This is a genomic window from Nocardia aobensis NBRC 100429 (assembly GCF_000308375.1).
In the GTDB taxonomy this organism is placed as follows: Bacteria; Actinomycetota; Actinomycetes; order Mycobacteriales; family Mycobacteriaceae; genus Nocardia; species Nocardia aobensis.
The window spans coordinates 1-56,959 of record NZ_BAFQ01000206.1 but is presented as its reverse complement, the minus strand read 5'-3'; the positions used below and the strand labels follow the sequence as shown (position 1 = coordinate 56,959).

Here is a 56,959-nt window from a genome sequence, read left to right as displayed (position 1 = left end):
CCGGCCGGACCGTGACGGTCGCGGCGGGATGTCGGGGGCGCCGGGCGGCTGCGGTGGATCTGGTGCACGGCATCTTCGGGGCATGCGCAGTACCGTGAGCGTGTTCGCCTGCTTGCCGACGGATTGGGGTTGCGATGGTGCGTGGGAGGCCCTGGCGAGTGGTGGTAGCACCGGACAAGTTCAAAGGATCGCTGGCGGCGCCCGCGGTGGCGGCGGCGATCGCGGCCGGAATCGCGCGCGAGGCGCCCGACGCCGAAATCCGGCAGGTTCCGGTGGCCGACGGTGGTGACGGAACCGTGGACGCGTTCGTGGCCGCGGGCTGGGAGCGGGTGTGGGTCGATGCGGTCGGGCCCATCGGTACGACGACCACAGCGTGCTATGCGATCCAGGCGAAGACGGCGTTGATCGAACTGGCGGAGGTGGTCGGACTCGTGCGGTTGCCTCGAGGCCGGTCGGCGCCCATGGATGCGACTACCTACGGACTCGGCCGGCTGATTCGGCACGCACTGGACCACGGTTTCCGCGAGATCGTTCTGGGGCTGGGCGGTAGCGCCTCGACCGACGGCGGCGCCGGCATGATGCAAGCGCTGGGACTGCGCATCCTCGATTCCGACGGACACGAATTACCCTGTGGCGCAGTCTCACTCGCGAAGGCGCATACCGTCGACTGCTCCGGTCTGCATCCCGCGATCCGTGACACCACGTTCGTCCTCGCGAGCGACGTCGACAACCCGCTGCTCGGACCACACGGCGCCGCAGCGGTTTTCGCGCCGCAGAAGGGCGCCTCGCCGCAGCAGTGCGAAGAGCTCGAGCGTGGCCTCAGCCGTTGGGCCGGCGTGGTCGAGCGGTGCGCCGCCACACACACCTCGGCCTCCGGCCATCCGGACGCATCCCGTACCGCGCCGCTGGGGTATGCCGAGCGTCCCGGGGCGGGCGCGGCGGGTGGGACCGGATTCGCGGCGATGTCGATGCTCGGGGCGCGGCCGCGGTCCGGGATCGAGGTGATTCTCGAGTTGATCGATTTCGCCGGACAGGTCCGGGACGCGGACTTGGTGGTGACCGGCGAAGGGGCGATGGACGAACAGACATTGCGCGGCAAGGCGCCCGCCGGAGTCGCGGCCGCCGCCGCGGGCGTGCCGGTGGTCGCCGTAGCCGGCCGCTGCACCCTGACCCCGGAGCGACTGCGCGCCGCCGGCTTCGCCCGCTGCTACCCCCTGAGCGACCTCGAACCCGATCCGGAGCGATCCATCGCCGAAGCCGCGCCCCTGCTCGAAGAACTCGGTGCCCGCATAGCGCGCGACTACCTGATGTGACGGGCTCTTCGAGATTCCGGAAGGTCATGTGTCAGCGACCCGGTGGAAGCACAGCCCCCGGCCGCTCGGCGGCACCGGTAGCGGCGGCCAACCGCCCGTTGACCTGGCTCAGCACTCCTCTATCGCCCTAAGGCTGCTGTAGCCTCAGGGCAATCGACTGTGGAGGGGAGTGCTATGGCAAGCCGTACTATGTCGGCCGCACTGCTGAGCGCTGCGGCGCTGGTGGGCGTGACGGTGGCGGGATGTTCGTCCGACTCCGACGCAAAGCCGCAGACTGCGACGACAACACATGCCCAAGGCGTTGCCACGACGACGCCCGCAGCTGCGTCGAATACCAGTTGGAATCCGTGTTCCCTTCCGGATGCCGACATTGCAGCAGCGGGCCTGAATCCCGCCAAACGTCACACCGACACCGACAAGTACGCGCAGAAGTTCCCTGGTTGGGATGTTTGCGGGTGGGATAGCGGCGGATGGATACGGCTCCAGGTGTTTTCCACCAGCGTTCATACTTTCGATGAGGTAAAGAACAACACCACGTTGTTCAGCAACCCACGTTCGGTGAACATCGGTGGACGCGATGCCGTCATGCTCGATCGAACCGCAATCCCCGATGGTTGCGTGATCCTTTTCGATGTACCCCATAACCCGATCGAGTTCGAAATCAACCCCTCACTCGCTGCGGACTCGACGGGTGACGCATGCGCCGAATTGACCCGCATCGCAGGAATACTCGTCAAGGACCTGCCGACAGGAAAGTAGGGGGCCGTGTCCGATCTGGCAACGTTGCAGCAGCTTGGGGCTCAAGTCGAGCAGGGCAATCTGAGGCTGAAGGTCCACAGAAGCCAGCTCGAAGCTGCGATCAAAGGGCTGCAGGACCTTATTGATCAGATTAATGATCTGAGTCTTCACGTCGAAACTGTCGCGCAAGTAACAGGTTTCGGTGGCTTCCAGATGGGTTTGGACCTCGCCGAGAAGTTCACTCGAAAGGGCAGCGGGGAGGGAAGCATCCGACAGCGCATCAAGGAAGCTATCGACGAATTGAAGTCAGCTCAAGATGTTATCCGGAAGGCCGCCGAAGCATACGCCGAAACAGACGACGCTTACCGGAAAGAGTACGAAGGGTTCCAATTCTGATCAGGCGTGGCTGGTCACGATCGGTGGAAGCGTCCTGCCTTCAAACTTGCGTTAAACGCGTCCCATTCGTCAGGTGCGAAGACCAGAGCGGGACCGGTCGGATTCTTCGAATCACGAACGCCGACAGCGCCGTTGGTGAGCCATGCGACCTCTACGCATTGAGAATTGGATTCGCTGTAGCTGCTCTTGCGCCATTGCGGGCCGGATAAATCAACACTCACCGTCGTGCTCCCTTGCTACCTGCCGTAGCAGGTTTCGCGTGCTCGTCTCGTCCAGCGCGGTCTGCCGGATGACCTCGACCAGTTCATGGTACTTCCGCACGTCGTCCTCATTTTCAAGGTAGATATCACTGCTCATACCCCCGTCGAGGTAGACCACGGGCGGCTCCACGGCCTGTCCATCGGTGTTCGTTCCGAATTCGATGATGACGAACTGGCTCGGCACGATCCCCCAGGGCAATCCGCCGTGGTACGGATGGACACGGATCGTGACATTCGGCCGTTTGCCGGCCTCGGCCAGTTCTCGTAGCTGTCCGCTCATCACGCGATGTGTGCCGACGACCTGGCGCAGGGCGGATTCACTCAGCAGGACCTCCAGTCGGACAGGGTTCGCCTTCCTGGTCAGGATCTTCTGCCGCTTCAAGCGCACCGCGACCCGGCGGTCGACTTCTTCCTGTGTGTAGCCGGGATAGGAGCCGATTAGGGCCCGCGCGTAGTCGGCGGTTTGAAGCAGCCCCGGCACCACGGCTTGGTATGTGATCAGGCTCCGCGCTGCCGCTTCCATTCCGACATACATGTTGAAGGCGTTGCTGAACATGCCACCGAGCGCCGTGATGTCCGGGTCGTCCGCGGCCTTCGCGGCAAGGCCGATAGCCCTACCGGTCTCATCGACGTCCACGTCGTAAAGCTCGCACAGTTCGCGGACATCCTGTTTGCGAAGCTTTTGAGGTCGCCCGGTCTCCATCCGCTGCAATGCCGCCGTGCTGAGCTGAACCTCGTGTGCGGCCTGTGCGATGGTCAGCCCGGCCTCGAGGCGACGCTCGCGAAGGAACCTCCCCAGTTGGCGGCGGAGCAACGTGGCGGATTGGCTTCCTGACATGCGACTTCCCCTCCCCGATTGAGCGAGATCATTCGCGAACCTGAGCAGAGCGTGCCACAGTTCTGAATGTGTTCGTGGGAAATTGAGTCAACTGGTTTGAACATTCAACACGGCATTTCAAAGCCCCGCTTGTTGTGCTGTGCTGTAGCAGTTCAACAGTCGGGTCGCGGCTCCGCGTAGGCGATCGAGCAACCGCGAAGCGCCGCGGTTGCCCGCAGCTGAAGAAGTCCGTCCGTTCGATTCTGATTCCGTTCTGTCCCAACCTATTCCGCACACAGCGGCACTATCGGTGAGGTTCATCATGCCTGTCGTATCCCCATGGTTGCCATCGACCGACATCAGCCAACGGCGGCGGTCGGCACGCTGTCGACGGCCACGCATGAGGAGGTGGTAGCAAAGTGTCCAGCTTCGACGCCCCATGGATTCTTCTGTCCCAGTGTGGGATCGGCAGCTTCTCGCCGGATGCGCAGCGTTTGGTCGGCGTGGCGTGCCCATCCTGGCTGTGCTCCGGTCTTGTTCCGCTGGTCGACGGAAAGATCGCCGAACATCACGTTCGGGAGGGTGAACGTTGCCCGTGGTCCGGTACGCGCGTTGTCGATGATCGTTCAGCCTTCGCTACCAGGAACGACGGCGGTGCTCGATGAGCTTTCCGGAGTGTGTCGCGAACCTGTCAGGCTCGCCCGTTCCGACCGAACCCGATGTCACGGTGTCCGTCTATCTCACCTCATCGAGCCGGCATGCTCTGACATTCGTCGCATGCGAATCGGCGGCGCGGCGGTTCGCGGACCACTGGCAACGGTACGGCGGTTGCGCGGCAGTCGAATTCACTGCGCCGGAGGAGAACTGTGCACGTCTGCCCTGTGAGCGATTGTGGGTGATTCCGTGAACGGCCCGCTGTTGGTCCTCTTTGGGATCGCTGGCTCCCTCGGCGCGGCAATTGCGTTGTGGCAGAGCGTTTGTACGAGAGATGAAAACGACGCCGCGATCGCGTCGACGGCAAAAGCGATGGAGGCGGGATGACTGACATGATCGGATCGTCGACTGACACGCCAGCGCGCCCACCCTGTCGTCCAAGGTCAGCCCGACCGAAGGCCGTCGGGTTGGTGCGGACAGAATTGTCCGGCATCGACACCGCAGCACATGCACTCGGTGTCCAGTGCTATGCAGACTACCTCGGCTATCGATGGACTTTCACTGTTCGCCCACCGCAGGGCACCCGTGATCCACTCGGCTACACCCTAGGCATTGCCGCCAGTATGGACGCCGCAGCGATCATCGTGGTCGACGCGACTCATATCGACCACCGGACCGAAATCGTCACCGCTGGTTTCGATCTGCTGACCATTACGCCGCCTCGGCTGTGGCGAGCGGGCGCACTGAAACCGGTTGCTGTGCAGCAGGTTCCGTTGAACGACTGCTCCTGGGAACCGACTCATCTGGAGGGCGACTGCGCTCGCCGCCTGTGGAACACCCACCGCGACTGCCTTCCGGACTGCCGGGCTCGGCTCGCCGCGGGAGCAGCCTTGTCCGCGCGGGATGAGGTGGACTGAACATGTTCGTGATGACGACAGCGCTGATGATCATCGCCTGCGGCGCCCTTATCGGCTTCGGCTGCTGGTTGCCGCCACGCGCAGACGGTTTGTCCGTTGCCGCACTGCAACGACGCTTGGCGGTCGAAAGCTACTGCCGAGAACTCGGTTCCCAATGGCCTGCCAGGACGGAGGTGGAGCTCGATCGTGAGCGTGTGCTGGCCCGATTGCACACGTTCGCCGCACCGCAGAGCACGCGTCGCCGAGATGTGCACCACCCGCTCCCGGGGTGATTCATCGACGCATATCCCGGCGGCGAACCGCGGTCAGGAAGTAGTGCTCGGGGTGGTCGGGGCCGATAGCGTTTCCGGCGATCGCGAGGGGGAGATACACGTCGAACAGCCAGATGGCCAGCAGTCGGCCGAACGAGGGATATGTGCCGGTGTCCGGACGCAGTGCGACCAACCCGAACAGCGCCTTACCGACGGTGGTGTGAACTATCGCTTGCACCACCACACGGTCGACGAGCGAGGCGATCAACCAGCCGAGGATGACGAGCCCGACATTCAGCCCGAGGTGTCCTCGATCGCCGGCGTATAGCGCCGCAAGTGAAAAGTTCGGACTCGTGAGTACGCCCAAGGTCAGACCACAGGCGAGATGAACGGTCACATCCAGCGTGAACGCCGATACCCGCCGCAGTGTTCGAGGCGAGGGATAGCGCGGGTCGGAGATGGAGCCGTGTCGAATCGATTCCGGCGCTCGACTTTCGGGCTGTTCCATCATCACCCGGCCGTTCCGCTCGACCATCACGAATCCGCTCGTATGTCGGTCGGCTTCGGCCCGCGCCTCGCGGAAAGTGAATCGCGGAGGCTGTCGCGACGGTGAATAGTATGCGTACCGGAGATCGCCGCCACCGGGCCGGGAGACGACACCGTACTTTCGTGGGTCGCCGGCGAACCAGACCTCGACGGTCTTGTGCCCGACCATTTTTCCGATGTCTTTTCGCCACGTGTTGAGGAGCAGTGCGGATACCGGCTGCCGCTGCGGGTCGAGCAATTCCACCCACTCGTATCGCCCCGTGGATATGTAATTGATCGGCCATACCGTCCAGGCATGGCGCTTCAGCGACCGCTTGCGGCGCCGGTGAATCCACACCATCCCGCCACCGACGGTGATCCCGACCGTGAACAACACCACCGACGCCATCATCGCCACCTTCAAAGCCGCGCGCACCGGTGGGGAGGGTGCGCTGTCAGCGAGGGCGACCAGCATCAGAGTAAGGGGCGCGCAGGCCACACCTACGAGCAGTAGGAGCCAGCGCGGCCACCCCATCCGCCGCATCGCACGGCGGGTCTCGGGGCAGTGGATCGCAGCCGGAGGCTTCGTCGTCGTCGAAAAGGTCATCGCAGTCTCACAAATCCAGCGATGACAGGGGAGGAGTTGGGCGCGAATCTCTGATCTCCAACGACTGTGCGATCGAGAACATCATGGGCAGGAATTCCTCCCCCTTCTGCGTGAACGAGGTCGACAACTGCACAACGGCGAGTGCGGTACCGTCCCCGGAGGGCACAACTGCCTCGATCTGGTACACGCTCGCATCGCCCTCGATTTCTTGTTCCTGTCCGTGCCATTCCGGCGCCGGTAATCGCAGGATTCGGTCCGACAACAGAGCGTTCTTGCCGGCGAAATCGACGACCTCGCTGTGCATGTACTCCTCCGCTCGTCCCCGAGTGACGAGATAGTCGGCAAGTGCCAGCCTCGGGTTCTTGGGCTCGCCATATCGGACGGCGCTGAGGACCAGCGTCGACGTGACATCCGAGCCGTCTGCCGCATGGTGCTTTCCGAGACCGCAGTAGACGGCCCCGAGCCCGCCGAGTCCTCGCAGGAAGACCCGAAGCGCCTGCAACATCCTGGGGGCCGCGGAGGAGATTTGTCCCGGTCCGGCGTCCGTGAACAATTCCTCGGCCCGGGCAACGGTCCCGTCGATATCGCGCAGGGGCAGCGGTATGAATCCCTGGGGGATCCGGACTTCGACGTCGAGCGATGTCTCACCGAACAGTGTTTCGGCCATCGGTCAGTCGTCCCCACCGAATGGTGCGACCAACGACGAGACCACCTTCTTGGACCGGGCGAACAGATCGATCGCTTCTGCGGTGGAAACCGTAACGTGGGTACCGTCGGCCACCCCCGTCGCTTTGAAAACGGTCGCCGCGACCTGATTCATCCCAAGCGCCGACGTAACGCTGTTCGGAACGCCGGGAACTTTGCCCAGAAGATCGGTGGCGGAGCCTATTCCCTTCGACAACAGACCGGGCTCGTGGGTGGCTGCCTCGTACATGGCCCGGCCCACCCGCTCACCCATACCGACCGACTCGGCGGCGTGCCGCCCCGCGGACACCGCCGTGACCGCTTCGGCCGCGGCGTCGCCGGCACGGAGAGCACCCCACCCCACCTTGCCCGCCGCCACCACCGACCCACCCGCCGGCGCGAGTCCCAGTGCGTCCAAGCCGACGGTCTTCCATGCATCGAATTCACCGTTCATCAGGCCGGCTCGAACTTTCGGATCGGTCAGGTCGAGAGCGAGCAGCCCTGCCGACGCGATCGCCCCCACCGCGAATCCGATGGCATCGATCGGTGGCGGGGTGATGAGCGCGATCAGGCCACCGATAGCCGCGACGGCGGAGAGTATTTGATGCAATCCTTCTCGGTGTTCGTCGAGAAACTTTCCGACCGCTTTTACTGCGTCGCAAATCTTGTCCCAGATGCTTTCGTCCGGTGGGCTCGGAGCGAAATCCTTTGCCGCTGTGTCCAATTCGGAGGCGATTCGCCGAGCCATTTTGTCATGCTCGGTTTCGAGATCGCGAGCGCGCTGGATGATCGCATCGATCTGTCCCTGACAGTTGTCCACCGCGGTGCTCGCCGAGCGGACCTGCGCGGTCGCCGCGTCCAAACGGGATTGGGCGGCGGCCAACTGCTCGGCGTCGGAGAAGCGTGTATTCGCCAGACCGAGGTCGGGATTGGATTGTGCCTGTTGAAGCGCGGTGACCGCGCGGGCGTGTTCTCCCCGCGCCACGGCGGCCTCGGTCTCCAGCCCGCGCGCGGTCTCCTGATAGCCGACGAGGCCGTTGTGCCACTCGTCGAGCAGACCCACAGCACGTGTGAGTGAGGACTGTGCGTAGCCGAGGTCTTGGGCCAGGGTGGAGTCGAAATGCGCGCGAAACGCGTCGCCTCCCTGTCCCTTCCACACGTCATCGTTGCTGTTGCGCAGCCGATTCAACAGATCGTTGGTTTCCGTCACGGCGATGGCGGCCGTGTCGATCTGCCCGCGCAGGCCCGAGACGTCGTCCGGAGCGCCGGGGACCGGGTTGAAACCCAAGTTGGGATAAGGATTTTGCGCTTTCATGCCTTCTGCCCCTCGGCCATAACCGCGTTCCCAACCTCGGTCAGCACCTGGGCAAGGGCGTCGTCGGTCTGTTGATAGGTGTCGCGGCATCGGTCGATTCCGTCCGCCGTTCCCCGCGCCGCCTCACCGATGCGCTGGATACCGTAATGCCAGCGCCGCTGGAAACTGTCGGCCGCGTCGTCGAGTTCCTTCGTCCCGATACTGCTGTGGCCCCCGGCGGCCATTTTCGCCATCGCATCGTTGAGCACTTGCTCGGAAGCGCGCAGCGACTGCACCGCCTTGCTCAACGCGTCGATGTCCACCTGCAAAACGCCCGCCACGACACTCCTTCTCGCGCTGATTCTCGAACCCACTCGAGGCCTCGTTCACAGATTTGGACGTCACCGACGGCCGGCCGGTTCCCCTAGGCAAGGATTCCGTCGACGCCTCTCCAGTGTCGCGTGCAGGTTGGCGACCGGGCCGGTACGACGCTCCGGTGTCATCACGGTCGAGCCGGAGTGCACCTACGCGCGATCGGCTGGGCATGGCGCGGACACCTGGGATAAAGTCTCCGCAGCAGGGGGTTTCACGCGTCCTCATGCAGCGGCGAGTCGGAGGGGGACAGTCATGCGAGCGAAAGTCGAGCGTCGTACCGGTGCGCGGCCAACGGTCTGGCGAGGCCTCTCACGCGAGGTCGCGCAGGCGCGTGTTTTCGTAGCAGCCGGCATCCACAGGGCGCAGCCGTGACTCCCCCACCGGAACCGTCGAGCTATCTGGACCAAGGTAGTGGCGACTTCCTGCGGCGGCTCGACGCCATGAGCAACAGCTTCTATGCGGGGATGGTGTCGGGTTCGAATACGCAGGCGTGGGATGCCGATCAGCTCGCGTTGCAGCAGCAGATCAATGTGCTGGCCGGTCAATTGCGTATCGATGTCGATCCGCAGTCGATTACCGGTGGGGACAACTTCGAGCACCTGACGTTGGAGCAGATTCGCGATCTGACCTATCAGATCAAACCCGATGTCGTGCACGCGGTTTCGGAGGCGTGGAGCAATATCGGGTCGGGTATGGCCGATGGTGCGGACACGGCTCGCAAGAAGGTCGTCCAGGACGCGATCGCCAACGGCTGGGAGGGGGCTGCCGGTCAGAAGGCGGCCCAGACGTTCGGGCGTGTTCTGGACTCTGTCGCCGATATCGGCAAGTCGGCGTCGATGGTCGCGATGAAGATTGCCTTTGCGCAGCGCGGTAGCGACGAGACTTTCCGGATGCTGACTCCGTTGTTGCAGGCGATGGTGCCCACGGGAACAGGGCCGATTCTGCCTCCGGGATCGCCGACGTTGGGGCCGGCGGCCGCGCCGACGGGACCGCAACTTCCGATCCTCGCGGAGCAGCAAGATAAGGACTCCCAGAAAGAGGAAGCACGGCAGGCGGCTCTGCAGGTGCTCCGGAATGTGTACTCACCCGGCATTCGTGGTGGGGATCAGGCGGTGCCGGTGCTGCCCACGGTCTATCCGGCGGCCGCTCCGGGCGGCCCGGTTGGTCCGGCAGGCCCGGGGCCGGTTTCGCCGGTGCCTGGTCCATCGAATTCCGGTGGCGGTGACCAGAATCCGAGACCCGGCGAGGTGAATCCGGGCTCCGATCCGAACACCGGGACCGATGGGAACCAATCGCAGGGGACGCAGCCGAGTTCCGCAACTCCGAGTAGCGGGCAGAACCCCTCCAGCACAACAAGTTCAAGCGTGCCGAACGCCGCCTCCACGACTGCCGCCGGTTTCGACCCGAGCGGTGGGCTGGGCGGTGGGACTTCCGGTTCCGGACTGGGCGGCGGTCTTCACGGTTCCGGATCGGGTGGTGGTTCCCACGGTTCCGGACTGGGCGGCCTGTCCGGTTCGGGCGGTGGTACTGCGCGTCCGGGACTCGGATCGTCGATACCCGGTGGCCCCGTTGCATCACCGGCGGCTGCCTCTTTGGGGGGAATGCGTGCTCCGAGTCAGCCGGGCGCCGCCGGTACGCCGGGCATGTCACCCGGCGCGGGTGGCAAGGGCAAGTCCGAGGAGGACAAGGACCGACAGTCCGCGGAGTATCTGCGCGGGCAGCACCTCGAGGAATGGATCGAGGACGGGCGGAGGGTATTGCCCGCCTACGGCGCCATCGGGGATGAGTCGTCGCAGCAGCAACCACCCGCAGCCCGATCGGCGAATCCGCCCGATCGCGGCCGAGCGCCGGGAGAGTATCGGTGATTCACTGGCAGTTGACCAGTGCCCAGTACGAGGCGGCACTGTTCGCGATGGAGCGCGACCGCCTGCCGTACCCGACCTGGAATACGTTGCGTGCCATCGACGAAGCGGATCTGATTCGCCGGCGCCGGGAAGCCATCGACAGCCTGCGCCCGCGCGTGGACGACGATTTCGCGCGCCTCATCGGCACCCTCACCGAACCTCAGGTCCGGTTGCATGTCCACGGCCGCCTCGGCGCCGACCCCGACAACCCCGATGTACAACTGCGCGGCTACGCCGGTTTCGGACCTTCCAGCGCAGCGGTCGCCATTCAGGACCCCGATCCGGAACCCGGTGCGAGCGGCGATGTTTCGGTCACTCTGTGCACACATGTCCAGGCCTTGGACCTGCTCGCACGCATGCTTCCCGAACTTCCGCCCGGCCGCCACGAACTGGGTGGCCTGAAGTCCGAACTCGACCTCGAGCCCGAGTCTCTCGGGTGGCAACGCCGGCCAACGCTCCGGGAACGTATGAACACATTCCTGGCCCGCCCCCGCAGCGGCTGGGGCGAAGTCCTGTGTTACCCAGGACGATTCCTCGACAATCGCACCGACGGCGCCCAGGGCTTCGTGTGGATGGACTTCCCAGGTGACGGCCGCTACTACGTCCACCAAGACCCAGCCGGCTACACCATCCAACCCATGAACCACGACGGGTTCGTCAACCACGCCCGCGTCCTCGCGCGCCGAGTACGAGAACTCGGGACACGACCCGCACACGCCTGAGAACCGGCGCCGAAATCCACGGTCCGACCCCACAACAGCTGACCAGCCCTCACGCGAACGCGGTCTCGAACAGTCCGTCGCGGCGCCGTTCACCCCACTGTTCGAGTGGGCGCAAAGCCGCGGCCAATGCGACGCCCGCGGGAGTGAGCGAATATTCCACTCGCGGCGGGATTTCGGGAAACACCTCGCGGCGGACCACGCCGTGGGATTCCAGATGGCGGAGATTCTCGGTGAGCACCTTCTCGCTCACCCCGGGCAGCAGGGCGCGGATGCGGCCGAAGCGCTGCGGGCCCTCGCCCAGCACCCACATCAGGTGGAGTTTCCACTTGCCGCCGACCACGTCGATGGCCACCGACATCCCGCAGACCGAGTGTTCTGTGTCACAGTCGTCCGCCATCTCATCCTCCTGAGCTTTTTCCGAACCTCGAGGTAAGCAACCGCACGTCGACGTGCGTTATTGCCCCGGACCCGGATCCCGGTGACGATCGAATCCGGCGCCGATCGGAAGAACTTCGAAACAGCTTCGAAACAGCAAGGAGTACACCATGTCCGAACGTTCCTCCGTCACGGTGATCGGGCTGGGCCCGATGGGCCGGGCGATCGTGCGCGCACTGCTGGCCGCGGGCACCGAGGTGACGGTCTGGAATCGCAGCGCCGACAAGGCCGAGGCGATGGCGGAACTGGGCGCCCGTCGCGCCGAGTCGGTGGCCGACGCCCTGGACCGCAACGAGGTGATCGTGCTGAGCCTGACCCACTACGCCGCCATGTACGACGTCCTCGGCCTGGCTCCGGAAGGGTTGCGGGACAAGGTGATCGTGAACCTGTCCTCCGATTCCCCGGAACGCACCCGCGCGGGCGCCGAATGGGTGCGCTCGCACGGGGCGCGGTTCCTGTCCGGCGGATTCATGTCGGCCGGCGACAACATCACCCATCCGGCGTCCTACATCTTCTACAGCGGCCCGCGCGAGGTGTTCGACGCACATGCCGACCTGCTGCGCCCGCTCAGCGCACCGGAGTACCTCGGCGCCGACGACGGGCTGGCGCAGCTGTTCTACCAGGCCCTGCTCACGCTGTTCCATCCCTGGCTGATCGGCTACAACCAGGCCCTGGCCGTGATCGAGCGCGCCGGCCACGACGCCGACCGCTTCCTGCCGTTCGCGCAGCGTTCCGCCGAGGCGTTCCCCTTCTTCATGGCCGAATACGCCGCCGCCGCGAAGTCCGGCGGCTGGGGTGACGAGGCCGCCGCCCGCATGATGGTGGCGGGTGCGACCCACGTCGTCGAGACCAGCGAGGAGGTGGGGGTGGAGGCCACGCTCTCGCACACCGTGCGCGAGCTGTGGGAGAAGGTGGCCGGCGCCGGAGTGCCGATGTATCGGCTACTGCGCGACGGGGCCTGAGCGAACGCTCAACGGGTGCAGAGGAATTCGATCGCCGCCGCGTATCCCCGGATGCCCATTCCGGCGATCACCGCGGTGGCGATCGGCGAGATGTAGGAGTGGTGCCGGAATTCCTCGCGCGCGTGCACATTCGAGATGTGCACCTCCACGATCGGCACCTCGGGAATCACCAGGGCGTCGCGCAGGGCCACCGAGGTGTGGGTCAGGCCGCCGGGATTGATCACGATCCCGGCTTCCACCCCGCGGGCCGCATGAATCCGATCGATCAGCGCCCCTTCGGAATTGGACTGATAGGCGGTGATCTCGCGATCGAAGCGGGCGGCGGTCGCCCGGCACAGCTCGACCACGTCGTCGAGCGTGTCCGAGCCGTAGACCTCGGGCTGGCGGGTGCCGAGCATATTCAGATTCGGGCCGTTGAGCACGAGAATCGGTGCCATGACCGGTACCCTAGCCCGGTCACAGGCCGCGCGGCCCCTCGGCTCGCAGGTCGTCCACCTTGCGCATCGCCGTCCGCAGTTCCGCCAACCACTCCTCGGCGTGCTTACCGGCCAATTTCACCGTCCACGCGAGTGCGTCGGCGCGGGAGCGGGCGACCCCGGCGTCGACGAGCGTGTCGAGCACCTTGCGTTCGGGCTGGCGCAGCCGCGTCATCACCGGAACCGACAGATGGGTGAACAGGGTGCGTTCCCCGTTGACCGATACGCCCCACGCCACATTGCGGCCGTAGCGTGCCTGGGCCTCCTGGGCGATCTGCATGCGGGCCGGTCGCGTCGACTCGCGGAAGCGCGCGATCAGTCCGTCCACCGTCGCGGGTGACGGTTCGGAGCCGGCTGCGTCCTCGTCGCCGGATTCGGGGGCCGGCAGCGCCAGTTCGCCGATCACCACGATCTCGTCGCGGTCGATCTCGATGGTCGCCGGACCGCTGAACCACTCGCTCGGCAACCTTCCGGCGAACCAGTCCGGAGCGTCGGCGGCGTCGGGGAGATCCGCCTGTTGCCAGCCGCCCGGCCGCCCGAATCCACGTCCGTGTCCGTGTCTCATGATGTTTCCTCACTGCGAGAGTTTCGCTGTAACTGTGATTACAAGATTACGCCGCAAGGTGGCTCGTCAGGTTTCGCTGTCGGAGGAAAGGGGAAGGTCCGAACACGTCCGCGGATTTCGCCGACCGGCTGCAACGGATGTCGGGGATCGGGCACTATTGTGGTCGCTGAGCATGGAAGATGCGGTCGGTGCCTAGGTGGGACCGCGGGCAACTCCTTCGGGTACCGTTGGTCTTGTTGCTGGAGTGACAAGAGTGAAGAGTGGGCGACATGGATGTGTGGGGATCCCGCCGCTTTCGCGTTCGGGGCGCAGTGGCACTGGCCGCAATTGCTGCCGTAGCGATCGTGATGGGGTCGTGCGATTTTCACAGCACGCCGAGCGGACCCGAAGGGGTCGTCGAGCATTTCACCCAGCTAATGGATGATCGCGATGCCGCCGGCGCCGCCGCACTGACCTCGTACCCCTCCGGTGCCGAGAGCACCCTGAAGTCCATGTTCGACGGACTCCAGCCCGGTAAGCCCGATTACAAGCTGGTTCAGTTCATCAGCCTCGACGGCGATTCGGCGATGTTCAACCTCAAAGCCGCCTGGAATTTCGGCCCAGGTAAGGACTGGAGTTACGACCTGCAGGGTAATATCCGCAAGCTGGCTATCGGCTGGCGGATTTCCTGGGACCCCACCGTCGTCATGCCGCAACTGGACTCCAAGCGCTCGGTGAAACTGGTCCGCACCGAGGCGACGCCGCCGCCCAAGGTCAACGACAACGACGGCCAGCCGCTGCTGACCCAGCAGACCATCAACGTCATCAAGGTGGACCCCACCAAGACGGGCGATCTCGTCGGTACCACCAACGCCCTGGCCGATGCCATCGCGCCGGTCGCCCCGCTCATCACCGGTGCCTCGCTGATGCAGCAGCTGGCGGGCGCACAGGGTAAGCCGATCACCGCGGTGAGCCTGCGCGAGGACGATTTCGCGATTCTCGAGCCGCGGATGGCCTCGATTCCCGGCGTGGTGATGGAGAAGCAGCCGAGGCTGATCGTCGCCGACCGGCGGGTGTGGTCGCCGATGACCGAGGCGCTGCAGAAGGTGTGGCAGGAGAACCGGGATCAGCACGCCGGCTGGGGTGTGCAGCTGTTCGAACCCGACGGCAAGATGGTCACCCAGCTCGCCGGATATCAGGGACCGCCCGGACCGGACATCGCCTCCACGATGGACCAGAAGCTGCAGCGCGCGGCCGAGGACGCCGTGGTGAGTGTGGGTACGGCCGCATCGATCGTGGCGATTCAGCCCTCCACCGGAGCGGTCGTCGCGGCCGCCCAGAACAACTACGCCAGTGCTCAGGGCGCGCCCGCCTTCACCGCGACCTATCCGGTCGGCGGTGCGATGGACCTGTTCAAGGCGGTCGCCTCGATTCAGAAGAAGAAGGCGCCGCAGGACGTTTCGGTGCAGGATGCGGCCGAGGCGGCGGCCATGCTGGGCGTCGGTATCGGATTCAAGGTTCCCGGGCTGGACGAGACCACGGGCCGGCTGCCGATCGGTGGTCGCGGCGTCGAGCAGGTCAAACAGGGCGCCAACGATCCGATTCTGGCGAGCCCGTTCGGAATGGCGATCGCCGCCGCCACGATCGCGCGCGGATCGGTGGCGCCGCCGATGATCGAGATCGGCCGGCCCGGCACCACCGAGGCCAAGCTGGAACCGCTGCCTGGCGATGTGGTCGACAAACTGCGCGGCATGCTGCGCGACGCGACCGCCAGTCCACAGGAGGTGACGGTCGCCCGCTACGCCGGGGTCACGGCCTTCACGGCGAACGCCGGTTCGGACGGGTGGCTGATCGCCAATGCCGGTGACCTGGCCTTCGCCATTCACATCGATGATGTCGACAGCGGTGACGCCACCTCCCGGATGGCCGCGCGCATGCTGCAGTCGCTGGCCACGCCGGACGACAAGAAGTAGCCGTCGAGAAGCGGTCCGCGGGTCAGTTCACGGATGCGCCGGTGACGCGAATGCGCCGGGCGGCGAGGGTCCACACCGCGCGCCAGCCCAGCAGGAAGACCGCGAGGACCGTCGCCGCGACGATGACGAAGCTGACCGCGGTGCCCTGACCGCTGATCACCCGCAGCACCATGCCGCCGATCAACGTCGACAACCACACCGCCACGCCGGTCGGCCACACCGCCGATCCGTCGAAATGCGCGAACGCCGCTGACAGTCGCCCGCGGCCGGCAAGAGTCAGGGCAATCACCCAGCCGATCAGCAGACCGGCGCCGAACGGCCAGACCGTGCGCAGCAGACCCGCCGTCACCGCCTCGTCGTGGCTGCGCCGGCCGATCGCGCAGAACACGATCACCAGCACGACATCGATCAGCAGCGGCAGCCATTTCCTCACGATCGCCAGGGTAGTGACAGCGGTGCGGCAGCCGGAGTCCGGGACCGCTCAGGTCTGCGGCTCGCCGTCGGGTCGCTTGTCGCCGCCTTCGGCGCGGCGGGGTTCGGCGAGCAGGGCCGAGCGCTGCTCGAATTCCTCCTCGAACTGCGCATCACCGAGCTGCGGATTGCGGAAGCGGAAGGCGAAGACGATCCAGCCGATGATCGCGACGAGAATGAAACTCACCATGCGGTAGACGAAGGCGGCGGCCACCGCCTGTGCGGCCGGCAGTCCCGCGGCGGCGGTGAGGCTGTAGATGAGGGTGGCGTCGACGTAGACGATGCCACCGGGTGCGAACGGAATCGTGCCGACCGCCTTGCCCACGCTGAACGCGATCAGCAGGCCCGCCCAGCGCGGATCGGCGCCGACCGCGTAACAGGCCGCACCGAGGCAGGCCACGTCGCCGAGCCGATGCACGACCGCCCAGAACGCGACCCACGCGGCGTCGCGCCGGTTCAGGTCCACCGATTCCAACTGGCGCAGCACCTCGTCGACGTGAGCCAGACCGGAATCGGCCGGATGGCGGCGGATCCGGTTGACCAGCCGCACCCCGCGGCGCACCAGCGCCTGCAGCGCACCGGGATTACCGGAGACGTATTTGCCCGCCCAGACCAGCAGCGCCACCGCGCCCAGCATGAGGACCAGCTTCCACGGGCCGACGCGATTGCCGACCAGCAGCGCGCCGCCGACACCGAGCAGCAGCATTCCGCTCGTCGCGACCACGCCGGACATCAGCAGCTGCCAGGAGGCGACGATCGCGCTCGCACCCCAGCGGCGGGTCTGGCGATAGGTGAAGGCGGTGGAGAACACCTGGCCGGCGGGCAGCGACACCGACATCGCGGTGGCCCCGTAGACGACCGAGACCGAGGCGCGTTGCGAGACGTCGACCCCGCCGGCGCGCAGCAGGCGCTTCTGGATGCGGCCGAATCCGCTCATCGACAACGCCTGCATCCAGATGCACAGCGCGACCCAGCCCCAGTGGATCTCCGTGAGGTTGCGCCAGGAATCGTGCAGGCGCGGCCACAGGTATACGCCCTCGGCGATCAGCAACGCCGACAGGGCAACGCCGAGGACCCATTTCAACCAGCGGAACCTGCGCCGCGCGGGCCGCGCCGGTTCGCCGCCGGGTTCAGCGTGGGCCGTCACGACGCCCAGCCTAGTGGGGCCGGGCCCGAAGGCGGCAGCGGACGCGTAACCACGCAGGGCCCGGCCCCGCTGGGCGCATCGGCTCGGCCTAGTGGGGCCGGGCCCGAAGGCGGCAGCGGACGCGTGGTCCCGGGTCAACCGGCCGTGACGGCGCGGGACGGGGTGTCCGGCGGCTGCACGCGCGCGGCGCCGATGCGGTCGATCCGCGCACGGCCCCACGCACCGAGCGGTTCGAGTGCGGTGTTCAGCGATCGGCCCAGGTCGGTGAGGCGGTACTCGACCCGCGGCGGCACCTCGGGGTGGGCCTGCCGGTCGATCAGACCGTCCTCCTCGAGTTCGCGCAACTGCTGGATCAGCATCTTCTCCGAAACTCCCGGCAGGCCGCGCCGCAGTTCCCCGAATCGCCGGACGCCGTAGTTCTCGAGTTCCCAGAGGATCAGCCCTTTCCATTTACCGCTGACGACATCCATCGCGGCGTCGATCCCACAGAAGTACGGACCGAATCTTTTCGCGCCCATCCACCCCTCGCTACCTGTTCACCTACCTGTTGGTGGGTACCGCACCGAATAGTAGGTACTTGTCCCGACAACTCGCGGTGACCAGGGTGGATGACGGCGCGCCCAGCATCCACCCGAGCAAGAGGAGTTTCTCGATGACCGCGAACGAACACACCGCCGTTGCCGTGCTGGGCCTCGGCCCGATGGGCCGGGCCGTCGCCGCCGTCCTGACCCGGAGCGGCAATCCCACCACCGTCTGGAATCGCACACCCGGCAAGGACACCGAACTCGTCGCGCTCGGTGCCGTGAGCAGTGCCGATGCCGCCGCCGCGATCGATGCCGCCGAGGTCGTGCTGACCGTGCTCAGCGACCATCCCTCGGTGCACCAGGTTCTCGACCCGGTGGCGGATCGGTTGCGCGGCAAGGCGCTGATCAATCTCACCAGCACCGCTCCGGACGATTCACGCGAGCTCGGCCGATGGGCGGCGGCCCACGGGATCGACTTCCTGGACGGCGGCATCATGGCGGTGCCGCCGATGATCGGCGGACCCGGTGCGTCGATCCTCTACAGCGGGTCCGCCACCGTCTTCGAGCGATTCCGGCCGGACCTCGAAAAGCTCGCCACCGCAGAGTATTTCGGCGACGATGCCGGTACCGCCGCACTGCTCGACTTCGCCCTGCTGGCCGGGATGTACGCCGTGTTCACCGGCTTCTTCCACGGCACCGCCATGGTCCGCTCGGCCGGAGTCACCGCGACGGAGTTCGCGCCGCGCGCGGCCGCGTACGTCACCGCGATGGCGGGGTTGATTCCGGCCTATGCCGCGGTGATCGAGAGCGGCGACTACGCCGACGAGGCGCAACCGGCGCGATTCCACAAACCCGCCTTCGACGCGATCGTGCGCGCGAGCCGCGATGCCGGGGTGGCGCTCGATATCGTCGCGCCGATCAAGAACCTGATCGATCGGATGATCGCCGACGGCCGGGCGGAGTCGGGACTGGAGCGGATCGTGGAGGAACTGGCGGGTTCCGGCAAGGTCTAGCCGGAGCCGGTCAGCCCAGGGCCTTCGGCCACGCGAGCCTGGTCTTGCGGCGGCGACCGCGCAACTGCACCTCGTCGCCGGAGATCCACTGCTTCTGTTCGTCGTCGTCGGCGAAGTACAGGGCGCTGCCCGAGGCCAGGACGCGGCCCGGATGTTCCTTCGCCAATTCGGTGAGCCGCGAGGCCTCGTTCACCGGATCGCCGATCACCGTGTACTCGAAGCGATTCGCGGCGCCGATATTGCCGGCGACGGCGAGGCCGGCCGAGACCCCGATGCCGATATCCAGGCCCTGCACCTCACGCAGCGCCTCCCGCAGATCGCGGGCCGCGGCCAGCGCGGCGGTCGGCGCGTCCGGACGGTCCAGGGGCGCACCGAAGATCGCCAGCGCGGCGTCGCCGACGAACTTGTTGATCAGGCCGTTGTGCCGGTCGACCACGTCGACCACCACCCGGAAGAATTCGTTGAGCAGGCTGACCACCTCGGTGGGCGGATGCTCGGCGGCGGTGGCTGTGGAGCCGACCATATCGACGAACAGCACGGCCACGAACCGGGTTTCACCACCCAGTTCGGTGCCGTACTCCAGCGCTCTGCGGGCCACTTCCTCGCCGACGTGCTGGCCGAACAGTTCCTGCAGTTCGCGGCGCTGCGCGGCCTCTTCCATCATGCGGTTGAAACCGACCTGCAGCAGGCCGATCTCACTGCCGTCGAAGACCTCGACCTGCACATCGCGCGCACCGGCCTGGACCCGGTTGATCGCGCGGGACAGCTGACGCACCGGATCGGAGATGCTCGCCCCGGTGAGCATCGACAGCGCCAGCGCCTGCATGATCACCACGCCACACAGCAGCAGAATCGAGATGGCCAGCGACTGCGCCGAGAAGTGCACCTGCGAGGTGATCTGGGTGACGCACAGCAGCACGATCGCGATGGTCGGCGCGAACGTACCCATACCCCACGTCATCGCCATGCGGGTGCCGACACCGGGGGTGAGGGTGTGATCGAAGGTGCCGGTGGTCAGCGCGTGCGCGGCGACCGGCCGCAGAATCCGCTCACCCAGCATGTATGTGAAGCCGAACACGATGGTGGCGGCCATACATTCGGTGACGATCACCGCACCCGCGAGCTCGGGAGTTTCCACGATGATCCGCGCGGCCAGCACCGCACCGCCCACCAGCCACAACAGCAGGTGCAGGATGGACTGCCGCAGCGGTGCGTGCAGGGCCGCCATCTGTTCCTGGCGACTGGGCGGCCCGCCGCGCATCTGCCAGCGCATCACCGGGCGCAGCATCAACGCCGAGGCGGTGACGCTCAGGAATCCGCCGATCGAAAAGACCAGCGCCGGAAGCAGCAGACCGGCGCGGCGCAATCCGTTCGGCGTGCCCTCGGGCGCGGGCAGCCCGTACTGGATGAACGCGTAGACCAGGACCGCACCGAAGGCATTGGCCGCCAGCATGGATGCGAGGTACAGCGGCCAGCGCGTTCGCATGGTCTGTTTGACCGCTTCCAGAGGCGCTGACACGTTGACCAATCTAGCGGGGCGCGGCGTAGGTCACCGGATTCGGGCGGAGCGGACACGTGCCGGTTGCGTCCCCGGCCGATAGGCTCGCGGCGTGAGTGGGGACAGCAAGACCTCCGGGAATCCGGCCGAGCCTGCCCCGGCGGGCGTCGCATCGGCGGCTACGGGCCGTACCGCATCCGGTCGCGGGCGCGAGCGCACCGCGGCCGACTCGGTGCATCCACTGGTGCGCCAGGGCGCCGAATGGTGCTGGCGACTGTTGATCATCCTGGTGGCGGTGCTGGCGGTCGCCTATCTGGCGCACAAGCTGACCACGGTCGTCATTCCGGTCGCGATCGCCCTGCTCGCGGCGGCGCTGCTCTCGCCGCTGGTGGATCTGCTGCAACGCCTCGGAATGCCGCGCGGTATCGGCGTATTCGTGGCGCTGGTCGGATCGCTGGGCTTGCTGGCGGGGATCTTCACCTTCGTCATCGAGCAGTTCATCACCGGTGTGCCGCAGCTGACCGACGAATTCAAGACCAGCATCCATACCGTGCAGGACTGGCTGATCAACGGGCCGCTGCATCTGAGCAACGATCAGATCCGCAACGGCGGCAATACGATCATCAAAACGCTGGAGGCCAATCAGGATTCGCTGACCAGCGGCGCGCTGACCACCGCCGCCGCGATCGGCGAATTCCTCACCGGCGCCTTCCTGACGCTGTTCATCCTGATCTTCTTCCTCTACGGCGGCGACCAGATCTGGAATTTCGTGACCCGGATCGTGCCCACCCCGCAACGCGAACGGGTGCGCACGGCCGGGCGGCTCGGCTTCGGCACGCTGATCGGATTCGTGCGCGCCACCGTCGTGGTGGCGGCCGTCGACGCCATCGGCATCGGCGCCGGGCTGGCGATTCTGAGTGTGCCGCTGGCCCTTCCGCTGGCATCGCTGGTGTTCATCGGCGCCTTCGTCCCGATCGTCGGCTCCCTGCTCGCGGGGTTCATCGCGGTCTTCCTGGCCTTGATGACGAAGGGTTTCGTCACCGCGCTGATCGTGCTCGGCATCACGGTGGCGGTGATGCAGCTGGAAGGCCATGTGCTGCAACCGTTGTTGCTGGGCCGCGCGGTGCGCATCCATCCGCTCGCGGTGGTGCTGGCGATCACGGCCGGCGTGGTGCTGGCCGGTATCGCGGGCGGTCTGCTGGCGGTGCCGTTCGTCGCGGTGATGAACACCGCGATCCGCTCGCTGCTGGCCGGCAGCCCGGAAGAGCTGTATCAGGAACTCAATACCGGCGAACCGGGGGAGCCGATGTTCCACGCCGATCCCGACCGGCCCGATCTGGACCGGTATCGACCGGCCGAATCGCGGTCCGATGCGGGCGGCGGTGAGGCGGACGAAGACTGAGTCCGTGGGCGCCGCGCCGCCCGCCGACTCGACCGCGCCCGGACCGACGGCCGCGACCGCGCCGCTGTGGCGGGCTGCACAGGTGTTTCGTCTGGTCACGATGCTCTATGCGGTGGGCCAGCGTTCGCCTCGGTGTCGTCCTACCAGCGGCAGCCGCTGATGTGTGCTGATCGGCATTCTGGTGTTCTGGTCGGTCGTCTCGGCGCTGTGGCTCTCGCGCTGGTCGGTCACCGGGTGGGAGCGCCGTGCGGTGGTGATCGGTGATCTGGCGGTCGCCGTCGGGTTGATGGCGGCGACCCGGCTGGTCGCCGACTACCCCTGGTATCACGGGACGGCACCGAATGGGAATTCCGGATTCCATGCGACGGGGAGCACCGATGAGCGCATCGGAAGACGCGGCGGGCGACCAGGCTGAGCGTCAGCCACCGCACGGTCGAGAACCATGTGCAGGCGACTCTGCGCAAACTGCAGCTCGGCAACCGGGTCGAACTCACCCGATACGCCATCGAACAGGGCCTCGAACAGGGACCGGATCAGGGATTGCCCTGATGTGCTCGGGCCGCGGCGTCGGTAGCCTCGGGGACATGGGTGGTGAGACCGTTTCCGCCCCGGGGTCCGCGGGAACCGGGGGAGCCGTGGGTGACCGTGACCTGCGAGTATCGGATACCGAGCGCGAACATGTCGGAACCCTGCTGCAGCGCGCGGTCGGGTTGGGCATGCTGTCGCTGGGCGAGTTCAGCGAGCGCATGGATACCGCGCTGGCCGCCAAGACGCGCGGCGAACTCAACGCCGTCCTGATCGACCTGCCCGGGATTCGCCTTGCGGGACAACCGAATCCCACTCAGCCGACCGCCGCGACCGGGCCGGCTCCGACATGGCGGTGGGGTGCCCCCGGTGGACGCACCGACGCGGAAACCGCGATTCGTCCGCGGCTGTCCGGCGTCACCCGCAAGGGCCCGTGGCAGGTGCCGCCGTCGCTGTATGTCAACAGCTACCTCTCCGGCGTCACCCTGGATTTCACCCAGGCCGTGATGTCGACCCAGGTGGTCGAGATCCGGGTCGACGATTTCTGCAGCTCGCTGACCATGATCCTGCCCGGTGAGGCGACCGTCGACCTCAACGGCGTGGAGCTGATCGGCTCCAGCGCCAACAACAAGGTGCGGACCGGCCCGCCGATCGGACCGCTGCACGTCATCGTGCACGGGCGCAGCCGGTTCAGCTCGATCACCGCGAAACATCCGTTCGGCGTGCAGTGGAAGAAGCTGATGTCGGGATTCTGATCGCTACTCGACGACCTCGCCGAGTCCGATCATGTTGCCCTCGCTGTCGCGGAACCACGCACCCCGTTCCGCACGTCCCTTACTCGGGTAGTTCCCCTCGATCTCCATGATCCCGCCGACCGTGCCCGGATACTCCTCGAACACGACGCCGCGCTCCCGCAGGGCGGCCACGGTGGCCTCGATATCGTCGACGTAGAACGCCAGCTGGGTGAAGGAACCGTCGGCCGCTCCGGCCGACGCGAACAGGCAGAACACTCCTGCCGCCCCCTCGTAGCGCAGTCCGCCCGGCCGTTCTTCCACGGGGTTCAGCCCGAGTTTTTCGGCGTACCAACGCCGTGCTCGTTCCAGATCCTGTGTGGGTACCCGTGCCTCGATCCGCGCGGAGTTCAGCATGGGGGCATGGTAGAGCCTCGGGCGCGGGCCGGTACGGGAACCTCCGGCCCGCGCGCGGGGATCAGTCCCGGTTCTGGCGGCGCAACAGTTCGTTGACGCTCACCGTGCGGCCGCTGGTGCGGTGCTTACCCTCGTCGTCGGGATCGGCCGGTTCCGGCTCGGGGCGGCGGCGGGACGAGCGGAGGTCCGCCATCCACTGTTCGATGTTGTTGCGGTTGTCTCCGCCCGGTCCAGCGGGGTGGTCGGCCAGATTTCCGGAGGCATCGGATTCGGCTGCGGGCGTGGGGTTTTCGCGCTCCGGCGCCGTCGACGCCGCGGTTTCCCCGGCATCGGACGTGGTCTGCTGCGGACCGTGCGACATCGCCGAGTCGAGGTCTCCTCGGGGCTCCGGAGGGGGAACGTTGTGGGCGCCGGCCGGTGGCCGGTTTCCCGGATTCGCGGGGTCGTGCAGTTCCTGGGTCGCCTCCGCGTCCTTCGGCTCCCGGGGCAGACCGGGGGGCACACTGCCGCGCCCGGATTCCGGTGTCCGCGTAGGCGAATGGCGCATGCCGTCGGGCGGGATCCGCCGCGGCGGCTGCACGGCGGGCGGGCGTCCTTCGGGGGCGACGCGCTGCGTCCGGTCGGCCCCCTGCTGGGGGCCTCCGGCCGGTTCGGCCCATCCGGAGCCGTGCCCGGTCGGTGCGGACGCACCAGGGGCGCCCTGCGGACTCGCGGTGTGTCCGGAGCCGTCGGGAGCGGCGGGCGGTCCGCTGTGGCCGGGGCGTCCGGCGTCCGGCGTCTGCCCGGGTCCCTGGGCGGGCGGCTGTCCCGGGTGGTACGGCGGGGCGTCCGGACGATAGAGCTGGGCGCGGACCGACGGATGCGGCGGCAGCTTCGACGGTTTCGGCGGCAGGACCCGCGGCGTGGTGCCGACCGGTGCGGTCGGCGGCACCGAATCGGTGGCATCGGGGGCGGTGTCCGGGGCGGGCACGGTCCGAGGCGGCATACCGGGGCGCACGACCTGCGGCGGCCGCACCACGCCACGGTTCGGCGCGGTATCCGAACCGGGCAGCGAAACCGAGGGCGGTGCCGAAGGTGCTTGCGGCACATGGGGTTCGGGAGTGCCGGCACGATCCGCCGGTCCGGCGCTCTGCGGATAGCCCGGATTCGACACTCCCGGCGGCGTGCTGGTGGCGCGCGGCGGGACCGGTCCGGGATTCGCCGCGGGGCGCCCCGGCGTCGAGGCCGGTTCGGACGTTCCCGCGCCACGGCCCGCCTCGTCCCCGGCGGAGGGACCGGCGCCGATGACACCGGAACCGCCGGATGCGCGCGGCGGCTGCGGGCGGGCCGGCGGGGGCAGCACCCGGGAGGAACGGATGCCCGGCGTTTGCGGCGAGGTTGACGAGCGACCACCCTCCAGACCCGCCGGAGCGGCGTCGGCGGAGCCCGAGGCGGCAGGCGGTGCCTGATTCGCGGTGCCATCCGAGGCGTCGTCGCCGTGGTCGTCGGGCGAGGCATTGCCCGAATCGGCCGACGGCGCATCTGCGCCGGAGTCCGACCGGCGGAAGCCGAAACGCTTGCGCTTCGGGGACTTCTCGGTCTTGCCCGGCTTCTCGGTCTTGTCCGGCTGCTCCGATGCGGACGAGTCGGACTTCTGGGTCCCGGCGTCCGAGGAAGCAACGGATTCCGCCGCCCGCCGTTCCGCCGGCTCGCCGGTCCGCGTCGTGGGCCCCCCACTCCGCGACGCCGACGGCTCGGAGCCCTCGGCCCGGGTCGGTTCGGAACTCTCGGCGCGAGACCGGTCGGTGCCCTTGGCTCGTGACTGCGCGGGGCTCTCGGCCCGCGGCGCCGTGGGACTCTTGGCGCGAGTCGCGCGCGCGGAGGTGCCTGCCGCGGCCGGATCGATGCGATCCAGCTGCTCGGTCGGTGCCTCCGGATCGACACGCAGGAACTTCAACCGCCGCGGCTTGCGCGGACCCTTCGGCGTGCCGTCGGGCAGCTGCGGCAGCTGCATGGTCACGGGATCGGTCACCGGTGTGGTCTTGACCAGGTCGACGACCTCGCCGGTGCCGGGACGCTCGTCATCGAGAATGGGTTCGCCCAGGCCGATGCGCTGCTGAATGCGCTTCATCCAGGCCGGGGCCCACCAGCAGTCGTCGCCCAGCAGTTTCATGGTCGCGGGAACGAGCAGCATGCGCAGGACGGTGGCGTCGATGAACAGCGCGGCCATCATGCCGTAGGCGATGTACTGCATCATCACCAGATCGGAGAAGGCGAACGCACCGACGACCACGAGCAGGATCAGCGCCGCCGCGGTGATGATGCGACCGGTCTGCGCGGTTCCGCTGCGCACCGACTCGGTGGTGCTCGCGCCCTGGGCGCGCGTTTCCACCATGCGGGAGAGCAGGAAGACCTCGTAGTCGGTGGACAGGCCGTAGATCACCGCCATGATCAGCACCAGCACCGGCGACATGATCGGCTGCGGCGTGAAATTGAGCAGTCCGGCGCCGTGGCCGTCGACGAAGATCCAGGTCAGAATGCCGAGCGTGGACCCGAGCCCCAGGGCGCTCATCAGCGCCGCCTTGATCGGCAGCACCAGCGATCCGAAGGTCAAGAACATCAGCAGCGTCGTCACGAAGACGACCAGCACGATCATCAGCGGCATGCGATCCAGCAGCGAATCGATGCTGTCCTGCATCAGCACCGGCTGCCCGCCGACCATCAGATCCACGTCGTCGGGGACGTGGATCGAGCGCAGGTAGGCGATCGTGTCCTCGACGTTGGCGTCCGGCGCCATGGTCGCCTCGGACACCCAGACGTCGGAGCCGTTCGGCGGGATGCCCGGGGTACCGAACGGATCGGTGAGCCCGGGGGCGCCGCTGGCCTCGTCGAGAATGGCCTTGATCTCACTGGTGTTCTGGGTGGTGATGACCAGCTGGATCGGGTCGGTCTGGCGCAGCGGGAAGATCTCGTCGAACTTCTCCTGCGCCATGCGGGTCGGATTGTCCGGCGGCAGATAGGTTTCGCTGATACCGCCGAACTTCAGGTTCTTCACCGGAATGATCAGCAGCAGCAGGATGATGCACAGCGGCACCGCCACCTTCAGCGGATGCTTCATCACCCACTGCGTGGTGCGGCCCCAGAAACCGTTCTCCACCTCTTCGGCGGTCTTGGTCTTGCGGAACCGCTTGAATCCCAGTGCGTCCACGCGCGGTCCGAGAATGGACAGCAGCGCGGGCAGGATGGTGAGCGAGGCCAGCGCGGCCAGCAGTACGGTCGCGATGGTGCCGTAGGCCACCGACTTCAGGAAGCCCTGCGGGAACAGCAGCATGCCGGCGCTGGCGGCGATGATCATGGTCGCCGAGAAGGTGACCGTGCGTCCGGCGGTCATCACCGATCGGCGCACGGCCTGGCGGGTGGTGTAGCCCTCGGCCAATTCCTCGCGGAACCGGCTGACTATGAAGAGTCCGTAGTCGATCGCCAGACCGAGGCCGATCATCGAGACCACGGCCCCGACGAACGAGTTCACCTCGGTGACGTGGGTGATCGCCATGACGATCCCATTGGCGCCGAGGACGGTGAGCCCGCCGATGATCAGCGGCAGGGCCGCGGCGACGATACCGCCGAAGATGAAGAACAGCAGGATCGCGACGGCCGGAATGGCCAGCATCTCCATGCGCTTCTGGTCGGAGGCGATGGTGTCGTTCAGCTCTCCTGCGACCGGCTGCATGCCCGCCAGCTGGACATCCACACCCGGGATGTAGAAGGCGTTCTTGACCGCGCGGTAGTTGTTCATCGTGGTCGTGTCGTCGTCGCCCTTGATGGCGACGGACGCGAACGCGTACTTCTTGTCCTTGCTACCGGTGGCCGACGCGCTCCAATCGCCGGTCTCGGTCTTCCAGTACGCGACGTTGACCTTGCTGATCTGGTCCGGATGTTCCCGGGGCAGGCTGTTGAGATTGTCGGTGATCTTCCGCCCGAACTCCGGATCGTCGATGGTCTTACCGTCGGGCGCGGTGTAGAGCGCGATCACATCGGACATGTGATCGCGGCCGTAGACCTCGTCCTTGAGCACCGCGGCCTGCGAGGACTCCGCTCCGGGGTCGAACCAGCCGCTGGAGCTCAGGTGGTTTTCCAGACCGAATCCGTACGCCCCCAGGGCGAGAAGTGCGGCCACCGCTACACCCAGCACGGTGTAGCGGAACTTGTGGACCAGCTCGCCCCAGCGGGTGAACACTAAGCGACTCCTTGAGCGGGGCGGGAGGTGAGCAGTGCGGACAGCGGCCGGAAGGGCTGCAGCCAGGCTCCCTCGTCGGGCAGCGAGTCGAGGCTCACCCGGGGCAGCGGTTCACGGAACACGCCCGGGATGTCCTCGAGGTCGACGAAATCGAGGATATCGGACGTGACAGCCCAACTCGCGTGCTCGCGGAATCCGAGCACCTGGACCGGAACCCCGGTCGCCGCGACCTCCTCGAGCGGTTCGCGGAAGGCCTGACCGTCCGCGGAGGCCACCATGATCCCCGCGAGACCGGCTCCGCCACGGCGTAACTGGATATGTGCCAGCATGTCGCTGTCGACGTCGGAATCCTCATCGATCTTCGGTTTCGCGAAGACGGCGTAGCCAACGTTGCGTAGCGCCTCGACCCACGGACGCACCACATCGGCGGTCCCGGGGGCGATATTGGTGAAGACGGTGGCCTCGGGTTCGATGCGCTGCGTGCTGCCGGCCGACAGCTCGGCGGTGCGGGCCAGCAGCCAGCGGCCGAGTGCGTCGAAGCGCGGCCGGTAGGCCGCGGTGGGACGGCCGCCGAGGATGGCGCCCAGGCCCATATCCAGATTCGGCGCGTCCCACACCAGCAGCACCCGTCGCACCCCGGTGGGTTCGGCGACCGGCGTCGCGGGGGTCGCCGCACCGGCGACGACGTCCGAGTCGTCGCCGCGCACTGTTCCGGCAACCTCGTCGGCCGCCTGGGCCATCTCCCTGAGACTCATAGCTAGATCTTCCCCCAAATGAACTCGGTGATGGCGCTTCCGGCTCGATGCGCCTTGCTCTCGAACTTCGTCACCGGGCGTTCGAGGCCGATCACCGTATCGGTTCCGGGGTGTTCCGCATCGCCGCCGGTGGCCTCGTTCAGGCCTACGAGCTGCGGTTCTCCCGCGCCCACCTCGGCGATGTGTTCGGCGTAGCCGGCATGGTCGGTGGCTACGTGCAAAATTCCGCCGCGCTGCAGGCGGCTGGCGATCAGGGTCATCGTCGCGGGCTGCAGCAGCCGGCGCTTGTGGTGGCGCGCCTTCGGCCAGGGGTCCGGGAAGAAGACTCGCACACCTGCTAGCGAATCCTTGGCAATCATGTGCTCGAGGACGTCGACGGCATCGCCGCGCAGCAGCCGGATGTTCTCGATGCCTTCCCGCTCGATCCGCTGCACGAGCTGGGCGAGGCCGGGTTTGTACACCTCGATGCCGATCAGGTCGAACTGCGGCTCGGCCTGGGCCATCGCCGCGGTCGCGGTCCCCGTGCCACAGCCGATCTCGATGATCAGCGGCGCGGTCCGGCCGAACCAGGCGGCGGCCTCGAGCGGTTCGTCGCTCACCTCGCGGCCGATGCGCGGCCACATCCGCTCCCAGGATTGCTGCTGGGTCGCGGTCAGCGCGCCACGACGCGAGCGGAAGCTCGTTACCCGTGGGTAGAGGCGGGAAGGCTCACGCTGGGGGCCAGGGCCTTCGTGGTTACGCAAGCTGCCGCCTCCGGCCCCGTCGCTACCAGCTGTATCTTCGCGCTGTTCGCGGGGGCCTTCGTGGTTACGCAAGCTGCCGCCTCCGGCCCCGTCGCTACCAGCGGTGTCGTTCGCGGCGTCGTTCACGGCGTCCATTGTCCAGTATTCGATGATCAGGGCCGCAATCGACCGCGTCGAGGAGGGAAATCCCGGGTCAGGCCGTGTTGCCGAGGGGTGTGGAGCCCGGCGTCAGGCGGCGAGCGGCTGCTCGTCGGGTAGTTGCGGTTCGCTCTGCTTGCCCAGCGGCAGGCCCAGGAGCATCCGGCCCGCGGTACCGGCCAGCTCGACCAGTCCGCGCCAGCGCGACGGGGACGCCACGACCGACCAGACGGTCCGCGTGTCGGTGTCGGCGTCGGTGACCGGGAGGCCGGCGATGCGGTCGGCCAGCCAGTCGAGACTCAGGGGCGTGGCCAGCGGTAACAGCGTGAAGTGGTCGCTCAGCCGGTCGCGCAGGTAGCCGACGGCGGCGCCTCCCGCGCGATAGCGCTCGACCTGCGCATCGATACACGACACGTCGATGATGCGATCGTGCAGCGGCTGGATCACCAGGATCGGACAGTGCGGGGTGTGCTGTCCGAGGCGCATATCGTCGAACATGTCGCACATCGCGGGGGTGCTCAGCACCTCCTCCAGCGGCCGGTCGAGGTATTTGCTCACGTCCTGGCCGGCCAGCCGGGCCAGCGCCACGATCGGCGGCAGCTGGGCGGCGCGCTCGAGCAGTCGTTCCCCGGCGGTGCTGATGCGGCCGTCGAGAACCTCGCCCAGCGCCGGATACACCTGGCGCAGCGCCGAGATCACGATCGCCGGGAAGCCGGCGTAGCGGCCGCCGTTCAGCCGGATGAACACCTCACCCGGGTCACCGACCGGCGCGCCGAGCACCGCACCGGCGATGGTCAGTTCGGGCGCATACGTGGGAGCCATCTCGACCAGCCACGATCCGGCCATCCCACCCCCGGAATAGCCCCACACCACGACCGGTGTGTCGATACCGAGCCCCACCGGGCGGAAGTGCATGGCGGCGCGAATGCCGTCGAGGGAGCGGTAGCCGGGTTCGCGGGGCGCGCCGAAACGGCCGTCCGGTCCCTCGTGATCGGCGATGCTCACCGCCCAGCCGCGCCGCAGCGCGTTGGCGACGAGCAGCAGTTCGAGCTGGGTGATCGAGCCCGGGACGACGGCCCCGCGGCGCAGGGCGTAGGAGGGTGCGCATCGCTCGCTGACGGCGTCGATCGCCGATTCGAAGGCCAGCAGCGGGCGGCGTTCGCCCGGTTCGGCATCGGCGGGCAACAATACGGTGGTTACCGCGACCTCCGCACGACCGTGCAGGTCGTTGCTGCGGTACAGCAGTTGCCATGCCGTCACGCGCTGCGGAATCAGGCCCAGCAGCGCGATCTGCACGGGACGGCTGCGCAGGACGGTTCCGGGTGCGTGCGTGGCGATGTCGGCGGGTGCGCGATAGAAGGGGTCCTGCGACGGCGGCAGCGGCCGATCGTTCTTCGTCGCGACGGCGGTGCCGTCGTCACCGATGACGTCCACACTGACGCTCATCGCAACCTCCTTCGGATCCACGGGACCGGCGCACAGGCGCACGGCCGACCGGGTTCCACACCGCCGAGGCCGCGCACCGGCGGTGCCGCCGGCGGCTTCAGCGTAGGTGATCGAATCCGCGACCCGTTAGTCCGACACTGTCGAATTATGCTGTGACACAAGCACAACCACCGTTTTGCCGGAAACATTCCCAATTCCGCCGTCAGTACCGCTCACCGGTGGCGTCCGTCGAGGTGTGCGCCATCGTCGCCGGTCACGGGCTCGGGCAAGCCGTTTCGTGTGATCGATGACACATCTCGGTGTGGCACAACGGCGATCGGACGTGCCGGTGAATCCGCGGTCGATGCCGACAACGGGCGTGTCTTCTGACAGAATTTGCCGCTGGAAGGGGGTATCACCTGTGTCGAGAGCCACTGCAACCAGCGCTTCGCCGGGCTTCGTGAACGACCACGGCGGGCCCACACCGGAACTCGAGCAACTCATCGCCACGGTGCGGATCGGCGCCGGGTCCGCGCCGGGAATCGCCGATCAGCTGGCGAGTGCGGCCGTGGTCTTCCGGCGGCCGCTGCGGATTCAGGTCACCGGCCGGGCCGGTGCCGGAAAATCGACCCTGTTGCGGGCATTGGCCCTGATGTCGGCCGAGGAGACCGCGCCGGTGGATCAGCCGGGCGTGCCGGATCCGGTGCTCGACGCCGATCTCGTCGTCTATGTCCTCGCGGGTTCGCTGCAGGCCGCCGATCGCCGCGTGCTCGAATCCTTGCGGCCCGACACCACGATGGTCGTACTCAACAAGGCCGATGCCGTGGGCTCGCGCTGGGGCGATGCGGTGGTGGCCGCCGATCAGGCGGCGCACGGGCTGGGTGTACCGGTCGCCCCGATGGTCGCCGAACTCGCGGTCCGCACCCGTGCGGGCACACCGAGCGACGACGATCTGCGCACGCTGCGCCGCCATGCGGCAGGTGGTGGCGCCGAGCTCACGCTCTCCCCGGAACTGTTCGTCGACCGATCGGCCGGGCCCGACGTGGCCGATCGCCGGGCGCTGCTGGAGCGCTGGGGCCTGCACGGGGTGAGCTGCGCGCTGGTGGCACTGCGCTACGAACCGGAGCTGGGACCGCAGCAGTTGCTGCAGTTGCTGCATGCCGTGAGCGGGATCGATCCGGTGCACGCGCGTCTGCATCAGCGCTACGAGCAGATCGCGGCCCTGCGTGGCGGCGATCTGCTCGACGATCTGGCTCGCATCGCCGCGCGCGCGATCCCGCAGGGTGACGGCGGGCGCGCCCGCGACCTGATCGAGGATTATCTGGCCGGGGACGAGGCGCTGTGGACCGCGCTGCAGGCCGGTCTGGCCCGCCCGGAGGTCCGCCATCTCGCGGCCGGATATCCGTCCGCGACGCCGGCGGACGCCGACGACGCGCTGGTCCGCGCTCAGCGCTGGCGCGCGGTGGCGGCCAGCGATATGCCGGCCGCCGCCCGCCGCGCCGCGATCCGGTTGCACAACGGATATATGCGGATGTGGGAGCGGATGAGCAGTGCCGGACTGTGAGGTACCCGGTGCGCCGGTCGAGCTGAACGGCCGGCGGGCGGGCGTCACCGCCGGTGTGGATCCCGAGGTGCTGGCCGTCGTCGAGCGGTGGAATCCGCAGGGCGGCGCGCTGCTGCGCGCGGTTCCGGCCGAATCGGGCCCGAATTCCGCCGCGCCGCACGGATCTACGGCTGCGGACTCGGAACCTGGTGTGGCACAGCCTGTTCCGGTGACCGTCATCGGTCCGGACGACGCCAACACCACGCTGCTGCGCACCGAACTGTCCCGCTTCGAACCGCGCGTGGCACTCACCGATCCGGTCACCGACCCGGCAACCCTGCTCGCCGCCACCGATTTCGGCCCCGGCAGCGGTCCGGCGGTGGCGCTGGTGCTGGTGGATCCCGGCGCCGCGGTCGGCGCCGCACTGCTCGACCCGGTGGCGCGCTTGCAGGCGGTGGGAACGCGAATCCTGTTCGCCATGAACGGAGTTCACGCTCATCCCGACTGGCGCTCGGTACTGGATCGCGATACCGCCATGCTGGCCCGGGCACTCGGCGCCGAGCCCGAGATCCTCCCGGTCTCGGCGCGGCTGGCCGTCGCGGGCCGAGGCAACGGCGATGCCGCGCTGCTGGATCGCTCCGGCCTGGCCGCACTGCACGCCCAGCTCAGTGCCGCGGTCGGGGTCCGGGGCGGCCCCGACCACCTGGCCGGCGTCACCGCACGGGTGCTCGCCGATACCCGTGCCCGGGTACTGGGCCAGATCGAGGCACTGCGCTCGGGCAGTACGGTCGCCGCCCTGCGCGCCGAACGCACCGCCGCGCTGGCCGGTCGCGACGGTGGCCGCGCGCAGGCCCTGGCCGCTCTGCGCAACCGGCTGCAGCTGGCCCGGGTCGATCTGACGCACGAGGTGGGCCTGCGCGTCCGCACCGTCAATGCCACCGCCCGTGCCGATCTGGACCGCCTCGACCGCCGCTCGGTGCGGGGCTATCCCGAGCTTCTGCAGGCGGCGGTGAATCAGGCCACCGCCGAATTGGACGCCGTGGTGCGCCACCGCCTGATCGAACTCGCCCGCCAGATCGAGGCCGTGGCAGGTTCGGAACCGCAGCCCGCGTTCGCCTCGCCGCCGACTCCGCCGACCGATCCCGCACCCCGGGTCGGCCCCGATCCGGAGCGCCGCCATCGCGGTGTCGAGGATCGATTGATGATCGCCCTGGGCGCATCGGCGGGTTTCGGCCTCGGCCGCTTGATCGTTGCGCCGTTGTCGCTGGTGCCGGCGTTGGATTATGCGACCGTGCCGGTCACCCTGGCCCTCGGCGCGGGAGTCGCGTGGTGGGTGGTGCAGGCCCGGGGGCATCTGGCCGATCGGGCACATCTGCGGCAATGGGTGACCGATGTGCTGGTCAACGTGAAGGCCCAGCTCGAGCAGCGGGTGGCGACGGCCCTGGTGGAGGCCGAGTCCGAGCTGACCGAACAGGTGGTGCGCGTGAGCACCGCGCGCATGGTGGAGGCCGATCGCCGGGTCGCGGAGCTGGAGGCGCAACTGCGCCGCACCGCATCCGAACAGCCCGCTCGAGTGGCCGCCTGCGAACGCGATCTGGCGATCCTGGAGGCCGCGGTCGCCGGGTGATTCCGCCCGGTCGCGGTTTGCTCATCCCGCACAGCGGGGGTGCCGCCGAGGTGAGAAGGTTTCGGCCGGGTCCCGAGTGAGCAACCCCATGCCGTACCGACCGTCACATCGCGTTAACCTCTTTACTTAAGGAATCCGGGTGTCCGTCTCGTTCTCGTACGCCGCCCAGCCGGGGCGCGCTGTTCGGCGAGCCGGCGGATGTCCACAGCCAACGGCGGCCTTCCTGGTGTTGAAAGCTGTTTCGGCAGCTTTCCGGCCCGCCGCTCATCTCAGGAGAGTTTTCATGACCTCAGCGACCATTCCTGGTCTTCACGGATCCGATGGCACCGCGCCGACCAAGCATGCCGGACTGCTCGCCTGGGTGCAGGAGGTCGCAGAGCTCACCCAGCCGGAGCGGGTCGTGTGGGCCGACGGCTCCGATGAGGAATGGGACCGGCTGACCACCCAACTGGTCGAGGCCGGCACCTTCCAGAAGCTCAACGAGCACAAGAAGCCGAATTCCTTCCTCGCGCTGTCGGACCCCTCCGACGTCGCCCGCGTCGAGTCGCGCACCTTCATCTGTTCGCGCACCGAGGCCGACGCCGGCCCGACCAACAACTGGGTCGACCCGAACGAGATGCGCGCCACCATGACCGAGCTGTACCGCGGCAGCATGAAGGGCCGCACCATGTACGTGGTGCCGTTCTGCATGGGCCCGCTGGGCGCCGCGGATCCGAAGCTGGGCGTCGAGCTCACCGATTCCGAATACGTCGTGGTGTCGATGCGCGTGATGACCCGCATGGGCAAGGCCGCGCTGGAGAAGCTGGGCACCGATCGCCCGTTCGTGAAGGCGCTGCATTCGGTGGGCGCGCCGCTGGCCGAGGGCCAGGCCGATGTCCCCTGGCCGTGCAACGACACCAAGTACATCACCCACTTCCCCGAGGATCGCGAGATCTGGTCCTACGGTTCGGGCTACGGCGGCAACGCGCTGCTGGGCAAGAAGTGCTACTCGCTGCGCATCGCCTCGGCGATGGCGCACGACGAGGGCTGGCTGGCCGAGCACATGCTGATCCTCAAGCTCATCTCCCCGGAGAACAAGAACTACTACGTCGCCGCCGCGTTCCCGAGCGCCTGCGGTAAGACGAACCTGGCGATGCTGCAGCCGACCGTCCCGGGCTGGCGCGCGGAGACGCTGGGTGACGACATCGCGTGGATGCGCTTCGGCGAGGACGGCCGCCTGTACGCGGTGAACCCGGAGTTCGGCTTCTTCGGCGTCGCCCCCGGCACCAACCACAAGTCGAATCCGAATGCGATGTCGACGCTCGAGGCCGGTAACACCGTCTACACCAACGTCGCCCTGACCGACGACCGCGACGTCTGGTGGGAGGGACTCGAGGGCGAGCCCGACCACCTGATCGACTGGAAGGGTAACGACTGGTACCTGCGCGAGACCGAAACCCTTGCCGCACACCCGAACTCGCGTTACTGCACGCCGATGTCGCAGTGCCCGACGCTCGCCCCGGAATGGGACGACCCGCAGGGCGTGCCGATCTCGGCGATCCTGTTCGGTGGCCGCCGCAAGACCACGATCCCGCTGGTGACCGAGTCCTTCGATTGGCAGCACGGCGTCTTCATGGGCGCCACGATGTCGTCCGAGCAGACCGCCGCGGCCGAGGGCAAGGTCGGCAACGTGCGCCGCGATCCGATGGCCATGCTGCCGTTCATGGGCTACCACGTCGGTGACTACATGAACCACTGGATCAACCTGGGCAAGAACGCCGACGCCACCAAGTTGCCGAAGATCTTCTACGTCAACTGGTTCCGTCGCGGCGACGACGGCCGCTTCCTGTGGCCCGGATTCGGCGAGAACTCCCGCGTGCTGGAGTGGATCGTCAACCGGATCGAGGGCAAGGCCCAGGCCGAGGCCACCGCGATCGGCAATGTGCCCACGGCCGGCGATCTGGACCTCGAGGGTCTGGACGTCGATCCCGCCGACGTCGACGCCTCGCTGAAGGTCGACCTCGACGAGTGGCGCAAGGAGATCCCGCTGATCGAGGAGTGGTTCGAATTCGTCGGCGAGAAGCTGCCGTCCGGCGTGCGTGACGAATTCGAGGCGCTCAAGCAGCGTCTGGGCTAGTCGGAGGGCCGGCCGGGGGACGGCCGGTCCCCACGAACGCCGAAAGCGAGCCGCCCGCACCGTCTTTGCGACGGGGCGGGCGGTTTCGTCATTTCCGCCGTTCCGCGTGCGGAATGGCGCGCTTGTCCTATTCTGAATGTGTTCTGCATCTCACGAATACTCCCCGCGGTTGCGGGGAATTAACTACTCGGCTGAACTGACTGCTTGCAGGTGCTCGTGGATTCCGTTGTCTGGCCGACCGGTCGGGGTATGTGGGAGGTGGGTGTGGGCATGACCGAACTCGGGTTCGATGCTGTCTCGGGATTAGCCGGCGCGCGATGGGCCGATCCGGAGGTGGATTTCGCGCCGACAGCGGCGAGTACGCCGCTGCAGCGTGCCGCGGCCCGGTTGCAGGCCGTACTGCCGCCCGGGTGGCAGGTCGAGATAGACCTGGCGGCACCGCGCCCGCACGGAGATCCGCAGCCGGTGCTGCGAGTCCGCTTGTCCGAGAACTGATTCGGCGCGTCTTCCCCTGCGTCACGTACTACGCGCAGCGGACATCCCGGACCGATCGCCCAGTCGCGAGGCGCGAAATACTACCTCGCGGTTCGCTTTTCGCAAAACGCACTATTGCGTTTCCTGCGATTGCAGAGCATGCTTAGAGCAAACATTTGTCGGACGATTTTACAGATGCAATCGCAGGGGAGTCCGAATCATGGCGGTGCAAGTGGTCGGCCGATCGCTGATGACCAGCGATCAGACCCCACATCAGGCAAGGTCCGTCGGTACCGGGGGCTGGGTGGTGTCCTTCCTGCCCGGCCGGACCTTGACGCTCGAACAGGCGGCGGCGGCGCTGCAGGCGGCCGAGGCGGTGGCGGCGGTCCGCTCACTCGCCAACTGCGTCGGCCTGACCCCGCTGGAAACCGTCGGCCTGGCCATGCAGGAGCCGCCGTGGAGTGAGCCCGCTCGGCGCACCCGGCGGCGGGGGTGGCTGGAGTAGATCCCGATGCGGCCTCAGCGCAGGGGTTTGGCCGCGACGACGACCAGATTGCTGACCAGGAGTTCCCGCACGCCCGGTAGGCGCGTCACCCACCACGCCCAGCGCGGGTGGTAGCGGGGGAAGGTGGCGAGGATCTGGGCCCGGCCCCCGGTTTCGCGCGCCCATCGCAGCCCGTCGGCGGCGGTGACGGCGAACAGGGAGCGGCCGAAGCGGTTCTTGGGCTGCTTTCCGGTGCGCCGGGTGTAGCGCCGGGCCGCGTATTCACCGCCGAGGTAGTGCCACGGTCCCGTTTCGTGGCCGCCGAACGGTCCGAGCCACACCGTGTAGGACAGCACCATCAGGCCGCCCGGTTTGGTGATGCGCAGCATCTCGTCGGCCATCACCCACGGCTGCGGCACATGTTCGGCGACATTCGACGACAGGCAGATGTCGACGGCGTCGTCGCGGATCGGCAGCGCCATCCCGGATCCGCGCACCGCGCCGGCGACGGTGAGCCCGGCGGCGTGCATCTCGGTGGGATCGGGTTCGATCGGCAGATAGCGCGCGCCCGCCGCCGCGAATTCGTCCGCGAAGTACCCCGGACCCCCGCCCACGTCGACGACCACGGTGCCGCGGAGGTCCCGTCCGGTCAGATCCCGATAGAAGTCGGCTACGAGGTCGGCGGTGTCGGTGGCGATACCGCCGTAGAACCGGGCCGGGTCGGTTTGTTCGAAGCGGAAACTGCCCAACAGGCGCAGTGAACGGCGAAGGGTGGCCCGGCGCGCGAAGCGGGGACGCGGTCCGGTTGCGTCGGATCGAAGCATGGCCGCGCCAGTCTATGCGGCCACCGCGACGACCCGGAACGGCCGTCGGCCGCTATGGTGGAGCCCACTGTCGTCCGACGTGAACGATCTGGAGAACTGCCGTGCCCGAAACCGGCCCCCGCGAGCGCGCTGCGATGGCGCAGCTCTGTGGGCCCGGCGGCGAGAACGAGATGCGGCCGGGTGCGGACGTACGCGAAGTCCTGCTGCTGTGCTGGCGCGATACCGGACATCCCCAGGGTGGGGGAAGCGAGCGGTACCTGGAGCGGGTGGGTGCGCAGTTGGCGGCGCACGGGGTGAAGGTGACGCTGCGGACCGCGCACTATCCGGGTGCGGCGCGCCGGGAACGCATCGACGGCATCGAGGTCAGCCGCGCGGGCGGGCGCTTCACGGTCTACCCGCGAGCGCTGGCCGCCATCGCGGCCGGGCGGCTGGGGTTCGGCCCGCTGCGCGGGTTGCGGCCGGATGCGGTGATCGACACCCAGAACGGCATTCCGTTCTTCGCCCGGACGGTCTCCGGCGCGCCGTCGGTGGTCCTGGTGCATCACGGCCACCGTGAGCAGTGGCCGGTGGCGGGCCGGGTGGTCGGGCGGATCGGGTGGTGGATCGAATCGCGACTGTCGCCCCGGATCCATCGGCGCGATCAGTATCTGACGGTATCGCTGCCCTCCGCGGAGGAACTCGCCTCGCTCGGGGTGGACGCGACGCGAATCGCGGTGGTGCGCAACGGCGCCGAGCCCGTGCCCGCGCAGTCCCCGACCGGCGCCGCGACGACCCGCACCCCGTATCCGAGCATCGTCGTGCTGTCGAGGCTGGTGCCGCACAAGCAGATCGAGGACGCACTGGACGTGGTCGCGGGTCTGCGTGACCGGCTCCCCGGCCTGCGCCTGGATGTGATCGGTGACGGCTGGTGGGCCGACAACCTGAAGAAGCGTGCGCACAGCTCGGGCATCGCCGACGCGGTCGATTTCCACGGTTACGTCGACGAAGCGCGCAAGCACGAATTGCTCTCCCGCGCTTGGGTTCAGGTACTGCCCTCCCGCAAGGAAGGGTGGGGCCTGGCGGTCATCGAGGCGGCGCAGCACGGTGTCCCGACCATCGGCTACCGCAGTTCCCGGGGGCTCACCGATTCGATCGTCGACGGTGTGACCGGGGTGCTGGTGGACGACGCCACCCAGCTGACCGACACCGTGGGTGAACTACTCGCCGACCCCGAGGGACGAACGGTGATGGGAGAGAAGGCGCGTGCGCGAGCTCGCGAGTTCTCCTGGGAGCAGACGGGCAACGGCGTGAGCGAAGTTTTGGCCGCCGCCGCTCGGGGACGATTCGTCTCGGGACTGGTCACGGGGCGTGCGACGGTGGCGGCAGCGACCTCGGCGCCGCTGCGAGACGACCGGGTGGCCCCGACCCTTCGCTGATCGGCGAGCGATCATCTCCGGCACGGCCCGGCTGTCGATCGGTGCGCTTCATCGCCCACGTCGCCGGTCGACCAGGGCGGCCGCGAGCCCGGTCAGGAGCAGAGCCGCCCACAGCAGGTGCGCGGCGACGACCACGGCACGGTCGGTGGCGGTGGCCCGGGCCACATCTCGTGCGCCCGGTACGCGATAGAGCGTCAGATCGACGTCGGAGTACACCGGCTGCAGCCGGCTCAGCGTGGTTCTCGCATCGCCGACGGCTCCCGGCGTGCGGTGTTCGACGAGAATCCAGCCGACGCCCTGGGCGGCGAGGTCGGCGGGATCCGCCCCCCGGAGCAGCAGGTTCTCCACCCGCTGGGCTCGCGCGCCCTCACCCGCCACCACCTGGCCCCGGACGGGCAGCACGCCCGTCTGCAGGACGTCCGACCGCAGCATGCGGGGCGCGGGATCCAGCACCGGAACCCTTCCGCTGTAAGGGAATACGCGGAACATCCCGGCGGGCAACACGGCGACGTCGCCGGGGCCGTCGACCACCGCGGCCACCCGCTGCCACGCGGGCGGGTAGTGCACCGGTCGCAGCGCGCCACCCACTCCCCAGGCCAGGTCGGGCAAGGTGAGGATCAGCGCGGCGATGAAGAGAACAGCGATAAGTGGTTGCACGGCAAGGGTATTCGGCCGCGACGCGGTGCTGTCGGTGTGCGAGGGCTCGTCACCGGCGGCAGGAGACGTCAGCGCCGCGGGCGCGTCCGTGTGAACCGTGTCGGTGTGCGGCGCAGGTTGCCGCGCGAATTCCGGTGTACCGCGGCGGCGGAAGGAGGCGAGAGCGCGGCATCCCGCCGCAGCGCACAGGGCATATGCGGGCATCGCAAGGGCGACATACTTCTGGGTGTCGCGCAGCAAACCGGCACCGGGGATGCGCTCGATCAGGGATTCGCCGATCGAGAGACCCCATCCCGTCGCGCCCAGGGCCGGCAACAGGATGCAGATCGCGGCCAGCACCAGCAGCATTCGCCGTGGATAGCGCGTGGAGCGTTCGCCCGGCGCCGCGACCGCCCGCACCCCCGACAGGACGATCGCCAGCAGCACCAGGGTCGACAGCACCGCGAAAAGTGTTGTCCGAGAGCCGGGTACCGCCGCGCCGTTCCAGATTCCCCCTAGTCCGGCCAGGCTCCCCAGGGTGCCGAGCCCCGGCTCGGCCCGCGCGGCGAAGGCCGCCACGCCTGCCGGATCGGACGGTTCGGCCCCGCTGCCGGACAGCGCGGTGGCCACCAGCCACGGACCGGCGCTCACCAGCCACAGCGCCACCGCGCCGACCACATTGCGCCGCCCCACCGTGAGGATCGCCAGCAGACCCGCCAGCAGCGAACCGGTCGGCGTCAAACCCGCCGCGGCGAGTACGCCGCCCAGCATCGCCCACGGCACGGCGGTACGCACCCACCCCGGCCTCGCCCGGCCGCCGAACGCCTGTTCGGAGGTGTCTGTCCGCGGCCCGCGGTCGGCATCGGCCCCCGCCGTCGTGCTGCCCGCATCGTCCGGCCCGGACGCCGTGTCACCGTGCGATGTACGCGTCGCCGGATGAGCCTGTCCGGCGCCCGACCGCAACCGCTGCCCGAGGACAACCGTCCAGGGCAGCGCCGCATAGCCGGCGAGCAGGCTCCAATGTCCCTGCAGAAGGCGTTCGGCCACATAGGGATTCCAGATCGCCACCGTCGCGGCGACCAGCTGAGGCGCCAGGGACACCCGCAGCAGGCTGTGCGCGAGCCGGGCCGCGCCCCATCCGGCGGCCGCGAGCGCCAGCACCAGAATCGCCTTGACGACGATCCCTCCGTCCACCACCACCGACAGTGCGGCGAGCAATCCGTCCTGCGGAACAGCCCTCGGCGCTGCGTCACCCAGCCCCAGAGCCGCATCGGTCGCGTAGGACCGCGGCGTGCTCACCCCGTCGCGCAGCAGCAGATATCCCGGCCCCGAGAGCGGACCGACGACGATCAGGGCGAGCGCGAGACTGTAGGCCAGGGGAACGATCCGGGCCCACATCGGCGCGGCGCTCGCCGGACGCAGCTGCGAGCTTCTGGTGTCGTCGCCGTGTTCTCGAGCCCCGGTCACGCTGAGTCACCCTACGTCGGCCGGAATGCCGGCCGCGGACGCCCGCCCGGGCACGCCCGCCTGGCTCCCTACACTTGCCCGCCGATCTGGTGCAGCAACGTCACATCGTCGAACACCGCCCGCGCTCCCGCGATCTTCCCGTCGCGAATCGTGTACAGGCCGAGCTGGGTGTACTCCACCGGCCGGTGGGTCGCGGGGACGCCGCGCAGCTCCGCGGAGTGGGTGCCGCGGATGGTGATGTGGGCCCAGACCCGGTCGTCCTCGCCGATCAGTTCGTCCACGGTGAAGGTGGCGTCCGGGAGCGCACGGAAATAGTCCAGCAGGAATGTCCGGTAGTCCGCCACGGTGAACCGGGCACGGCCGGTGCGGTCGGCGAGGGTCGGAAACGTGCAGTCCGGCGTGAAAAAATATGGTCTCACTGAGACGGTGTCAACGTGGCGAGACGGGGTTGTGCGATGGATCGATGCGCCGAATGCGGTTACGAGTACCGGCCGGACGAGGCACCGCGGGCCGCGACCGCGATCCTCGCCGGTGTCACCGAGCTGGCCGCCACGCTGAACGACTGCCCCGACGCGCGGCGCCGCCGGCTTCCGGAGCTGTGGTCGCCGTTGGAATACGGCTGCCACGTCCGGGACGTACTGCTCGTGCAGCGCGAACGCGTACTGCTGGCGCGTCGCACCGACCGCCCGGCCCTCGTCACCATGGGCCGGGACGAACGCGCCGATCACGACGGCTATGCCGAGCAGGATCCCGTCGACGTGGCTCAGGAACTGCTCGTCTCGGCGCGACTGCTCGCGAATGTTCTCGACCGCCTCGACGCCGACGACTGGAACCGGCGAGTTCTGTACAACTACCCCGATCGCGTCGAGCGCGAACTGCGCTGGGTGGCGGTCCACACCGTCCACGAGGTCCGCCATCACCTGCTCGACGTGCGGCGCCAGCTGGTGGACGAGGACTGAAACACTGGCTCGACGGCACCGCCGGTCGCGTACCGGCAGGCCTCGGCTGCGCCGGGTGGCGCGGAGGTGGGAGCATGGCGGGATGCCTGCCCTGCGCCGTCTACCCGTGGTCGCGGATATGACCCTGGTGACCGCTGGGGCCATGACCGCCAATATCGCCGGCTATCTGCTGCAACTGCTGGCCGGACGCTGGCTGGGTGTGGCCGGCTACAGCGCCTTCGCGAGTCTGCTGGCCGTGCAGTTGCTCGCCGCGGTGCCGGCGTTGGCGCTGCAGAACGTGGTCGCGCGGGAGTTGGTGCGTGGCGCCGCGGTGGCGACGGTGCGCGGCCTGACCCGGCGCTGCGCGACGATCGTGGCGGTCGTCGTGCTCGCGCTCATACCCGCCGTCGCGGTGCTGCTGCACGTGAGCGCGGTCGCCGCGGGCGGGGCGCTGATCGCCGCGCCGGTCCTGGTGTTGCTGTCCGGCGAGCAGGGAATCCTGCAGGGAACGAACCGATTCCGTTCGCTCGCAATAGTTCTCGGCGGTTCGGCGATCGCCCGGGTCGCTCCGGCGCTGATCGCGCTGGCCATCGGCGCGGGTGCCGCGGCCGCGCTCTGGGGCGCCGCTCTCGGCTTGCTGGTCGCTACCACGGCGGCGAATCGGATCTCCCGGATCGCGTACTCGGCGCCGGACGCGGGTTCGAACCCGCTGCCACCGAACGCGACCGAAGTCGCCCGGGCCCCCGTCGAGGTCCGGAGCACCGGTGCGCGGATCGGCGCGGCACGGGCCGCCGATGTGACCGCGGTCCTGCGCGCGGCCCAGGTCCAGGCTGCCCTGATGGCGCTGTCGTCCGCGGATCTGATCATCGCCCGCATCGTTCTCGACGAGGCGGACGCCAGCCGCTACGCCCTCGGCGCGATCGCCACCAAGATCGCGTTCTGGCTCCCGCAGGCCGTCGGCGTCGTGCTGTATCCGCGGATGGCGCAACCGCAGTATTCCGTGCGCGCGCTGCGGTCCGCACTCGGCGTGCTGGCGGCGGTCGGCCTGGTCGCCGTGGCCGGCGCGGCCGTGCTGGCGCCGCTGGCCCCGCTGTTCGCCGGCCGTGACTACGCGCCGATCCAGGATCTGCTGTGGTTGTTCGCGCTGGCCGGCGCGCTGTTGGCGGTGCTGCAGGGAGCCCTGCTGTCGGCCATCGCCGCCGACCGCACCGCACCGGCCGCCGTCATCTGGGCCGGATTGGCGGTCGAAGTGGGCGTCGCCGTGCCGTTCGTGCGCAGCCTGCCGGCGTTGATCGCGCTGGCCACCGCCATCGTCGCGATCGTGACCACGCTGGTGGTCACCGTGGTGGTCCGGACTGTGCGCCGGGATCCGGGTGCTACGAATATCGCTGTGGGAGAGAAGCTTTCGCCGTTACCTACCGAGTGACGACGGGGAGGCGACTCACTCGCCCGGTGTCTCCGCTTCGGTGAGCTCCTCGGCGGAGATGTCTTCGGCGGCGCGCTGGTACGCGTCGGCCGCGCGGGCGAAGTAGTCGAACAGCAGTTCTCGCTGTTCGGGGGTGTAGCCGCGCACGATGTCGCCGATCCGGCGACGGGCCGGGGCCAGGGCGCTGTCGAGGCCGGCGGGCCGGTCCACCGGTTCGACGATGACCTTGCGCCGGTCGGCCGGATCCGGCGCCCGGCGCACGTAGCCGCCCTGTTCCAGGCGATCGATCAGGCGGGTGGTGGGTCCGGTGGTGAGCCCGGTGCGGGCGCCGAGTTCGCCGGGCGTCATCGCCCCGCTCAGCTCCAGGATGTTGAGCGCGTAGAGGTCGGTGGCGCCGAGCCCGACCGCTTTCGCACCCGCTTGGGCATGCAGCACAACGGAACTCAGATAGCGGCGAAAGACCTGGCGGGGGTCGTGGTGGCGACTCGTCGTTGACACGGGACACACCTCTCTCGTAATCTCTTCCTCAACGAAGAGACTTCTCCAAAGAAGTAAAATCTTCTAAGCAGAGAATATCACGAGAGGCCCTGCTCATGACCGCCACCACCGACACCACCGCCATCCGCGCTCTCATCGAGCGCAGCCGCGACGCCTGGAACCGCGGCGACGGCGCCGCCTACGGCGCCTGTTTCACCGCCGACGCCACCGACGTCACCTATCTGGGCACCGTTTACCACGGTGGCGCCGAGATCGGCGGCGCGCATCAGGCGCTGTTCGACAGTTTCCTCAAGGGCACCCGGCTCACCGTCGACATCATCGAGATCCGCCGCTACGGCAGCGATACCGCCGTCGTCGTCACCCGCGGGGAATCGTCGAAGGGGCAGCCGAAGAAGCTGGGCAAGCTGGCCACCTACACCGTGGTCCGCGAAGCCGACGGCGAATGGCGGATCGCGGCGGTGCAGAAGACCCAGCGCAAAACCATCATGGAGGCGCTGACCTTCCGCATGCAGCCCGCCGCCCGGCCGGCCGCCGGATAGCGGCCCCGCGAAACGCCAGTGGCTCCCCGGTCCGACAACCGGGGAGCCACTGTGCGACCGGAGAACCTACCGGTTCTCGCTGATCACCGGTTCTTGCTGATGTCGATCTGCTGCGTCGGCGCTTCCGAGAACGGCTGACCCGACTTGTCGCTCGGCTGGGTGGTCTGCGGCTTCTTGACCAGCCGGCCCGGCTTCGAGGAGCCGTCGCCGCCGCGCAGGCCCAGGATCAGACCGGCGATCAGCGAGATCACGCCCAGCACACCGAGGATGATCGGCAGCGTGCGGCTGTAGAGCGAGATCTGGTCCATGTACTTGCGGGCCTCGTCGGCCTGCGAGCGGACGGTGTCCGGATCGAAGGTCAGCGTGGTGTTGATCGCGGTGACCTCGGGCTTGTCCGCGCTGCGCGCGTAGTACTGGTGCAGCTGCTCGGAGCCGTTCACGACGGTGCCGGTCTCCGGCTCGACCCACACGTCGCGGGTGTTGGTGTAGTAGCGGTTCATCGTGACGTCGCCGTCGCCCTGCACGCCCCACTTGGCGGCCGGGAAGGTGAGCCGGTTGGTCGGCGCGGAGGTGACCTTGGACAGATCGGTCGGCGGCACCTGCTGGCGGAAGTGGTAGACCTTCAGATCGTTGATCTCGGTCTCTTCCACGAACTTCATATCGAACGACTTGCGGGCGTTGATGTCGAAGTACGGGTACGTGGTCTTCTCGGTGCCGATCGGGAAGCGGTACTGGAGACCGGTGTGCTGCACCGGATCCGGGACGCTGTTGCCCTTGCTGTCGACGGTGGTCGCGATCGAGCCGTTGGGGTCGTCGTCGATCGGCTGACCGGTTTTGCGGTTGATGGTGACGCGGTCGATGATCGCCGACAGCAGGCCGGTGTCACCGGTCTTGTCCTTGCGGCGCAGTGTCTGACCGGCCTGGATCGTCATATTGGTCTTACCCGACGGATCCTCCACGGTGAGGAAGCGCTGCGAGATGAGCCCGACGTTCTTGTCGATCTGGACCGGGCCCTCACCGGAGGTGAGCGATTTCGCGTCCAGCACCTCGCTCGGGGCGTTCGGCTTGTTGGATGCGATGGTGGTGATCTCGAGGTCGAGGGGAGTTTTGGCCAACTGGCTCACCCCGTAGGTCGGAATCAGTATCGCTGCGACGATCAACAGCGCACCGAGTCCCACGAGCAGGCAGGCCACCGTCCTCTTGGTACCGGCACTGAGTGCCATGCAAACTCTCCTCGTCGTCGAACAAGCCTCGTCCGGGTGCGCTCATAACCGGGTGCGGTCATAACACAAGCACTCGTGAGCCCCGACACTAACAGTCCGGCACCTTAACCCGGCGAGCTGAGTGCGGAAAACACCCCGGAGAAGTACGGGCGTCCGGCGAGGCGCGGTCCACGGTCGGGCCGCGGGGAGCCGCACGCGGCCGCGGCGAATCCGGCAGGGCACACTGGATCGCGATGACCGCAACCCCCGAAATCGCCACATCCAGCACCGACGTGCCGGCTGCCCCGACGTCGCGCCCCGCTCCGGCGGTCCCCGGAACCCGGAAATTCGTTCCCGCACTGGAGGGTCTGCGCGGACTGGCCGCACTCGGTGTGGTGCTGACCCATGTGGCCTTCCAGACCGGCGCCGCGGGAACGCCGGTGATCGGGCGGGTGTGGGAGCGGTTCGACATGGCCGTGGCCGTGTTCTTCGGCCTCTCCGGCTTCCTGCTGTGGCGTCCGCACGCCGCCGCGGCGCGCGGGCTGGGCACCGCGCCGCGGGCGGGGCGCTATCTGCTGCACCGGGCCGCTCGCATCCTGCCCGCCTACTGGGTCGTGGTCTGCGTGGCGCTCACCCTGCTGCCGTCCGCGGCGCATTCGGCCGGGCTGCGGGTGTGGGGGGCGAATCTGGCGTTGGTGCAGGTCTTCGTCCCGCTGACCCTGACCGACGGGCTCACCCAGATGTGGAGTCTGTCGGTGGAGGTGGCCTTCTATCTGGTGCTGCCGCTGCTGGCCTGGGCGCTGGCCGGGTTGCGCGGCTCGGCGGCGCGGCAGCGGGTGTTCGCGGTGACCGCGATCGGAGTGCTGTGCCTGGGCTGGAATTTCCTGCCGGTGCCCACCCCGGACGCCATCCACGCCGACAACTGGCTGCCCGGCTATCTGCCCTGGTTCGCGGCGGGCATGGTGCTGGCCGAACTGGCCGAGATCCTGGGCGCGCGATCGCGGGACGGGGACGCGGCGCCGCGGTGGCAGCGGTGGTTCGGCGACCGCCGGCTGATGTGGCCGGTCGCCGCGATCGCGTTCGCGCTGTCGGCCACCGACCTGGCCGGGCCCGCCGGACTGGCTCGCGCCGCGGCGTGGCAGTACGCGATGAAAATGGGTCTAGGGGCCTTGATCGGTTTCGGCCTGCTCGCCCCGCTCGTGGTCGGTGTCGCGCGGCACCGCTTTCTGCAGAGCCGCCTGGCGCTGACGATCGGACGCTGGTCCTACGGCATCTTCATCTGGCATCTGGTGGTCCTGGCGATGATGTTCCCGATCTTCGGATTCATCCCGTTCAACGGCGGGTTCCTGCATGTGCTGGCGTTGACGGTCGCCTTCACGATTCCGCTGGCCGCCGCGAGTTACGCGCTGGTCGAAGAGCCGGTGCGGCAGTGGGTCAAACGCCGGTTCGGATAGCGGAACCCGCTCGCCCCCACGGTTTCCGCGCGGGCAGTGCGGCGACGCCCACGGCGACGACCGCCACCAGCGCCGGGACCTGCGCCCACAGCGAGCCACCCATATAGACCTCTCCCGACCGCCACGGCCCGGTGGAGAGCGCGGCTTCGCCCAGAATCGTGCCGGCCCCGGCCAGCACGGCGACGACGAGCGGCGCCTGCGGCAGCACCCGTACCGCGACGACACCGATCGCGGCGCACACCGCCCCGATCGGGCCGGCGATGAGGAAGGCGGCGATCAGCACACCGGCGGCGCCCAGCCACCAGCTGTTCCAGGTCCGAGGCGGTGGGTCGTAGGAAACGGCCGGGGAGGCCGGTGCCCGGACGGCGGTCACGGGATTGTCGGTGTGATCGCCGGATGTGCTCGAAGCACCGTCCGGCCGGGGTGTCGTGCCGCCGCCGATTCCGTGCGCGAGCGCACCGTCGGCCGACGTCGTCGGTGCACCGTCCGCCGGGACGGGCGAGTCGGCCGCCGACAGGGCGGTGGCGCCGGGTGTTCCGCCTTCTGCGGGGAGCGGCGTGGTGTCGTCCTGCGGCAGTTCGTCCGTGCGGTGGTTTCGTTTGTGCCCCAACCGTTTACGCAGACACCCGGGTACCGGCAGGGCCAGCAGCACCAGGGGGATCAGCAGGAGCAGACCGCCGAAGATGGCCAGGCGATACCAGCGGTCGATCGGGAATCCCACGGTCACCGGGCCGTGCGCATCCGCGGGAATTACCCAGCCCTGCTTCCATCCGTCGACTACGACGGGCCGCAACGTGTGGCCGTCTCCGGTGTGCGCGGTCCAGCCGACATTGGTACTGAGCGGCAGCACCAGCAGGCGATCGCCGGGCGGCGCGTCGATGCCGGCCGGGCGATCGGCGCCTCCGGTCGACTCCGGCGCGGGGCGGTCGACGGCAGTCCCGCCCTCGCCGGTTGCTTCGTCACCGTCGTGGGCCGGTCGCGTCGCGTCGCCACCGTCCGTAGCCGGTGTCGCGGGCGTGGCAGCCTCGAAAGCCGTATTGTCCAAACGCAATTCGTCGACCGAGAACAGTTCGGTCGGAGCGACCGCGACGTCGACGGAACCGGCCGGAAGGTCGACCGTGGCACCGCCGTACGCGGTGTCGCCGGGCGCGCACACCGTGGCGGAAACCGGCTTCCCCGTGCGCAATTCATCGGCCGTCGCCGTCACGCTGGTGTGCAGCACCCGCCCCGCGACCGCGAGGGTCGGGCCGTGGTCGCAGTCCACCGTCACCGGCCGGTCGCCGGGTGCGGGCGCCGGAAAGTCCGGTCCGAGTACGGACACTTCCGCCAGGCCCGGCGGCTGCTCCTGGGTGAAACCGAGTGCGGTGCGGTCCAGCACCGGCTTCCAGGTATCGATACTGATCTCGATGTGGTCGGTGACGTGCGGATACAGCTCCAGCCGGACCGGAGTCGGCGGTGCGGACATCGGCGCGGGGGTGTCGGTCGACTTCGGCTGCGGTGCGGGTGCGTCCCGCGGCGGTGTGGCGGTCGGCGAGGTGCGGCCCGGGGACTCGGCCGTCGCCTCCGGATCGCGTCCCTTCGGCGCGGGCGGAATCTCGCGCACCTGGGGCCCGTCACCGAGATTCACCGCGATCGAGGTCGGCCGCGCGGGCAGTGCGCCCATCGGCGGGGTCACCTCGAGGCCGGTGACCAGTTCCGGGCGCGGCAGCTGAACGGTCAGCGTCGGTTTGGCGCCGGTGCGATTGCGCACGGTCTCCTCGGGGGCGATCCAGCTGGTGCGCGGATCGCCGTCGGTCGCCGCGAAGGCCGAACCGCGCAGATCGCCGACATCGGCCTTGCCCCGGGCGATGGGCCGCTCCGGATCGGTCAACAGACTTTCCAGCGCCGGGCCCTGCCGGGTGCGCAGGGTCAGCCGCGGTGCGACCGTCACCGGGGCCGGGACATCGAGAGTGCGTTCGAAGGCGCCCGGTTCCTCGGCGGGCAGTGCGAGTCCCTTACTGCAGCGCACGCGATCCGGCGCATCGAAACATCCACTGCGACCGGGGAATTCCTGTCCCAGATTCCAGCCGCGCACGGGCGTTCCGGCCGGAACGGGCGGCAGCACCGTGCGGTGGCGAATGGTCACCGGCGTCGGCGCGTCACGGTTCGAATAGTCGAACAGCTGCACCTCGCTGATGCCGAATTGCCCACCGCCGGTACCGTTCTCGGTACGGGTCGCCGTGATGGTGAGCCAGTCGGTGCGCCCAGGCGGCAGCGAAACCGACACCGGCGCACCGGGTTCCGATATCCGCGCGGCCACCGTGCCGTTGGCGGTGCGCACCTCGATCCACTTCACCGGATCGCCGATCGCGGCGGGACTCGTGGTCACCTGGAGAGCCCCCGCCTGGATCGGATGGTCGAGGCCGAGCCGGAGCCATTGTCCGACAGCGTGTTCGGCACTGGTGCTCAACCACGCGGTACTCGGGTCGCCGTCGAAGGCGGCCGCGGTCGAACTTCCCGGGGCCGCACCGCCGAGCTGAGTGGCATCGGCCGCGGAACTGGAGGCCGTGACGGTGGCGCCGGACCACTGCCCCTCCACCGGCTGCGCGCCGGGTACGGGGTAGTCGGGGACCAGGTTGTGGGTGCGGCGGGCGTCGGTGGGCGCGCGTAGCGCCGAATTGTGGTTGTCCACCCGCCCGAAATCGGCCTCGCGATCCATCGGGGTATCGGTGATCGTGGTCGCGGAGGGAGTCAGTCCGGCGCGTGCGGCATCGGCGGCCAGCAGGGTGGGTCCGCTCGCGCCGGATCCGTTGCGACGCAGCCGTTCCAGCACTTCCGGACCGCCTTGAACGACCGGCACGGAATTCAGCGGCACGGTCCGCGCCCCGGGGAAGCTCGCGGGTGCGCCGGGACCACTGCGGATGTCGGCCGGTTGCCCGCTGTCGCCGTCGCTCACCCGGTAGATCTCGATCGCGGGATACGTCGGGCGCAGATCACCGTCGGCGACCAATCCGTCGCCGTGGCCCACCTCGATCGGGTTGCCGAATTCGGCGACCTTGGTGATCCCGGGCGAGCCCTCGATCGCCTCGTGCGCCAGCATCGGACGGGTGGAGCGGGAGGTGTCGGGGTCGAGATCGTTGCGCAGCAACAGAATTCCGATGCCCTGATCGATCAGCGTCGGGGCGAGCCCCGTGGAGGGCCGGCCGTCGGCGATCAGCCGCTGCACCGAATCCATCGCCCGGATCGCCCCCGGCGGTGTGAGGGGCACGGCATCGCGCACCGCCCACGGCGTGCGGGCCAGGGCTTGCAGCGGTTCGTCGCGGGTCAGTCCCCAGATCTGGCTGCCGAACGGCGCTCCGGGCACCACCAGCGCCCGGGTGTCGGAGGCATTGTGCGCCAACCAGTCCGCGGTCTGCTGCCAGTAGGCCGGCACCTTGTCGTAGGCGCCGCGCGGGGCGAGCTTGCCGGTCCATGCCAGCGAGGTCGACAGGGCCAGTGCCGCCAGCAGCAGCGCCGCCACGGCGACCATCCGGTTGCGTTCCGGATGTGCGAAGGCGCTGCGCCACACCGGCATCGGCACCGAGGCGGGTAGCGGCACCCGGCGCAGCAGATGAGCGAGCCCGATCACCAGCGGGATCCGGATCAACGGTTCCAGCTTGTGCACATTGCGCAGCGGGGCGCCACCGGAATCCAGGAAGATCCGCACCGATTCGGCGAACGGCCCGCCGAGCTGTCCGGCGTATCCGGCGCAGATGCCGACCAGGCCGGCGATCAGAACGAGCGTGAACCGTCCGCGTCCCGGCATGGAGCGCAGCGCCAGCCCGGCCATTCCGGCCGCCGCGAGCGCTCCGGACGCCAGTACCGCCGCGGGCTGGGTGACCAGCACCGCGCCCGCGATCCGCTCCGGTGAGACGTACGGCGTCCAGCTGTCGGTGCCGCGCAACACCTCACCGAGCGACGCCCACTGGGTGGTCACCCCGGAGGATTCGATGTAGTCCAGGAACGGCGGGCTCACCTTGCCGAGCACCAGCAGCGGCACCACCCACCAGAAGGTGCCGAGAATCAACAGCGGAATCCACGCCCGGGTGAAGCGCCACCAGGTGCGATTCGGCCGATACGACGCCCACCACAGTGCCGCGGGCAGAAAGGCGGCCACCGTCGCGACCGCGTTGACCGAGCCCATCAGCGCCAGCGCGAGGGCGCTCGCCGCGGGCGAGGTCGCACCCCGCATCGAGACCGAGTCGGCGGTCGGCCGGTGCGGCAGCAGTCGCCGCCATCCGGAGCGGACGGCACGGACCCGCGGCAGGCCGACGACGCCCAGCGCGGCCGGGGCGAGCAGCACCCACGGGGCCAGCATCATCGGCAGGGTTTCCGAGGAGATGGATCCGAGCGTGGTCAGCACCCGCGGCGAGAGCGCGAACGCGACCGCCGCGACCACCCGGGAACCGCGGGTGCCGATGCCCAGCACCTCGCACAGCCGGACGATGCCCCAGAAGCCGGCGAGAATCAGCAGCGCCCACCAGATCCGCTGGGTCACCCACGCCGGAAGGCCCAGCACATGGCCCAGTGAGAAGAAGGCGCCGTGCGGGAAGAAATATCCGTACGCCTGGTTCTGCACCTGGCCCATCGGCGCCTGACTGCTCCACAGATGGGCGGCGCGCTGCAGGAATCCGACCGGATTCTGGGCGAGATCGTATTTGGTGTCGGCGACGGTATTGCCGGGTGCCTGCAGAAAGGTCAGCAGGAAGGCGGCGAGAACGGTACCGGCGAACCAACGCCGGCCCAGTGGTGCGGTGGCCGAGGAAGGGGAGTCGGCGGAGGGGGCAGCGGCGGGCGCAGCGTCAGCGCGCGCCGTACTCAACGTTGTTCAGCAGCGACGACGACGCGTCGCCACTGCGATCCACCTCGGGCCGCGAATTCTGCGCTGTCGCCGTCACGACGACGAACACCGCGATCACGCCGAGCAGCGCTCCGGCGACGGCGCTCGCAACCCCCGGGACGGCAAACTTCATCGCGTACTCCCAACATCGACACAGGCGTCTTGCGAGCCAACCTACAACATGGGCGCGCCGCAGGCGGCACGCAGCACGGCAACCCGCCGGTCGGCCGACCTTCTCCGCGCCCTGCGAGCAGTCTTGATCAGCTCGGCTGGTCCGGTACCGCGCAGGCCAGCCCGTTCAACAGGGTGCGCAGTTTGGCCGTCGTCTCATCGAGTTCGGTGCGGGGGTCGGACGCCGCCACGATGCCGCCGCCACCGTAGGCCTGCACGGTGCGCCCGTCCGCGGACACGTCGGCGCATCGGATAGCGACCACCCATTCACCGTCGCCGCGGGCATCGCACCAGCCCACCGCGCCGCCGTAGAACCCGCGCGGCTCCTCGTATTCGGTGATGGTTCGCAGGGCGAGGTCGGTGGGGGTCCCGCAGACCGCGGGCGTGGGATGCAGCAGCAGCGCCAGGTCGAGCGCGGTGGTGGCGGGGTCGCGCAGCCGGCCGGTGACGGGTGTCGCCAGATGCCAGACCTCGGCGGTGTTGATCAGCTCTGGGCCCTCGGGGATCGCGAGTTCGGCGCAGACCGGGGTGAGTTGCTCGCGGATCCACTCGATGACGAAGGCGTGCTCGTCGCGATTCTTGGTACTGGACAACAACTCCCGCGACCGTTCGGCATCGACGGCGGGATCGGCGTGCCGGGGCAGTGTCCCGGCCAGCGGACGCAGCGTGACGGTGTCGCCGTGCCGGGCGACCAGCACCTCCGGTGTGGCGCCGACCAGATGTGCGCCGACCCGGCCGGCCGGTGTCAGATCGACGGCGAAGACGTTGGCCTGGGGATGGCGAACCAGCAGGTGCGCGGCGATCACCTCGGGTTCGAGCGGCTGCCGTGCCTCGGCGATCAACGAGCGCGCGGCGACCACCTTGCGTAACGGCTGCGCCGGATCCGACAGCTGCTCCACCAGTTTCGTCACCCGGGCCACATGCTCGGCCGGGCTGGGAATCTCCGCGACGACCCGGACCTCGGGCAGCGGTGGCACCGCGGCCGGACGCCACGGGCCCGCGCTGTGTTGCGCCTGTTCCGGTTCACACAGCGCGGCCGCATCGCCCGGATCGAACGGGATCGCGCCGACGATCAGTTCCGCCGCACCCGCACGCAGGGCCGCCGCCGCCCGCCGCGCATCGTCGAATGCGCGCCGGATGCCGGTCGTACGGACCACGCCCCCCGGTTGTGCGAGCAGAAAGCCGTCCATAGTTTCCCGACGATAGTCGTGTCCGGTACGGGCGGCGCCCGGGCAGCGACGCAGATCTCATGTGGGCAGACTCATGTGAAGGGGAGCGGCACCGTCATAGCCGACCGGCGAGATCGCTGACCGGAATCGGTTCCTTTCCCGGCGGTACCAGCAGAATCGGCCGGTGGCAGTGTTTCAGCACCGCCTCCGCGACACTCGAATGCAGCAGGGCGCGGATGCCGGTGGAGCCTCGCGTACCGGCGACGATGATGTCGACATTCAGCTCGTCGGCCACGTCGACGATCGCATTCCAGATGGTCGAGGTGCATTCGGTGGTGCGTGGCTCCGCATTCAATCCCGCCAATTTCGCCAGCCGTACGCCCTCGGCATTGATCTGTTTGGCGTCGACGTAGGCGATATCCTCGATCTCCTCGTCCGGAAGCCATTCCGGCTGCATCACCCCGGAAAGTCCGGACAGCCGCGCGGCCTGGCGCACCATCGGCTCCCACGCCGTGAGCACGACCGCCCTGGGCGCGGACAGAAACCGCCCCGCATATTCCACGGCCCGCTTCGCATTCTCGGATCCGTCGTACGCGATGAGCATCAAGTCGCAAGTCATGACGACCTCCCGGACCTCCGTGCCGTGAGTGTGTGGGCGTCCCGCGACTACCCGCGACCCGAGACTACTCGCGCGATCAGCGTCGATGCGGGATGTCGATCGGTATTCGCCGATTCGATTCGAAACCGTTCTGTTCCGTCCCCGCATTTCGGTCCGGACCGGATGCGACCATTCGGTCCGGACCGATCGGACTGTGTGCTGAACCTCACTCGTGGCTGACAATTCGCGCGTGATTCACCGAATCACGTGTAACTGCTGTGATTTCCGGTATTCACTGGAACAACCGACGAACGGAGCCGGGGTACGGCGCCGGGAGATGGACAGTGAGTGAGGTGCATCGTGCGATTGAAAGAGATTGCTACGCCACAGGATTGGGCGGACACCTATCGGGAGCTGTTCGGATTACCCTATGTGCGCGTCACCTCACCCGGATATGTGGTGTTACCGCTGGGCGACTCGGTCGCCGCGGTGAATACGCCGGAACCGCTCGGTGCGCTGGTACTCGGTGAATTGACCGTGCGCGGCATTCCGGGACCGGTGCTGGTGCGCGAACATCCGCCGCGTCGAACGTTCATCGCGGTATTCGACGGTTATCCGGACGGGGATCGGACTCTGCGATTGCAGCGCCACGGCGTCGATATCGGATCCCATCGCAGCAATGTCATTCTGCCCACCGGATTCGGGCGGCACACCCACGAGGGCCGGTGGTGGGCGCGCGCACCTCAGCGCGACGAATCGCTGCCGCTGCTCTCGGAGGTGGTGGCAGCGGTGGAGCGCATCGCCGCGTGAGCCGGGCGCGCCGTGGATCCCGGGTCGGTGTCAGGCGAGCGCGATCAAGCAGGCCGCCGCCGAGGCCAGGACCAGGCACGGCATCGGATACGGCAGATGCGCGTACCAGCGTGCCCGCACGATGGTGATCACCGCGCCGACGAAATACAGCACCAGGCCGATGGCCGCGGCCAGGCCGACCGCCGGGAACACCAGCCCCGCCAGCAGCCCCAGTGCGCCCGCTGCCTTGATCGCCGCCAACGGCCTCAGCGCCCAGTCCGGTACCCCGTAGCTGCGCATATTGCCGCGCACCCACTCCGGGGCGACGATGTCGACGACGGTCGTCCCGAAGATCACCACGGCGGCGACGATCGTGACGGTCACATATGCGGTGTGCATGACACCCTCCTGCTCGTTCGGCGCCCTGATCTGCGATCGTGAAGAAGTGGGTTCGAGCCCACGGCGCGGGCGAACAGGGCGAATCCGTCCCACATCCGGTTCGACGTGCGGGGGCCGAGAAAGGTGACCGGTGCGCGATCGGGACGAGCTGGCGCGGCGCTTCGAAGAACACCGCGAGCTGCTGCGCGCTATCGCCTACCGCATGCTGGGCTCACTGGGCGAGGCCGAGGACGCGGTGCAGGAAGCGTGGTTGCGCCTAGATCGGGCCACGGGGACGACCGAGACGAAGCATGGCGGGCGAGGCACGGCGGATGGGGGCGCGGCGGGCAATCGGGCGGCGGATGACGATGCGGCGGACGGGCTCGGGATCGACAATCTCGCGGCGTGGCTCACCACCGTCGTCTCGCGAATCTGCTTGGACCAGTTGCGTTCCCGAGCCGCGCGGCGAGAGGAGCTCGTCGGCCCCGCGGCCGGATCCGTCGCGCTCGACTTCGCCGGTGCGGGCCCTCGGCCGGTCGTCTTCTCCGAACCGGAAGCCGAAGCGGTACTGGCGGATTCGGTGGGCCGCGCGCTGCTGGTGGTGTTGCGCACGCTGAGCCCGGACGAGCGTGTCGCCTTCGTACTGCACGACATGTTCGCCGTCCCGTTCGACGAGATCGCCCCGATCGTGGGCCGCACCGCGGCGACGACGAAGAAGCTGGCCAGTCGCGCCCGCCACCGCGTGCGCGGCGACACCGCGACGCCCGCGGCCGAACTCGACGGGCATCGCGAGGTGGTCACCGCATTCCTGTCGGCGGCGCGGGCCGGCGACCTCGGCGCCCTGCTCGCGGTCCTCGCACCCGATGTCGTGCGCACCGCGGACCCGGCGATTCTGCCGCCCGGTATCGCGTCCGTCGTGCGGGGTGCGGCGGCGGTGGCCGAGGAAACGGTGCTGCTGCGCAGTCGTTCCCAGGTCGCGGGCCTCGCCCTGGTCGACGGTCGGCTGGGACTGGTCGTGGCGCCGCACGGGAAACTGGCGGCGGTCCTCCTGCTCACCGTGCGTGAGGACCGGGTGGCCGCCTACGACGTCGTCGCCGACCCGGGCCGATTGGGCGCCCTGACGATCGCGGTCCCGCCGCCCGCGCGCTGACTGTCGGTGCGGATACGGATTCGACCGATTCGCCGCCGCCCGGAATTCGCCGCGATCGGCAACCGGCTTCCGAATTACCGGCCCGTTCGATACGGGCCGGCGTCGTTTCGTCATACGCGCCCAGCGGCGGCGCGGATCAGCGTTCCAGGATGGCGACCACGCCCTGGCCGCCGGCGGCGCAGATGGAGATCAGCGCGCGTCCGGAACCCTTCTCCGCCAACTGCTTCGCGGTCTGGGCGATGATGCGCCCACCGGTCGCGGCGAACGGGTGCCCCGCCGCCAGCGAGGAGCCGTTGACATTGAGCTTGGTGCGGTCGATCGCCCCGAGGGCGCCGTCCAGGCCCAGCCGCT

General features: G+C 68.5%; 52 protein-coding genes and 3 pseudogenes. 26 read left to right on the top strand and 29 right to left on the bottom strand.

Translation table 11 applies throughout. The annotated features are described in order from the left end of the window. Positions 1–134: 134 nt before the first annotated feature. The 3 genes from RJ03_RS26420 (at position 135) to RJ03_RS26410 (ending at position 2,447) form a co-directional block, all read left to right on the top strand. On the top strand, positions 135–1,313 hold the full coding sequence (locus RJ03_RS26420; RefSeq protein ID WP_083871346.1) for a glycerate kinase: 1,179 nt from the start codon (positions 135–137) through the stop codon (positions 1,311–1,313). A gap of 174 nt (positions 1,314–1,487) precedes the next feature. Next, positions 1,488–2,072 carry a DUF3558 domain-containing protein gene (locus RJ03_RS36300; RefSeq protein WP_083871345.1) on the top strand — a complete coding sequence of 195 codons (585 nt, stop codon included), beginning with the start codon at positions 1,488–1,490 and terminating at the stop codon, positions 2,070–2,072. 6 nt (positions 2,073–2,078) lie between these two features. Beyond that, positions 2,079–2,447 (top strand): hypothetical protein, encoded by a 369-nt coding sequence (locus RJ03_RS26410; protein WP_036506955.1) that lies wholly within the window; start codon positions 2,079–2,081, stop codon positions 2,445–2,447. 14 nt (positions 2,448–2,461) lie between these two features. On the opposite strand, the gene RJ03_RS36295 is transcribed toward RJ03_RS26410, so the two are convergent. Next, positions 2,462–2,668: a DUF397 domain-containing protein gene (locus RJ03_RS36295; protein WP_083871344.1), complete on the bottom strand. Its 207-nt coding sequence runs from the start codon at positions 2,666–2,668 to the stop codon at positions 2,462–2,464. Continuing rightward, positions 2,658–3,545 carry a helix-turn-helix domain-containing protein gene (locus RJ03_RS26405; RefSeq protein ID WP_036506952.1) on the bottom strand — a complete coding sequence of 296 codons (888 nt, stop codon included), beginning with the start codon at positions 3,543–3,545 and terminating at the stop codon, positions 2,658–2,660. Before RJ03_RS26405 ends, RJ03_RS36295 begins: the two co-directional genes overlap by 11 nt. 1,115 nt (positions 3,546–4,660) lie before the next feature. On the opposite strand from RJ03_RS26405, the gene RJ03_RS26395 reads away from it, so the two are divergent. Beyond that, a complete protein-coding gene (locus RJ03_RS26395; protein ID WP_218001005.1) occupies positions 4,661–5,095 on the top strand; it encodes a hypothetical protein in 435 nt (144 codons plus the stop codon). 2 nt (positions 5,096–5,097) lie between these two features. Then, a complete protein-coding gene (locus RJ03_RS26390) occupies positions 5,098–5,367 on the top strand; it encodes a hypothetical protein (protein WP_036506940.1) in 270 nt (89 codons plus the stop codon). A gap of 1 nt (position 5,368) precedes the next feature. On the opposite strand, the gene RJ03_RS35225 is transcribed toward RJ03_RS26390, so the two are convergent. From RJ03_RS35225 to RJ03_RS35215, 4 genes are all read right to left on the bottom strand, one after another. Next, complete coding sequence (locus tag RJ03_RS35225) at positions 5,369–6,307, bottom strand: RDD family protein (protein WP_157163495.1); 939 nt, start codon at positions 6,305–6,307, stop codon at positions 5,369–5,371. A gap of 178 nt (positions 6,308–6,485) precedes the next feature. Continuing rightward, positions 6,486–7,145 carry a hypothetical protein gene (locus tag RJ03_RS26380; protein WP_036506938.1) on the bottom strand — a complete coding sequence of 220 codons (660 nt, stop codon included), beginning with the start codon at positions 7,143–7,145 and terminating at the stop codon, positions 6,486–6,488. A 3-nt stretch (positions 7,146–7,148) separates the two neighbouring features. Continuing rightward, positions 7,149–8,567, bottom strand: a complete 1,419-nt coding sequence (locus RJ03_RS35220) for a hypothetical protein (RefSeq protein WP_157163494.1) — start codon at positions 8,565–8,567, stop codon at positions 7,149–7,151. Further along, a complete protein-coding gene (locus RJ03_RS35215; RefSeq protein WP_051025273.1) occupies positions 8,474–8,797 on the bottom strand; it encodes a DUF6317 family protein in 324 nt (107 codons plus the stop codon). The genes RJ03_RS35220 and RJ03_RS35215 overlap by 94 nt, the downstream gene beginning before the upstream one ends. 402 nt (positions 8,798–9,199) lie before the next feature. Between RJ03_RS35215 and RJ03_RS36790 the strand changes: the two genes are divergently transcribed. After that, positions 9,200–10,696 carry a hypothetical protein gene (locus RJ03_RS36790; RefSeq protein WP_036506936.1) on the top strand — a complete coding sequence of 499 codons (1,497 nt, stop codon included), beginning with the start codon at positions 9,200–9,202 and terminating at the stop codon, positions 10,694–10,696. Then, on the top strand, positions 10,693–11,457 hold the full coding sequence (locus RJ03_RS26360; protein WP_036506934.1) for an ESX secretion-associated protein EspG: 765 nt from the start codon (positions 10,693–10,695) through the stop codon (positions 11,455–11,457). The genes RJ03_RS36790 and RJ03_RS26360 overlap by 4 nt, the downstream gene beginning before the upstream one ends. A gap of 49 nt (positions 11,458–11,506) precedes the next feature. Here the strand turns inward: RJ03_RS26360 and RJ03_RS26355 are convergent, their stop codons facing one another. Continuing rightward, on the bottom strand, positions 11,507–11,854 hold the full coding sequence (locus tag RJ03_RS26355; protein WP_036506933.1) for a winged helix-turn-helix transcriptional regulator: 348 nt from the start codon (positions 11,852–11,854) through the stop codon (positions 11,507–11,509). A 148-nt stretch (positions 11,855–12,002) separates the two neighbouring features. Between RJ03_RS26355 and RJ03_RS26350 the strand changes: the two genes are divergently transcribed. After that, entirely contained in the window at positions 12,003–12,854 is an 852-nt protein-coding gene (locus RJ03_RS26350) for an NAD(P)-dependent oxidoreductase (protein WP_036506931.1), read from the top strand. A gap of 8 nt (positions 12,855–12,862) precedes the next feature. Here the strand turns inward: RJ03_RS26350 and aroQ are convergent, their stop codons facing one another. Further along, positions 12,863–13,291: a type II 3-dehydroquinate dehydratase gene (aroQ, locus tag RJ03_RS26345; protein ID WP_036506929.1), complete on the bottom strand. Its 429-nt coding sequence runs from the start codon at positions 13,289–13,291 to the stop codon at positions 12,863–12,865. 19 nt (positions 13,292–13,310) lie between these two features. Continuing rightward, on the bottom strand, positions 13,311–13,895 hold the full coding sequence (abmR, locus tag RJ03_RS26340; protein WP_036506926.1) for an ATP-binding transcription factor AbmR: 585 nt from the start codon (positions 13,893–13,895) through the stop codon (positions 13,311–13,313). A gap of 269 nt (positions 13,896–14,164) precedes the next feature. On the opposite strand from abmR, the gene RJ03_RS26335 reads away from it, so the two are divergent. Next, positions 14,165–15,847 (top strand): NTF2-like N-terminal transpeptidase domain-containing protein, encoded by a 1,683-nt coding sequence (locus RJ03_RS26335; protein WP_036507078.1) that lies wholly within the window; start codon positions 14,165–14,167, stop codon positions 15,845–15,847. A 22-nt stretch (positions 15,848–15,869) separates the two neighbouring features. Here the strand turns inward: RJ03_RS26335 and RJ03_RS26330 are convergent, their stop codons facing one another. The 3 genes from RJ03_RS26330 to RJ03_RS26320 all read right to left on the bottom strand — a co-directional run bounded on the left by RJ03_RS26330 (position 15,870) and on the right by RJ03_RS26320 (position 17,983). Further along, on the bottom strand, positions 15,870–16,280 hold the full coding sequence (locus tag RJ03_RS26330) for a DUF3054 domain-containing protein (protein ID WP_036506918.1): 411 nt from the start codon (positions 16,278–16,280) through the stop codon (positions 15,870–15,872). Positions 16,281–16,328: 48 nt separating this feature from the next. Then, on the bottom strand, positions 16,329–17,465 hold the full coding sequence (locus tag RJ03_RS26325) for a lysylphosphatidylglycerol synthase transmembrane domain-containing protein (RefSeq protein WP_036506916.1): 1,137 nt from the start codon (positions 17,463–17,465) through the stop codon (positions 16,329–16,331). A gap of 134 nt (positions 17,466–17,599) precedes the next feature. Further along, a complete protein-coding gene (locus tag RJ03_RS26320; RefSeq protein WP_036506914.1) occupies positions 17,600–17,983 on the bottom strand; it encodes a winged helix-turn-helix transcriptional regulator in 384 nt (127 codons plus the stop codon). 134 nt (positions 17,984–18,117) lie between these two features. Here RJ03_RS26320 and RJ03_RS26315 point away from each other — a divergent pair, with 134 nt between their 5' ends. Further along, entirely contained in the window at positions 18,118–19,002 is an 885-nt protein-coding gene (locus RJ03_RS26315) for an NAD(P)-dependent oxidoreductase (RefSeq protein WP_036506911.1), read from the top strand. 10 nt (positions 19,003–19,012) lie between these two features. Here RJ03_RS26315 and RJ03_RS26310 read toward each other — a convergent pair whose 3' ends face one another. Next, complete coding sequence (locus tag RJ03_RS26310; protein ID WP_036507076.1) at positions 19,013–20,488, bottom strand: adenylate/guanylate cyclase domain-containing protein; 1,476 nt, start codon at positions 20,486–20,488, stop codon at positions 19,013–19,015. A 244-nt stretch (positions 20,489–20,732) separates the two neighbouring features. Between RJ03_RS26310 and RJ03_RS26305 the strand changes: the two genes are divergently transcribed. The 4 genes and pseudogenes from RJ03_RS26305 to RJ03_RS26295 all read left to right on the top strand — a co-directional run bounded on the left by RJ03_RS26305 (position 20,733) and on the right by RJ03_RS26295 (position 23,182). Next, entirely contained in the window at positions 20,733–21,902 is a 1,170-nt protein-coding gene (locus RJ03_RS26305) for an AI-2E family transporter (protein WP_051025272.1), read from the top strand. A gap of 163 nt (positions 21,903–22,065) precedes the next feature. Continuing rightward, positions 22,066–22,317 carry a hypothetical protein gene (locus RJ03_RS26300; RefSeq protein WP_036506908.1) on the top strand — a complete coding sequence of 84 codons (252 nt, stop codon included), beginning with the start codon at positions 22,066–22,068 and terminating at the stop codon, positions 22,315–22,317. Then, positions 22,305–22,451 (top strand): annotated as a pseudogene (locus RJ03_RS36285) (response regulator transcription factor); the annotation flags it as partial. The gene RJ03_RS26300 and the pseudogene RJ03_RS36285, both read left to right, overlap by 13 nt. Positions 22,452–22,537: 86 nt before the next feature. Beyond that, positions 22,538–23,182, top strand: a complete 645-nt coding sequence (locus RJ03_RS26295; protein ID WP_036506905.1) for a DUF1707 SHOCT-like domain-containing protein — start codon at positions 22,538–22,540, stop codon at positions 23,180–23,182. 3 nt (positions 23,183–23,185) lie between these two features. On the opposite strand, the gene RJ03_RS26290 is transcribed toward RJ03_RS26295, so the two are convergent. The 5 genes and pseudogenes from RJ03_RS26290 to RJ03_RS26270 all read right to left on the bottom strand — a co-directional run bounded on the left by RJ03_RS26290 (position 23,186) and on the right by RJ03_RS26270 (position 30,873). Further along, positions 23,186–23,575, bottom strand: coding sequence for a VOC family protein (locus RJ03_RS26290; protein WP_036506903.1), 390 nt, complete (start codon positions 23,573–23,575; stop codon positions 23,186–23,188). A 1,563-nt stretch (positions 23,576–25,138) separates the two neighbouring features. Further along, positions 25,139–27,791: pseudogene (locus RJ03_RS39215) on the bottom strand (MMPL family transporter); the annotation flags it as partial. Then, positions 27,791–28,546: an NYN domain-containing protein gene (locus RJ03_RS26280; RefSeq protein WP_036506901.1), complete on the bottom strand. Its 756-nt coding sequence runs from the start codon at positions 28,544–28,546 to the stop codon at positions 27,791–27,793. The pseudogene RJ03_RS39215 and the gene RJ03_RS26280, both read right to left, overlap by 1 nt. A 2-nt stretch (positions 28,547–28,548) precedes the next feature. Further along, positions 28,549–29,361: a tRNA (guanosine(46)-N7)-methyltransferase TrmB gene (trmB, locus tag RJ03_RS26275; protein ID WP_373281725.1), complete on the bottom strand. Its 813-nt coding sequence runs from the start codon at positions 29,359–29,361 to the stop codon at positions 28,549–28,551. A gap of 156 nt (positions 29,362–29,517) precedes the next feature. Beyond that, complete coding sequence (locus RJ03_RS26270) at positions 29,518–30,873, bottom strand: lipase family protein (RefSeq protein ID WP_036507064.1); 1,356 nt, start codon at positions 30,871–30,873, stop codon at positions 29,518–29,520. Positions 30,874–31,273: 400 nt separating this feature from the next. On the opposite strand from RJ03_RS26270, the gene RJ03_RS26265 reads away from it, so the two are divergent. From RJ03_RS26265 to RJ03_RS26245, 5 genes are all read left to right on the top strand, one after another. Beyond that, complete coding sequence (locus tag RJ03_RS26265; protein ID WP_245552389.1) at positions 31,274–32,416, top strand: tRNA modification GTPase; 1,143 nt, start codon at positions 31,274–31,276, stop codon at positions 32,414–32,416. After that, complete coding sequence (locus RJ03_RS26260; RefSeq protein WP_232329241.1) at positions 32,403–34,022, top strand: amino acid adenylation domain-containing protein; 1,620 nt, start codon at positions 32,403–32,405, stop codon at positions 34,020–34,022. The genes RJ03_RS26265 and RJ03_RS26260 overlap by 14 nt, the downstream gene beginning before the upstream one ends. Positions 34,023–34,305: 283 nt before the next feature. Next, positions 34,306–36,138: a phosphoenolpyruvate carboxykinase (GTP) gene (locus RJ03_RS26255; RefSeq protein ID WP_036506897.1), complete on the top strand. Its 1,833-nt coding sequence runs from the start codon at positions 34,306–34,308 to the stop codon at positions 36,136–36,138. A 270-nt stretch (positions 36,139–36,408) separates the two neighbouring features. After that, positions 36,409–36,633 (top strand): hypothetical protein, encoded by a 225-nt coding sequence (locus RJ03_RS26250; RefSeq protein ID WP_157121641.1) that lies wholly within the window; start codon positions 36,409–36,411, stop codon positions 36,631–36,633. A 199-nt stretch (positions 36,634–36,832) separates the two neighbouring features. Then, a complete protein-coding gene (locus tag RJ03_RS26245) occupies positions 36,833–37,117 on the top strand; it encodes a hypothetical protein (protein WP_036506885.1) in 285 nt (94 codons plus the stop codon). 14 nt (positions 37,118–37,131) lie between these two features. Here RJ03_RS26245 and RJ03_RS26240 read toward each other — a convergent pair whose 3' ends face one another. Further along, a complete protein-coding gene (locus RJ03_RS26240) occupies positions 37,132–37,920 on the bottom strand; it encodes a class I SAM-dependent methyltransferase (RefSeq protein ID WP_036506882.1) in 789 nt (262 codons plus the stop codon). A 170-nt stretch (positions 37,921–38,090) separates the two neighbouring features. Between RJ03_RS26240 and RJ03_RS26235 the strand changes: the two genes are divergently transcribed. Continuing rightward, complete coding sequence (locus tag RJ03_RS26235; RefSeq protein ID WP_036507053.1) at positions 38,091–39,335, top strand: glycosyltransferase family 4 protein; 1,245 nt, start codon at positions 38,091–38,093, stop codon at positions 39,333–39,335. A gap of 48 nt (positions 39,336–39,383) precedes the next feature. On the opposite strand, the gene RJ03_RS35210 is transcribed toward RJ03_RS26235, so the two are convergent. Continuing rightward, on the bottom strand, positions 39,384–41,369 hold the full coding sequence (locus RJ03_RS35210; RefSeq protein WP_051025287.1) for a hypothetical protein: 1,986 nt from the start codon (positions 41,367–41,369) through the stop codon (positions 39,384–39,386). A 137-nt stretch (positions 41,370–41,506) separates the two neighbouring features. Then, positions 41,507–41,857, bottom strand: a complete 351-nt coding sequence (locus RJ03_RS26220; protein WP_036506880.1) for an ester cyclase — start codon at positions 41,855–41,857, stop codon at positions 41,507–41,509. Between the two features lie 36 nt (positions 41,858–41,893). Here RJ03_RS26220 and RJ03_RS26215 point away from each other — a divergent pair, with 36 nt between their 5' ends. Together RJ03_RS26215 and RJ03_RS26210 are read left to right on the top strand one after the other, a co-directional pair. After that, positions 41,894–42,397 carry a DinB family protein gene (locus tag RJ03_RS26215; protein WP_036506878.1) on the top strand — a complete coding sequence of 168 codons (504 nt, stop codon included), beginning with the start codon at positions 41,894–41,896 and terminating at the stop codon, positions 42,395–42,397. Between the two features lie 82 nt (positions 42,398–42,479). Further along, positions 42,480–43,802 (top strand): hypothetical protein, encoded by a 1,323-nt coding sequence (locus RJ03_RS26210; protein ID WP_051025271.1) that lies wholly within the window; start codon positions 42,480–42,482, stop codon positions 43,800–43,802. 15 nt (positions 43,803–43,817) lie between these two features. On the opposite strand, the gene RJ03_RS26205 is transcribed toward RJ03_RS26210, so the two are convergent. Next, entirely contained in the window at positions 43,818–44,300 is a 483-nt protein-coding gene (locus RJ03_RS26205) for a MarR family winged helix-turn-helix transcriptional regulator (RefSeq protein WP_036506876.1), read from the bottom strand. Positions 44,301–44,395: 95 nt separating this feature from the next. Here RJ03_RS26205 and RJ03_RS26200 point away from each other — a divergent pair, with 95 nt between their 5' ends. After that, on the top strand, positions 44,396–44,839 hold the full coding sequence (locus RJ03_RS26200; protein WP_036506874.1) for an SgcJ/EcaC family oxidoreductase: 444 nt from the start codon (positions 44,396–44,398) through the stop codon (positions 44,837–44,839). Positions 44,840–44,922: 83 nt separating this feature from the next. On the opposite strand, the gene pgfA is transcribed toward RJ03_RS26200, so the two are convergent. After that, complete coding sequence (pgfA, locus tag RJ03_RS26195) at positions 44,923–46,062, bottom strand: cell envelope lipid trafficking protein PgfA (protein WP_036506872.1); 1,140 nt, start codon at positions 46,060–46,062, stop codon at positions 44,923–44,925. A 233-nt stretch (positions 46,063–46,295) separates the two neighbouring features. Here pgfA and RJ03_RS26190 point away from each other — a divergent pair, with 233 nt between their 5' ends. After that, positions 46,296–47,495 carry an acyltransferase family protein gene (locus RJ03_RS26190; protein ID WP_051025270.1) on the top strand — a complete coding sequence of 400 codons (1,200 nt, stop codon included), beginning with the start codon at positions 46,296–46,298 and terminating at the stop codon, positions 47,493–47,495. Here the strand turns inward: RJ03_RS26190 and RJ03_RS26185 are convergent. The 4 genes from RJ03_RS26185 to RJ03_RS26175 form a co-directional block, all read right to left on the bottom strand. Continuing rightward, positions 47,476–52,335, bottom strand: coding sequence for an alpha-(1->3)-arabinofuranosyltransferase domain-containing protein (locus RJ03_RS26185; RefSeq protein ID WP_174372350.1), 4,860 nt, complete (start codon positions 52,333–52,335; stop codon positions 47,476–47,478). The genes RJ03_RS26190 and RJ03_RS26185 overlap by 20 nt on opposite strands. Continuing rightward, positions 52,316–52,486, bottom strand: coding sequence for a DUF2613 domain-containing protein (locus tag RJ03_RS36275; protein WP_083871340.1), 171 nt, complete (start codon positions 52,484–52,486; stop codon positions 52,316–52,318). The genes RJ03_RS26185 and RJ03_RS36275 overlap by 20 nt, the downstream gene beginning before the upstream one ends. Before the next feature lie 127 nt (positions 52,487–52,613). Then, positions 52,614–53,714 (bottom strand): isochorismate synthase, encoded by a 1,101-nt coding sequence (locus tag RJ03_RS26180; protein WP_036506865.1) that lies wholly within the window; start codon positions 53,712–53,714, stop codon positions 52,614–52,616. A 94-nt stretch (positions 53,715–53,808) separates the two neighbouring features. Continuing rightward, complete coding sequence (locus RJ03_RS26175) at positions 53,809–54,312, bottom strand: universal stress protein (protein WP_036506864.1); 504 nt, start codon at positions 54,310–54,312, stop codon at positions 53,809–53,811. Between the two features lie 339 nt (positions 54,313–54,651). Between RJ03_RS26175 and RJ03_RS26170 the strand changes: the two genes are divergently transcribed. Beyond that, entirely contained in the window at positions 54,652–55,101 is a 450-nt protein-coding gene (locus RJ03_RS26170) for a VOC family protein (RefSeq protein ID WP_143859909.1), read from the top strand. Positions 55,102–55,131: 30 nt separating this feature from the next. Here RJ03_RS26170 and RJ03_RS26165 read toward each other — a convergent pair whose 3' ends face one another. Beyond that, positions 55,132–55,479: a DoxX family protein gene (locus tag RJ03_RS26165; RefSeq protein ID WP_036506860.1), complete on the bottom strand. Its 348-nt coding sequence runs from the start codon at positions 55,477–55,479 to the stop codon at positions 55,132–55,134. Positions 55,480–55,609: 130 nt separating this feature from the next. Here RJ03_RS26165 and RJ03_RS26160 point away from each other — a divergent pair, with 130 nt between their 5' ends. Next, positions 55,610–56,608, top strand: a complete 999-nt coding sequence (locus RJ03_RS26160) for a sigma factor (RefSeq protein ID WP_036506858.1) — start codon at positions 55,610–55,612, stop codon at positions 56,606–56,608. Positions 56,609–56,744: 136 nt separating this feature from the next. Here the strand turns inward: RJ03_RS26160 and RJ03_RS26155 are convergent. Then, positions 56,745–56,959, bottom strand: a pseudogene (locus RJ03_RS26155) (acetyl-CoA C-acetyltransferase); the annotation flags it as partial.

Bases quoted from the DNA above. Each gene is read 5' to 3' on its own strand.
- RJ03_RS26250 (WP_157121641.1), top strand. From the start codon at position 36,409: ATGACCGAACTCGGGTTCGATGCTGTCTCGGGATTAGCCGGCGCGCGA.
- RJ03_RS26215 (WP_036506878.1), top strand. From the start codon at position 41,894: ATGGATCGATGCGCCGAATGCGGTTACGAGTACCGGCCGGACGAGGCA.
- RJ03_RS26390 (WP_036506940.1), top strand. From the start codon at position 5,098: ATGTTCGTGATGACGACAGCGCTGATGATCATCGCCTGCGGCGCCCTT.
- RJ03_RS26200 (WP_036506874.1), top strand. From the start codon at position 44,396: ATGACCGCCACCACCGACACCACCGCCATCCGCGCTCTCATCGAGCGC.
- RJ03_RS26280 (WP_036506901.1), bottom strand. From the start codon at position 28,546: ATGAGTCTCAGGGAGATGGCCCAGGCGGCCGACGAGGTTGCCGGAACA.
- RJ03_RS26405 (WP_036506952.1), bottom strand. From the start codon at position 3,545: ATGTCAGGAAGCCAATCCGCCACGTTGCTCCGCCGCCAACTGGGGAGG.
- RJ03_RS26335 (WP_036507078.1), top strand. From the start codon at position 14,165: ATGGATGTGTGGGGATCCCGCCGCTTTCGCGTTCGGGGCGCAGTGGCA.
- RJ03_RS36300 (WP_083871345.1), top strand. From the start codon at position 1,488: ATGGCAAGCCGTACTATGTCGGCCGCACTGCTGAGCGCTGCGGCGCTG.
- RJ03_RS26310 (WP_036507076.1), bottom strand. From the start codon at position 20,488: ATGCGAACGCGCTGGCCGCTGTACCTCGCATCCATGCTGGCGGCCAAT.
- RJ03_RS26175 (WP_036506864.1), bottom strand. From the start codon at position 54,312: ATGACTTGCGACTTGATGCTCATCGCGTACGACGGATCCGAGAATGCG.
- RJ03_RS26190 (WP_051025270.1), top strand. From the start codon at position 46,296: ATGACCGCAACCCCCGAAATCGCCACATCCAGCACCGACGTGCCGGCT.
- RJ03_RS26270 (WP_036507064.1), bottom strand. From the start codon at position 30,873: ATGAGCGTCAGTGTGGACGTCATCGGTGACGACGGCACCGCCGTCGCG.
- aroQ (WP_036506929.1), bottom strand. From the start codon at position 13,291: ATGGCACCGATTCTCGTGCTCAACGGCCCGAATCTGAATATGCTCGGC.
- RJ03_RS26210 (WP_051025271.1), top strand. From the start codon at position 42,480: ATGCCTGCCCTGCGCCGTCTACCCGTGGTCGCGGATATGACCCTGGTG.
- RJ03_RS35220 (WP_157163494.1), bottom strand. From the start codon at position 8,567: ATGCCGCGACACCTATCAACAGACCGACGACGCCCTTGCCCAGGTGCT.
- RJ03_RS26420 (WP_083871346.1), top strand. From the start codon at position 135: ATGGTGCGTGGGAGGCCCTGGCGAGTGGTGGTAGCACCGGACAAGTTC.
- RJ03_RS26315 (WP_036506911.1), top strand. From the start codon at position 18,118: ATGACCGCGAACGAACACACCGCCGTTGCCGTGCTGGGCCTCGGCCCG.
- abmR (WP_036506926.1), bottom strand. From the start codon at position 13,895: ATGAGACACGGACACGGACGTGGATTCGGGCGGCCGGGCGGCTGGCAA.
- RJ03_RS26380 (WP_036506938.1), bottom strand. From the start codon at position 7,145: ATGGCCGAAACACTGTTCGGTGAGACATCGCTCGACGTCGAAGTCCGG.
- RJ03_RS26240 (WP_036506882.1), bottom strand. From the start codon at position 37,920: ATGCTTCGATCCGACGCAACCGGACCGCGTCCCCGCTTCGCGCGCCGG.
- RJ03_RS35210 (WP_051025287.1), bottom strand. From the start codon at position 41,369: ATGTGGGCCCGGATCGTTCCCCTGGCCTACAGTCTCGCGCTCGCCCTG.
- RJ03_RS26165 (WP_036506860.1), bottom strand. From the start codon at position 55,479: ATGCACACCGCATATGTGACCGTCACGATCGTCGCCGCCGTGGTGATC.
- RJ03_RS26350 (WP_036506931.1), top strand. From the start codon at position 12,003: ATGTCCGAACGTTCCTCCGTCACGGTGATCGGGCTGGGCCCGATGGGC.
- pgfA (WP_036506872.1), bottom strand. From the start codon at position 46,062: ATGGCACTCAGTGCCGGTACCAAGAGGACGGTGGCCTGCCTGCTCGTG.
- RJ03_RS26355 (WP_036506933.1), bottom strand. From the start codon at position 11,854: ATGGCGGACGACTGTGACACAGAACACTCGGTCTGCGGGATGTCGGTG.
- RJ03_RS26245 (WP_036506885.1), top strand. From the start codon at position 36,833: ATGGCGGTGCAAGTGGTCGGCCGATCGCTGATGACCAGCGATCAGACC.
- RJ03_RS26320 (WP_036506914.1), bottom strand. From the start codon at position 17,983: ATGGGCGCGAAAAGATTCGGTCCGTACTTCTGTGGGATCGACGCCGCG.
- RJ03_RS26180 (WP_036506865.1), bottom strand. From the start codon at position 53,714: ATGGACGGCTTTCTGCTCGCACAACCGGGGGGCGTGGTCCGTACGACC.
- RJ03_RS26235 (WP_036507053.1), top strand. From the start codon at position 38,091: ATGCGGCCGGGTGCGGACGTACGCGAAGTCCTGCTGCTGTGCTGGCGC.
- RJ03_RS36275 (WP_083871340.1), bottom strand. From the start codon at position 52,486: ATGAAGTTTGCCGTCCCGGGGGTTGCGAGCGCCGTCGCCGGAGCGCTG.
- RJ03_RS26290 (WP_036506903.1), bottom strand. From the start codon at position 23,575: ATGCTGAACTCCGCGCGGATCGAGGCACGGGTACCCACACAGGATCTG.
- RJ03_RS26255 (WP_036506897.1), top strand. From the start codon at position 34,306: ATGACCTCAGCGACCATTCCTGGTCTTCACGGATCCGATGGCACCGCG.